This window comes from Streptomyces sp. NPDC043878, from assembly GCF_056435735.1.
This window is the reverse complement of record NZ_JBWKDW010000027.1, coordinates 1-57,671: the sequence shown is the minus strand read 5'-3', so window position 1 is coordinate 57,671 and position 57,671 is coordinate 1. Positions and strand designations below refer to the sequence as shown.

General features: G+C 68.9%; 44 protein-coding genes and 5 pseudogenes. 20 read left to right on the top strand and 29 right to left on the bottom strand.

Features of this window, described 5'->3' with window-relative positions; genetic code table 11:
• Positions 1-168 precede the first annotated feature (168 nt).
• Positions 169-501: a hypothetical protein gene (locus AC07AZ_RS30855; protein ID WP_478853540.1), complete on the bottom strand. Its 333-nt coding sequence runs from the start codon at positions 499-501 to the stop codon at positions 169-171.
• A 32-nt stretch (positions 502-533) separates the two neighbouring features.
• Positions 534-698, bottom strand: coding sequence for a zinc finger domain-containing protein (locus AC07AZ_RS30850; RefSeq protein WP_478853538.1), 165 nt, complete (start codon positions 696-698; stop codon positions 534-536).
• Positions 699-1,115: 417 nt separating this feature from the next.
• Here AC07AZ_RS30850 and AC07AZ_RS30845 point away from each other — a divergent pair.
• From AC07AZ_RS30845 to AC07AZ_RS30815, 7 genes and pseudogenes are all read left to right on the top strand, one after another.
• Positions 1,116-1,452: pseudogene (locus AC07AZ_RS30845) on the top strand (transposase); the annotation flags it as partial.
• A 322-nt stretch (positions 1,453-1,774) separates the two neighbouring features.
• Positions 1,775-2,536, top strand: a complete 762-nt coding sequence (locus AC07AZ_RS30840) for a DeoR/GlpR family DNA-binding transcription regulator (protein WP_478853536.1) — start codon at positions 1,775-1,777, stop codon at positions 2,534-2,536.
• Positions 2,537-2,696: 160 nt separating this feature from the next.
• On the top strand, positions 2,697-4,061 hold the full coding sequence (locus AC07AZ_RS30835) for an ABC transporter substrate-binding protein (RefSeq protein WP_478853534.1): 1,365 nt from the start codon (positions 2,697-2,699) through the stop codon (positions 4,059-4,061).
• Positions 4,062-4,146: 85 nt separating this feature from the next.
• Positions 4,147-5,109: a carbohydrate ABC transporter permease gene (locus AC07AZ_RS30830; protein WP_478853532.1), complete on the top strand. Its 963-nt coding sequence runs from the start codon at positions 4,147-4,149 to the stop codon at positions 5,107-5,109.
• The gene (locus AC07AZ_RS30825) at positions 5,109-5,966 is read left to right on the top strand and encodes a carbohydrate ABC transporter permease (protein ID WP_478853530.1); all 858 of its coding nucleotides are present in this window, start codon (positions 5,109-5,111) and stop codon (positions 5,964-5,966) included. The genes AC07AZ_RS30830 and AC07AZ_RS30825 overlap by 1 nt, the downstream gene beginning before the upstream one ends.
• Positions 5,963-6,952 carry a zinc-dependent alcohol dehydrogenase family protein gene (locus tag AC07AZ_RS30820; RefSeq protein ID WP_478853528.1) on the top strand — a complete coding sequence of 330 codons (990 nt, stop codon included), beginning with the start codon at positions 5,963-5,965 and terminating at the stop codon, positions 6,950-6,952. Before AC07AZ_RS30825 ends, AC07AZ_RS30820 begins: the two co-directional genes overlap by 4 nt.
• The gene (locus tag AC07AZ_RS30815) at positions 6,949-8,016 is read left to right on the top strand and encodes a carbohydrate kinase family protein (RefSeq protein ID WP_478853526.1); all 1,068 of its coding nucleotides are present in this window, start codon (positions 6,949-6,951) and stop codon (positions 8,014-8,016) included. Before AC07AZ_RS30820 ends, AC07AZ_RS30815 begins: the two co-directional genes overlap by 4 nt.
• 139 nt (positions 8,017-8,155) lie before the next feature.
• Here the strand turns inward: AC07AZ_RS30815 and AC07AZ_RS30810 are convergent.
• Positions 8,156-8,248: pseudogene (locus AC07AZ_RS30810) on the bottom strand (IS982 family transposase); the annotation flags it as partial.
• A gap of 233 nt (positions 8,249-8,481) precedes the next feature.
• Between AC07AZ_RS30810 and AC07AZ_RS30805 the strand changes: the two are divergent.
• Together AC07AZ_RS30805 and AC07AZ_RS30800 are read left to right on the top strand one after the other, a co-directional pair.
• Positions 8,482-8,958 carry a hypothetical protein gene (locus AC07AZ_RS30805; protein ID WP_478853524.1) on the top strand — a complete coding sequence of 159 codons (477 nt, stop codon included), beginning with the start codon at positions 8,482-8,484 and terminating at the stop codon, positions 8,956-8,958.
• Between the two features lie 1,170 nt (positions 8,959-10,128).
• A pseudogene (locus AC07AZ_RS30800) lies at positions 10,129-10,600 on the top strand (transposase); the annotation flags it as partial.
• A 707-nt stretch (positions 10,601-11,307) separates the two neighbouring features.
• Here AC07AZ_RS30800 and AC07AZ_RS30795 read toward each other — a convergent pair.
• Complete coding sequence (locus AC07AZ_RS30795; RefSeq protein WP_478853522.1) at positions 11,308-11,802, bottom strand: Lrp/AsnC family transcriptional regulator; 495 nt, start codon at positions 11,800-11,802, stop codon at positions 11,308-11,310.
• 73 nt (positions 11,803-11,875) lie between these two features.
• On the opposite strand from AC07AZ_RS30795, the gene AC07AZ_RS30790 reads away from it, so the two are divergent.
• The gene (locus tag AC07AZ_RS30790) at positions 11,876-12,889 is read left to right on the top strand and encodes a DMT family transporter (RefSeq protein WP_478853521.1); all 1,014 of its coding nucleotides are present in this window, start codon (positions 11,876-11,878) and stop codon (positions 12,887-12,889) included.
• A 444-nt stretch (positions 12,890-13,333) separates the two neighbouring features.
• Here the strand turns inward: AC07AZ_RS30790 and AC07AZ_RS30785 are convergent, their stop codons facing one another.
• Complete coding sequence (locus tag AC07AZ_RS30785) at positions 13,334-13,993, bottom strand: response regulator transcription factor (protein WP_478853519.1); 660 nt, start codon at positions 13,991-13,993, stop codon at positions 13,334-13,336.
• A 43-nt stretch (positions 13,994-14,036) separates the two neighbouring features.
• Positions 14,037-15,338: a sensor histidine kinase gene (locus tag AC07AZ_RS30780; protein WP_478853517.1), complete on the bottom strand. Its 1,302-nt coding sequence runs from the start codon at positions 15,336-15,338 to the stop codon at positions 14,037-14,039.
• Positions 15,339-15,528: 190 nt separating this feature from the next.
• Here AC07AZ_RS30780 and AC07AZ_RS30775 point away from each other — a divergent pair, with 190 nt between their 5' ends.
• Both AC07AZ_RS30775 and AC07AZ_RS30770 read left to right on the top strand, forming a co-directional pair.
• Complete coding sequence (locus AC07AZ_RS30775) at positions 15,529-15,741, top strand: hypothetical protein (protein ID WP_478853515.1); 213 nt, start codon at positions 15,529-15,531, stop codon at positions 15,739-15,741.
• Positions 15,742-15,942: 201 nt separating this feature from the next.
• Complete coding sequence (locus AC07AZ_RS30770) at positions 15,943-16,326, top strand: hypothetical protein (RefSeq protein WP_478853513.1); 384 nt, start codon at positions 15,943-15,945, stop codon at positions 16,324-16,326.
• Between the two features lie 199 nt (positions 16,327-16,525).
• Here the strand turns inward: AC07AZ_RS30770 and AC07AZ_RS30765 are convergent, their stop codons facing one another.
• The 15 genes and pseudogenes from AC07AZ_RS30765 to AC07AZ_RS30695 form a co-directional block, all read right to left on the bottom strand.
• The gene (locus AC07AZ_RS30765; protein WP_478853511.1) at positions 16,526-17,101 is read right to left on the bottom strand and encodes an SRPBCC family protein; all 576 of its coding nucleotides are present in this window, start codon (positions 17,099-17,101) and stop codon (positions 16,526-16,528) included.
• A gap of 220 nt (positions 17,102-17,321) precedes the next feature.
• Positions 17,322-18,272 (bottom strand): alpha/beta hydrolase, encoded by a 951-nt coding sequence (locus AC07AZ_RS30760; RefSeq protein WP_478853509.1) that lies wholly within the window; start codon positions 18,270-18,272, stop codon positions 17,322-17,324.
• A 32-nt stretch (positions 18,273-18,304) separates the two neighbouring features.
• Complete coding sequence (locus tag AC07AZ_RS30755) at positions 18,305-19,249, bottom strand: NADP-dependent oxidoreductase (RefSeq protein ID WP_478853507.1); 945 nt, start codon at positions 19,247-19,249, stop codon at positions 18,305-18,307.
• Positions 19,250-19,336: 87 nt separating this feature from the next.
• Positions 19,337-19,612: a hypothetical protein gene (locus AC07AZ_RS30750; RefSeq protein ID WP_478853505.1), complete on the bottom strand. Its 276-nt coding sequence runs from the start codon at positions 19,610-19,612 to the stop codon at positions 19,337-19,339.
• A gap of 362 nt (positions 19,613-19,974) precedes the next feature.
• The gene (locus AC07AZ_RS30745) at positions 19,975-20,853 is read right to left on the bottom strand and encodes an LLM class flavin-dependent oxidoreductase (RefSeq protein ID WP_478853503.1); all 879 of its coding nucleotides are present in this window, start codon (positions 20,851-20,853) and stop codon (positions 19,975-19,977) included.
• Between the two features lie 156 nt (positions 20,854-21,009).
• On the bottom strand, positions 21,010-21,564 hold the full coding sequence (locus tag AC07AZ_RS30740; protein ID WP_478853501.1) for a cupin domain-containing protein: 555 nt from the start codon (positions 21,562-21,564) through the stop codon (positions 21,010-21,012).
• Positions 21,565-21,790: 226 nt separating this feature from the next.
• Positions 21,791-22,651 (bottom strand): alpha/beta fold hydrolase, encoded by an 861-nt coding sequence (locus AC07AZ_RS30735; protein WP_478853499.1) that lies wholly within the window; start codon positions 22,649-22,651, stop codon positions 21,791-21,793.
• A 61-nt stretch (positions 22,652-22,712) separates the two neighbouring features.
• Positions 22,713-23,885: a DUF5624 domain-containing protein gene (locus AC07AZ_RS30730; protein WP_478853497.1), complete on the bottom strand. Its 1,173-nt coding sequence runs from the start codon at positions 23,883-23,885 to the stop codon at positions 22,713-22,715.
• A gap of 49 nt (positions 23,886-23,934) precedes the next feature.
• The gene (locus AC07AZ_RS30725) at positions 23,935-25,029 is read right to left on the bottom strand and encodes a hypothetical protein (RefSeq protein WP_478853495.1); all 1,095 of its coding nucleotides are present in this window, start codon (positions 25,027-25,029) and stop codon (positions 23,935-23,937) included.
• Between the two features lie 21 nt (positions 25,030-25,050).
• Complete coding sequence (locus AC07AZ_RS30720) at positions 25,051-26,400, bottom strand: FAD-binding oxidoreductase (protein WP_478853493.1); 1,350 nt, start codon at positions 26,398-26,400, stop codon at positions 25,051-25,053.
• Positions 26,401-26,447: 47 nt separating this feature from the next.
• On the bottom strand, positions 26,448-27,200 hold the full coding sequence (locus AC07AZ_RS30715) for an SDR family NAD(P)-dependent oxidoreductase (RefSeq protein ID WP_051745869.1): 753 nt from the start codon (positions 27,198-27,200) through the stop codon (positions 26,448-26,450).
• A gap of 85 nt (positions 27,201-27,285) precedes the next feature.
• The gene (locus AC07AZ_RS30710) at positions 27,286-27,930 is read right to left on the bottom strand and encodes an isochorismatase family protein (protein WP_478853491.1); all 645 of its coding nucleotides are present in this window, start codon (positions 27,928-27,930) and stop codon (positions 27,286-27,288) included.
• Positions 27,931-28,274: 344 nt separating this feature from the next.
• The gene (locus AC07AZ_RS30705; RefSeq protein ID WP_478853489.1) at positions 28,275-29,189 is read right to left on the bottom strand and encodes an NADP-dependent oxidoreductase; all 915 of its coding nucleotides are present in this window, start codon (positions 29,187-29,189) and stop codon (positions 28,275-28,277) included.
• A gap of 194 nt (positions 29,190-29,383) precedes the next feature.
• Positions 29,384-30,208 carry a helix-turn-helix transcriptional regulator gene (locus AC07AZ_RS30700; RefSeq protein ID WP_478853610.1) on the bottom strand — a complete coding sequence of 275 codons (825 nt, stop codon included), beginning with the start codon at positions 30,206-30,208 and terminating at the stop codon, positions 29,384-29,386.
• A gap of 147 nt (positions 30,209-30,355) precedes the next feature.
• A pseudogene (locus AC07AZ_RS30695) lies at positions 30,356-30,571 on the bottom strand (transposase); the annotation flags it as partial.
• 401 nt (positions 30,572-30,972) lie between these two features.
• Here AC07AZ_RS30695 and AC07AZ_RS30690 point away from each other — a divergent pair.
• Positions 30,973-31,105, top strand: a pseudogene (locus tag AC07AZ_RS30690) (molybdopterin cofactor-binding domain-containing protein); the annotation flags it as partial.
• 49 nt (positions 31,106-31,154) lie between these two features.
• Here AC07AZ_RS30690 and AC07AZ_RS30685 read toward each other — a convergent pair.
• The gene (locus AC07AZ_RS30685; protein ID WP_478853487.1) at positions 31,155-32,099 is read right to left on the bottom strand and encodes a CPBP family intramembrane glutamic endopeptidase; all 945 of its coding nucleotides are present in this window, start codon (positions 32,097-32,099) and stop codon (positions 31,155-31,157) included.
• A gap of 371 nt (positions 32,100-32,470) precedes the next feature.
• The gene (locus AC07AZ_RS30680; protein WP_478853485.1) at positions 32,471-32,743 is read right to left on the bottom strand and encodes a Smr/MutS family protein; all 273 of its coding nucleotides are present in this window, start codon (positions 32,741-32,743) and stop codon (positions 32,471-32,473) included.
• Between the two features lie 73 nt (positions 32,744-32,816).
• Here AC07AZ_RS30680 and AC07AZ_RS30675 point away from each other — a divergent pair, with 73 nt between their 5' ends.
• Positions 32,817-33,359: a transposase gene (locus AC07AZ_RS30675; RefSeq protein WP_478853483.1), complete on the top strand. Its 543-nt coding sequence runs from the start codon at positions 32,817-32,819 to the stop codon at positions 33,357-33,359.
• 167 nt (positions 33,360-33,526) lie between these two features.
• On the opposite strand, the gene AC07AZ_RS30670 is transcribed toward AC07AZ_RS30675, so the two are convergent.
• On the bottom strand, positions 33,527-33,652 hold the full coding sequence (locus AC07AZ_RS30670; RefSeq protein WP_382155457.1) for a hypothetical protein: 126 nt from the start codon (positions 33,650-33,652) through the stop codon (positions 33,527-33,529).
• 44 nt (positions 33,653-33,696) lie between these two features.
• On the opposite strand from AC07AZ_RS30670, the gene AC07AZ_RS30665 reads away from it, so the two are divergent.
• The 6 genes from AC07AZ_RS30665 (at position 33,697) to AC07AZ_RS30640 (ending at position 38,889) form a co-directional block, all read left to right on the top strand.
• Complete coding sequence (locus AC07AZ_RS30665) at positions 33,697-34,638, top strand: alpha/beta hydrolase (RefSeq protein ID WP_478853480.1); 942 nt, start codon at positions 33,697-33,699, stop codon at positions 34,636-34,638.
• 41 nt (positions 34,639-34,679) lie between these two features.
• Positions 34,680-35,744 (top strand): alkene reductase, encoded by a 1,065-nt coding sequence (locus AC07AZ_RS30660; RefSeq protein WP_478853478.1) that lies wholly within the window; start codon positions 34,680-34,682, stop codon positions 35,742-35,744.
• Between the two features lie 26 nt (positions 35,745-35,770).
• On the top strand, positions 35,771-36,712 hold the full coding sequence (locus AC07AZ_RS30655; protein WP_478853476.1) for an NmrA/HSCARG family protein: 942 nt from the start codon (positions 35,771-35,773) through the stop codon (positions 36,710-36,712).
• Between the two features lie 217 nt (positions 36,713-36,929).
• A complete protein-coding gene (locus tag AC07AZ_RS30650; protein WP_478853474.1) occupies positions 36,930-37,067 on the top strand; it encodes a hypothetical protein in 138 nt (45 codons plus the stop codon).
• A gap of 417 nt (positions 37,068-37,484) precedes the next feature.
• Positions 37,485-38,393, top strand: a complete 909-nt coding sequence (locus AC07AZ_RS30645; protein WP_478853472.1) for an alpha/beta fold hydrolase — start codon at positions 37,485-37,487, stop codon at positions 38,391-38,393.
• Between the two features lie 139 nt (positions 38,394-38,532).
• A complete protein-coding gene (locus AC07AZ_RS30640) occupies positions 38,533-38,889 on the top strand; it encodes an amidohydrolase family protein (protein WP_478853470.1) in 357 nt (118 codons plus the stop codon).
• 969 nt (positions 38,890-39,858) lie between these two features.
• Here AC07AZ_RS30640 and AC07AZ_RS30635 read toward each other — a convergent pair.
• From AC07AZ_RS30635 to AC07AZ_RS30615, 5 genes are all read right to left on the bottom strand, one after another.
• Positions 39,859-40,740, bottom strand: a complete 882-nt coding sequence (locus AC07AZ_RS30635; protein WP_478853468.1) for a hypothetical protein — start codon at positions 40,738-40,740, stop codon at positions 39,859-39,861.
• 403 nt (positions 40,741-41,143) lie between these two features.
• Entirely contained in the window at positions 41,144-41,395 is a 252-nt protein-coding gene (locus tag AC07AZ_RS30630) for a hypothetical protein (protein ID WP_478853466.1), read from the bottom strand.
• Between the two features lie 315 nt (positions 41,396-41,710).
• Positions 41,711-42,607, bottom strand: coding sequence for a type VII secretion system-associated protein (locus tag AC07AZ_RS30625; protein WP_478853464.1), 897 nt, complete (start codon positions 42,605-42,607; stop codon positions 41,711-41,713).
• A 198-nt stretch (positions 42,608-42,805) separates the two neighbouring features.
• Positions 42,806-43,624 (bottom strand): type VII secretion system-associated protein, encoded by an 819-nt coding sequence (locus AC07AZ_RS30620; protein WP_478853462.1) that lies wholly within the window; start codon positions 43,622-43,624, stop codon positions 42,806-42,808.
• Between the two features lie 123 nt (positions 43,625-43,747).
• Positions 43,748-57,334, bottom strand: coding sequence for a thioesterase domain-containing protein (locus AC07AZ_RS30615; RefSeq protein ID WP_478853460.1), 13,587 nt, complete (start codon positions 57,332-57,334; stop codon positions 43,748-43,750).
• Positions 57,335-57,671: the final 337 nt, after the last annotated feature.

Here is a 57,671-nt window from a genome sequence, read left to right as displayed (position 1 = left end):
AGCCGCACCGGGCCCGCATGGGGAAGGTCGGCGGCACATAGCTGCACTCCGCGCTCGACGACCATTCCCGGCTCGCCTATACCGAGGCCCTGGAGGACGAGAAGGCAGGGGCCACGGCCTCCTTCTGGCGCCGGGTCATGGCCTTCCTCGCCGCCAGCCGGAACTCGATCAGGCCTGCTGGCGTTCGAGTCGTCCCAACTGAGCAATGGCGAACTGGCAGAGGCGTAGTCCATACAGGTCAAGAGCGTCATCCGGGTCCTCGGCGTAGTGATCAGCAACGGACGGCCAGACATCCCAGGCGGCTCGAGCAGCGGCGCGGTCGGCGTCGGTGCGCGGCCGCGCATCTGCTTCTGCTGCCGCCCGGGCCCGCTGACGGTTGAGCATCAAGGTGGTCCACTCGGCGTTGTCCGTCGGGGCCACCGCCTGCCGCGCAGCCTCGATCTGCTGGGCCGGCTGCTGGTCGAAAGCCGCCACGACCGAAAGGCGCTGTGCGATGAACACGTCCGGGCGTTCCGGCCGCCACCGCGGCGTCTTCACCTCCAGTTCGGCGCGAAGCTGGAGACGAGCATGAAGCGCGGGGTGTGGTACGTCGGGGCGACCTTGCCGCCGCGGGTGCGGCAGGAGCTCGCGGAGGGCACCTCACAGGTTGGACAGTCGAACTGTTCGACGGCGATGGCCGGTTCGGCGGGCTGTGGCATGTCGCAGAACCTACGCGAGGCATTGTGCGAAAGCTGTTGTGTGAGAAGTCGCGAGAAACGAAGATCAGGGGCAAACCGGACACGGTCCGGTGGGGGTCTCCGGTCTACTCATTTGTGAGAGCTTGCGCGCTCGGCTGCGTTTGCAGATCGCCAGGCACGCACAGCGCCACCCGGGTGCATTCCCGGGCACTTCCGCTGGGCCTGTCGGGCAGCCGTCGCTGGATGCTCAGGCAGTGGGCCTGGGAGGGTGATTATGGTCGCCCCACCGGCTGCCGTCGGGGCATCTGTCGCCGGCTCAGTAGTTGCTGAGGAGGACCCATGGGGTCGATGTGGGACGACGTGTTCGCGTTTCGTCTGTGGCAGCGCGCGTCAGGCTCCGAACCCGGCCATGTCGCCGTCCACCTGGCCTCGGGTGGCCAGTGGCGTCTCGCGCTCGGCCTGCTCGACACGCTTGCCGAGTGGCAGTTGAAGGCGCCTGTCGTGGTCGCAGATGCCGGCTGCGGCGTCAGCACCCCCTTTCGGCTCGGTCTCGAGGAGCGAGGGCTCTCCCATGTCCTGGTCCTGACCGGGAAGGAAGTCGCCCAGCCGGAGGATGTCGAGCCACACCAGCCCGGTTACGGCGGGCTGGGGCCGCCGACCCTTCCCCGCTACCGCATCCCACCGCGAGCCCGTCCTCGTGGCGGAGGCCAGTGCGCATCCTTTCAGCGAGCCGACCTGGCGGCAGGGCAGCAAAGGCGCGATGACCTCACGGTTCGTCCCACATCGTTCGCGGACCGATCAGACATGCCGGATCATGCCGCCCCGGTTCGTTCCAGCCGGCAGCCGAGCAGCCATGAGGTCGGTCGCAGTCCGCTGTTCACCCGAACCGGGCACCGAAGGCGGCCAGCACGGGCATCGATAAACGGGACAAATTGCTTATCAGGCATCTGACCTGGGGCTTCGCGTATCCACATCAGGCATCATCGGGCGATTTCAGGCCCATTCTGGGCCACTTTGTGTCAAAAGCTGATTGGTATAAATGTCCGGCAAGACCGGGCACGCCGTGCCCGGACCGGTACGGAATCGAGGTGAGTGCAATGAACGCCGAAGAACGTCAGAGCCGGATTCTCGCGCTCGCTCGTCACCAGGGACGGGTCGAGGTCACCACCACGGCCGTCGACCTGGCCGTCGCGCCGGAGACTGTCCGCCGTGATCTCGGCGTGCTGGAACGCAGGGGCCTGCTCCGCCGCACTTACGGCGGCGCCTATCCCGTCGAGGGCGCGGGCTTCGAAACGGGGCTCCCCGAACGGGAGACCCTGCACATCAAGGACAAACGCCGTATCGCCACGGAGGCGGTCAAACTCCTCGGTGACGCGGAGACCGTGTTCGTGGACGAGGGCTACACCCCGCAGCTCCTCGCCGCGCTCCTCCCGGGCGACCGGCCGCTGACCGTGGTGACCGCATCACTGTCCACCGCCGCTGCGATCGCGGACTCTCCGCAGCTCACCGTGCTGCTCCTGGGAGGCCGCGTCCGCGCCCGGACCCTGGCCACGGTGGGCTCATGGGCCTGCGCCATGCTCGAGGGATTCGTCATCGACCTGGCCTTCCTCGGGTCGAACGGCATCTCCCGGGAGCTCGGCCTGACCACCCCCGATCCGGTGGTGGCCGACGTCAAGGCCAAGGCGCTGGCCGTGTCGCGCCGACGTGTGTTCATGGGTCACCACAGCAAGTTCGGCGCGAGCAGCTTCTGCCGCTTCGCCGAGGTGGGCGACTTCGAGGCGATCGTCACCAACATCGGCCTGTCCAGCGCTGAGGCGCATCGCTACTCACTGATGGGACCCCGCGTCCACCGGGTCTGAACCGCTCAGCCCGCCCTCCCCCATACCGCCTGGGAGATCTCCGTCGGAGCCGCCCCGACGGCACCCCCTGCCCACGCAGCCGCACACACCCGCCTGCCCGATCCCACATTCTCCTCTCCGCTTCGCCTCTCACACCCGAGATTTCACGAAAGAGACGGTCATGAGCTCAAGAAGGACTGTTCTGCGGCACACCATGCCGCTCGGCGCGCTCGTCATGTGCGGCGCACTGCTCACCGCCTGCGCCGGTGCCGGCGGCGCCGGAGGCGGCTCCGGCTCGCACTCCATCAACGTGCTGATGGTGAATAACCCGCAGATGGCGGACCTGCAGAAGCTCACGGCGGCCAACTTCACGAAGGAGACCGGCATCAAGGTCAACTTCACGGTGCTGCCCGAGAACGACGTCCGCGACAAGATCACCCAGGACTTCTCCAGCCAGGCCGGCCAGTACGACGTGGCGACGATCAGCAACTACGAGACGCCGATCTACGCGAAGAACGGCTGGCTCGCCCCGCTGACCTCGTATGCGAAGAAGGACACCGCCTTCGACCAGGGCGACATCCTGCCCGCCATGCAGAAGTCCCTGACGGCGTCCGGCCATATATACGCCGAGCCGTTCTACGGCGAGTCGTCCTTCCTCATGTACCGCAAGGACGTCTTCAAGGAGAAGGGGCTGACCATGCCGGCCAACCCCACCTGGCAGCAGGTGGCCGCCCTGGCCGCCAAGGCCGACGGCGCCAAGCCCGGGATGAAAGGCATCTGCCTGCGCGGGCTGCCCGGGTGGGGTGAGGTGATGGCTCCGCTGACCACGGTGGTCAACACCATGGGCGGCACCTGGTTCGACAAGGGCTGGAAGGCCCAGGTCGACAGCCCCGCCTTCACCAAGGCGACCAAGTTCTACGTCGACCTCGTGCGCGCCCACGGTGAGGCGGGCGCCCCGCAATCCGGGTTCGCCGAGTGCCTCAACAACATCGAGCAGAGCAAGGTCGCCATGTGGTACGACGCGACCTCCGCGGCCGGCTCACTCGAAGCCGACGGGTCGCCGGTGGCCGGCAAGATCGGTTACGCACCCGCACCGGTCGAGAGGACCAAGAGCTCGGGCTGGCTCTACACCTGGGCCTGGGGCCTGCAGAAGGCGAGCAAGCACCAGGACGACGCCTGGAAGTTCATCTCCTGGGCGTCCAGCAAGAAGTACGAGGAGTTGGTCGGAGAGAAGCTCGGCTGGTCCCGCGTCCCGGCGGGCAAGCGGACCTCCACCTACGAGAACGCCAAGTACGTCGCCGCCGCATCGGCCTTCGCCGACGCCACCGCGAACGCGCTGAAGGCCGCCGACCCGCAGAACCCGGGCGTGCAGGCCCGTCCCGCCCCCGGTATCCAGTTCGTCGGCATCCCCGAGTTCACCGAGCTGGGCACGCAGGTCTCCCAGCAGATCAGCTCCGCCATCGCCGGCAAGACCAGTGCCGAGCAGGCACTGGAGACCAGCCAGGCATACGCCGAGAAGGTCGCCGCCAAGTACGCGGACAAGTGATCCCTGCCCGATCCACCCGACGCTCCCAGCCTCCCGGTCCCGCACCCGCGGGACCGGGGGACGGGGGCACAGCGGAGACATACCGATGACCCTCACTCAGTCGCTCACCAGGCGTGCCCGGGCGCCGCAGACCGCCGGGGAGGCAGCGCCTCCCCGGCGGTCTCGCGGGGCGTGGGCCCGGCGGGCCCCGCTGCTCCCGGCGCTGATCTTCATGATCGTGGTCACCCAGCTGCCGTTCGTCGGCACCCTGGCGATCTCGTTCATGCGCTGGAACGCCCTCGACCCGGCCAACAAGGCCTTCGCGGGACTGCAGAACTACACGGATGCGGTGACAGACCCGCAGCTGCGCTCCTCCATCCTGACGACCGTCACGCTGACGGTCACCGTGGTCCTGGTCAGCCTGGTACTGGGCCTCGGCCTGGCCCTGCTGCTCGACCGCCAGTTCCGCGGCCGCGGCATCGTCCGCACGATGCTGATCACACCGTTCCTGGTTGTGCCCGTGGCGTCCGCGCTGCTGTGGAAGCACGCGCTGTACAACGCCACCTACGGGCTGATCAACGGATCGCTGACCTGGCTGTGGAGTCTGTTCGGCAGCGACAACGCGCCGCAGCCCGACTGGCTGTCCTCGCTGCCGCTGATGTCCGTGGAGGCGTCGCTGATCTGGCAGTGGACGCCCTTCATGATGCTGATCCTGCTGGCCGGACTGCAGAGCCGCCCCATGGACGCTGTGGAGGCGGCCCGCGTGGACGGCGCGACCACCTGGCAGGTCTTCCGCTACCTCACCTTCCCCCACCTGCGCCGCTATCTGGAGCTGGCCTCGCTGCTCGGCAGCATCTACGTGGTGCAGAACTTCGACGCCGTCTACACCCTCACCGCCGGCGGCCTGGGCACCGCCAACCTGCCCTACACGGTCTACGAGACCTTCTACCAGGCGCATGACTACGGGCAGGCCTCCGCGGAGGGCGTCATCGTCGTCGTGTGCTCCCTCCTTGTGGGCACCTTCACGCTCAGGACCGTCTCGTCCCTGCTCCGAGAGGAGAGCCACTGATGGCCACGACCATCGAAACCCCCGGGGGCTCCACCGCGCGTCGCAAGCGCGGTGCGCTCGGCCTGCTGGCCTGGCTCTGCGGAGTCGCGTTCTTCCTGCCGGTCGCCTGGATGGTGCTCACCTCGCTGCACAGCGAGTCCGACGCCGCGACCAACCCACCGAGCCTGGGGGCACCGCTGACCCTCCAGGGATACCGGGAGTTCTTCGGTGCGAGCACCGGCGTCTCCCCCTGGCCGCCGCTGATCAACTCCTTCTCCGCGAGCGTCGTCTCGACGCTGCTGGTCCTGGTGCTGTCCATCCCGGCCGCCTACGCGCTGTCCATCAAGCCGGTGCGCAAGTGGTCGGACGCGATGTTCTTCTTCCTGTCCACCAAGATGCTGCCTGTGGTGGCCGGTCTGCTGCCCGTCTACCTGATCGCCAAGGACGCCGGCATGCTCGACAACATCGGGCTGCTGATCATCCTCTACACCTCGATGAACCTGCCGATCGCGGTGTGGATGATGCGGTCCTTCCTCGCCGAGGTCCCCGTCGAGATCCTGGAGGCGGCCTCCATCGACGGCGCCGGACTACCCACCGTCCTCACCCGGATCGTCGCGCCGGTCGTCGCCCCCGGCATCGCCGCCACCTCGCTGATCTGCTTCATCTTCAGCTGGAACGAACTGCTCTTCGCACGGGTGCTCACCGGCGTCGTCTCCAGCACCGCACCCGTGTTCCTCACCGGCTTCGTCACCAGTCAGGGCCTCTTCCTGGCCAAGGTGTGCGCCGCCGCCGTCTGCATCTCCCTGCCGGTGCTCATCGCCGGATTCGCCGCCCAGGACAAGCTGGTCCAGGGCCTGTCCCTTGGAGCAGTCAAGTGAAAGCCGCCGTCATCAGCTCGCCCGGCCAGGTCGGCGTCGAGACCGTCGACGACCCCACGCCGGGCCCGGGGCAGGTGGTGATCGGCGTCGCCGCCTGCGGCCTGTGCGGCACCGATCTGCACATCCTGCAGGGCGAGTTCGCGCCCACCCTGCCTATCATTCCCGGGCACGAGTTCGCCGGCGAGATCGTCGCCCTGGGCTCCGGGGTGCGCGATCTCAAGGTCGGCGACCGGGTCGCCGTCGATCCCTCTCTGTACTGCCACGAGTGCCACTACTGCCGTATCGGGCGCAGCAACATGTGCGAGCGCTGGAACGCCATCGGCGTCTCCGTCCCCGGCGGCGCGGCAGAGTTCGCGGCCGCCCCCGCCGCCAACTGCGTGAAGCTCCCCGATCACGTCCGCACCGAGGACGCCGCCCTCATCGAGCCGTTGTCCTGCGCGGTACGCGGCTACGACATCCTGCGCTCCACGCTCGCCAGCAATGTGCTGATATACGGCTCGGGCACCATGGGCCTGATGATGCTGGAGCTCGCCAAGCGCACCGGCGCGGCCACGGTCGACATGGTGGACATCAACGAGGACCGGCTCACCACCGCCCGCACGCTCGGCTGCAGCAACGCGGTGACCACCGCCGACGCGATCGAGCGCCCGCGCGGCTGGGACGTCGTCATCGACGCCACCGGCAACGCCCACGCCATCCAGGACGCCCTGGGCCGGGTCGGCAAGGGCGGTACGTACCTCCAGTTCGGCGTCGCCGACTACGCGACCCGGGCCACCATCGACCCCTACCGGATCTACAACGAGGAGATCACCATCACCGGCTCGATGGCGGTCCTGCACAGCTACGAGCGCGCCGCCGAGCTGTTCGCCGGTGGAGTGCTCGACCCGGAGATCTTCATCAGCGACCGGCTGCCGCTGGCGGACTACGCCGAGGCCGTACGACAGTTCCAGGCCGGCAAGGGCCGGAAGATCCAGGTCCTGCCGTGACCAGGACCACCGAACCCGGGCGGACCGCTACGCGGGCCGCCGGCCCGGCCCGCACCGGGCCGGCGCCCGCCGTCCTGCCCGGCAGAGGAGACACGGCAGTCCCCGGGCTCCCGGCGCTCGTCATCGGCGAAGCGCTGGTGGACGTCATCGCCGGTCCCGACAGCCCGCGCCGGAGCCACCCCGGTGGCAGCCCCGCCAACGTGGCGCTGGGCCTGGCCAGACTCGGCCACCCGATCCGGCTCGCCACCCGCGTGGGGCACGACCACAACGGCCGCCTGCTGCAAGGGCACCTGGAGGCCAGTGGGGTCGAACTGTCACCGGGATCCGTCGTCGACGCCGCCACCTCCACAGCGACCGCCGCACTCGATGCCGCGGGCGCCGCAAGCTACACCTTCGACATCACCTGGGCCCTGTCGGCGGCCGCCGAGGAGACGTTGCGCGACAGCCCGCCGGCGCACGTCCACACCGGATCCATCGCCACCGCCCTGATCCCGGGAGCCGACCAGGTCTTGCACACCCTGCACGCCCTGCGAACCTCGGCCACCGTCTCCTACGACCCCAACCTGAGGCCCGCACTGCTCCGCTCCGCGGAGCAGGAGCGTGAACGGGTGGAACAACTCGTCTCCCTCAGCGACGTAGTGAAGGCGAGCGAAGAGGACCTGGCCTGGCTCCACCCTGACGAGGACCCCGACAAGACGGCGGCCCGCTGGGCACGGAACGGCCCGGCGCTGGTCGTCCTCACTCTGGGAGCAGAGGGTGCCCGGGCCTGGTGGCGACACGGCTGCCAGGACATCGCTCCGGTACCCGTCCGGGTCACGGACACCGTGGGGGCGGGCGACGCCTTCATGGCCGGACTGACCAGCCGACTCCTGCACGCCGGGCTGCTGGGCGGCGGCCCCGGAGCCGAGGCGGCGACGGCACGCGCGGCACTCCGCACGGCAACGGACACCGATCGACTGCCCGCGGTTCTCGGCGAGGCGCTGGCGGTCGCCGCCCGGGCGGCCGCTCTCACATGCGCGCGTGAGGGCGCCGACCCGCCCACAGCAGCAGAACTGGTGGCGTGAGCCGACGAGCCGTCCGTCCCGCGCCGGTGTGGCCGGGCGGCTCGACTCCCTCCACAGCGTGCCCCGCTCTCGAACCTTGCCGGCGGTCTCCGATGCCAGAGAGGCGCGGTTGCGGGAGGAGGCAGCCGCTTGCTGTAGGGGGCTGCTGCGGCAGATAGGGGAAGAGATGCCGCAGGTGGGCGCGGGCGTGACGGAGCTACTCGGCCTCGGAGGTGAAGCCGAGCATGGCCTGACCAGTCGCTGGCCTGATGCAGGGCCTCAGCAGTCCGTTCCTGCGTGGTGCTGGGGCGCAGAAATGTACGGTCGACAACCTCGTAAAGGCCGTGGAGACGCCGGTCCCCGCGCAGCGAGTCGGCGGCCCTGCCAAGCAGTTCGCGCAGCGCGTCGGTGGGTTCGTGCTCGTCACGGCTCTCCCGTTGGGCGACCACTTGAGTTGCCCCAGCCCTTTGCTGAGGAGTCGGTGTCATGCATCAAGCCTCGGGGGACAAAATCCCGCATAGCTCGCTCGGGGGACAACTTAACGATCGTGGAATGAGAAGGACGCGCGGTGACGTGAGCGGCTGTCGATCGATCCCGCAGGGTGAACAACCGCCCGGTTTCGAACGGCTCCTCGGGCAACGGCATCAGCAACGGCTGTTCGAGGGCGAAGTCCTCGGCGATCGTCTGGTTCCTGGAGCCGATCCTGCGGGCGTCGTCCTGCCGGTCCCACTGCTCGACCATCTCGTTCAGCTGTTCGTCAACCTCACCAGGAACGTGCGCGGCAATGTGCGGGGTGGCACGGCCGGTCGCGGCCAGCGCGGTGATGCTGTTGCGTCGGCCGTTGTTCTTGGCCAGCGCGCAGGCTTCGACCAGGAGGGCGTGATTTGGCAGGTCTCATTTGGCGCGGCGACTCTGATGACCTTTTACGCGCCGCATCTACAATTCCCTTTTCTTCACGGGTGAGAGTGCTTTGAATTCTTTGATTTTTAATCCAGTCATTTAGCAGGGCGTGAGAACCCCCTAGATCTAGCGAGTAAAGCCACATACTTCTCCCCTGGCCGCCCCCACTCCATTCCCTAGCCCATTCGAGCAGGTGACCTACCTTTTGTTCGGCGGTGAACCTTGACGGCATGACAACCCCTTTCCTCCGCCGCCTAACTGCCAAGTCGAGAGAGCCGCAGTGACACGGTTGAGGAAGCCTCAGGCGTCGTCGGGTCCGTGGCCGCTGACTTTGCGGCCGAAGAAGCAGGCGGTCTCCGCGGTGTCCCCGATCTGCAGCCCGGTGTCGTCGCGGGCACCATGCATAACCCCGGACACCAGGAACCAGCGCAATCAAGGCTGGCCACACGGTTTTCGAGCTGGTCGAACAGGGTGCTATCGTCCGCTTTGCCTCGCCGACTTGGTCGTGACGATCATTCCGGGAAGTCGCTCGCGCGGCCCCGTGATGGTGTCGACGACGTCTCGCCGTCGCCAGCCGTACATCATCCGTAGCCAGAGCCGGGCTCGGGCGACGCCACGTCCACCCGTCGATATAATCCGGGCGGCAGCGTGGAGGACTGGTTGCGCCCTAATGTCGGGACCTCCCCGCGTCCGCTGCGGAAGGAATTCCGAGCCGAGATCGGGGCCCGTACCGACGGACTCGCCGAGTTCGCTCATGGCGTCGCTTCTCCATGGAAAGCCGGGGGTGGGAGCGCGCACGGCAGCAGCACTACGCTGGTGGCGCCTTCGACGAGTATAGGAACGGCTTGCCGAACAGGGCTGGCGCACAACCAGAGCTGCACGAAAGGGCATCTACATCGTCCTGTTAGTACCGACCGGTGTCCTTGCACGTGTCGCCGTCGGTGATTCCCACTGGTGCTGTGACATCGGGGCGGGATGTCGCCCGGCGGCCACGAGGGCGGATAGGACCGTGTCCTATATGGTGAGGCGGGCGAGGCACTTGTAGCAGCAGCGGCTGTGGCGAGGCCGGGAATGTCCAGCCACCTCATGATGCTTAACCTTTGCTTAGCTTCGCGCTTTCATGCGGTGCGCTGTCCAGAGGTTGATCAGAAACACGAAAAGTGCCCATTACCGCAACGATAGGACTTGCTGAGGGTCCCGTTGGCTGCAAGGGCACTTTCCAGGTGAAGCACTCTGCCGGGTCCTATCGAGGACGACGGCCGTCAGGTCGTCTCCCACGCTGGGTCGGTCCTGCTCGTCGAAACGGTCAGCAAGGCCGGTCTTGACCAGGCCGTGGCCCAACCTCTGGCTCCTGGCGCAAACCACGGGCCGTCCACGAGACCGGCAAGATCCTCCTGGTCGTCGCCCTGGCGGTCGCACTGGGCGGGAGAACGTCGCGACGCTGCGGTGTGAGCCGGCCGTCTTCGGCCCGGTCGCCTCCGACCCGACCATCTCCCGCCTGATCGACGCCCTCGCCGCCTCTGGTGACAAGGCTCTGCAGGGCATCTCCGAAGTGCGTAATCCTGCCTGGTCATTGGCCAGCAAAAGCGCGCCGGACACCGAGGGTCAGGTCGTCATCGATCTCGAGGGTGTTCTCGTGATCACCCACTCCGACGAGGAGAGCGCGGCCGCAACCTGGAAGAAGACCTACGGCCATCACCCGTTGGGTGGGGACGTACGTCTGTACCTCGGTGGCCACGATCAGGTGTACGCCGACACGTCGGGGGCAAGATCGCGGTGGTCATGGTGTCGCCGGCAGTGGTCTGCAGGACGGTGAAGCTGATGCGGTCCATGTCCAGGCCAGGTCGGGTGCAGGCGGTGCCGGAAGCGGCACGGATCAGGGCCTGGTAGGTGGTGAGCGGGGCGTAGACCTCCTGGTCGAGGCCGGTCAGGCAGCGGGAGCGCAGGACACGGCCGTCCAGCATCGTTGCCTTGATCGAGAAGTACGTCGTCTCCGACTGCCACCGCTCGTGGTAACGATCCACGAGCCGGGCAGCTGCGTGGGCGGTCGGGTCGGGAGGCTGGTGAGCAGACCTACCTGGACGGCGCCCGCACGCCCGCGCAGGTCCATGAAGCGGTGACTGCGACGTCCGCCGCGCGGCCAAGCTCGTCCACACCGGCCTGGCCTCATCCGAGCATCTGATGAAGCCCACCCGGCCCACCCCCGAGCCCTCGCCAGCGCCGCGGCGCAGCGCCCGAACGCGTTGACGCGCTCGGCTGCGGAGCGCCCGCAGGCCGGGGGGAACCAACCGAGAACCATGTCCGGGGAGCCTTGCCCGGCGGTGTGGCCGAGGGCCCGCACCGGCATTCCTGCCTTCAGCCGGTCAACGCGGATACGGATCACGGCACAGGGACACGAAGGGGGCCGACTCGTCAGCGGGGTCTGCGGGAGAAGCGGGTTCGGCCGGGGCCGGCCGGCTCGATACAGCGGGGCTGGACGTGCTCATAGGCCATGGTGGTCTGCACGTCGGCGACTTCTCTGCGTTCGGTGAGCCGGTCGATGACGAAGGCGTACACACCGTCGACGTCGGAGACCGCGATGTGCAGGAGGAAGTCGTGCGTGCCGGAGGTGACGAACAGGCCGATCACCTCCGGCAGGCGTGCGGCCCATTCCCGGAACCCTTCAATGACGGGGCGGGCCGGGGGACGGATGCGCACCGAGATGAGTGCCTGCACGGACCGGCCGACCGCGTTGAGGTCCAGGGCTGCGTGATAACCGGTGATCACGCCGCGCTCACGCAACAGCCGTACCCGCTCAAGCGAGGTGGAGGGGGAAACCCCGGTCTTGGCTGCAAGGTCGCGGTTGGTCTGCCGTGCATCGTTCTGCAGTTCCCGCAGAAGAGCCCGGTCCAGCGCATCAAGTTCCATGAAGAGGACTGTATGCCGCAGAAAATGCGCCTACCCTCCGCAACGCCTGGGACTTTGCCTAGCCTCGGCGACTATGAACGCACGAACGAACGGTCCCTTGCGCGGTGCGGGCCTGGTGCTGGGCGCGGCTGTGCTGTGGGGGACAGTCGGCCCTGCTCAGGTGGTGGCGTCCAGCCCTATGACGCCGACGGCCCTGGGCGGCTGGCGGCTGGTGGTGGGCGGCCTGATCCTGGCGGCCTTCACCGTCCGCAGGAACACGCTGCAGGCACTGACCACGGGCGCAGTGGTGCGCCCCCTGCTGCTCTGCGCCGTGGCTACAGGCGTCTTCCAGGCAGCGCTCATGTCCTCGGTAGCGCGGACCGGAGCAGCTCTGGCCACAGTCGTCGCTCTGGGCGTCGCGCCCGCAGCGATCGGCCTGTGTGCCCGGTGGGTCACCGGCGAGCGCATGACAGCCCTCTGGATGGCCGGCACCACCGTCGCCGTCGCAGGCTGCACCCTGCTGCTGGCGCCGGGGAGTACGGGCGTGGACCCGCTGGGCCTCCTCCTAGCCGTGGCCGCCGGTACTTGCTACGGCCTCTACACCGTCTTCGCCAAGAAGCTGGCTGCCGTCGCTGGCACTGCACCGCTGCCCGGGTTCTCCGCGCTCTCCCTGCTCGCAGGATCCCTTCCGCTGACACCATGGATGATCAGCAACACCGCTCCCGTGTGGCAGGGCGCCACCTTCAGCCTGATCGTCTGGCTGGGCGTGGCGACCACGGCCCTCGCCTACTGGTTGTTCACCACGGGGGTGACGCAGGTGCGCTCAACCACAGCTGGAACCCTCAGCCTTGCCGAACCACTGGCAGCCGCGCTGATCGGCGTACTCCTTCTCCGCGAGAAGCTCTCACCGGTGGCATGGACCGGCGGCGCGCTGATTCTCGCCGGAATGATCACCATGTGTCTGCCGCCACGGTTCCTTTCCCCCCGCGAGGCACCCGTGCCACGGATCTCCGGCGGCAGGCGCAGCACGTCCGCCGCTGCCCTCGCATCTCCCGCACCAGGCGAACTCGGTGCAGAGCAGGCGCCGAAGTGCCACACGCCTGCATAGCCCTTCCCCAGTGCTTCGTCGAGAGAGCCGCCGAGTAGCCGGCTTTCTGCCAGGTAGCGGAATGCCCTTGTGGCGAGTTCCTTGTCTGCACGCGGTAGATCCGAGACGCCGGGATCGAGGCATCCCTGACACCACACGGCCCATTCCACGTTGTCGGCTACCTGCGTGCGCGGCACGCCGGGCTGTGCCTGGCTGACGTTGAGCAAGGGGGCGTCTCGCCCTGCGAACAGCAGCGTCAGGGCCAGGACGTCCTGTACGGCGCGGTACTCGAACGACGCCTGCGGCCAGCGTGCGCCGCTGTGCACGACCTGCTGCGGCCGGGCGACGCCGGCGCGAACACCGCGAGCGGCCAAATCACCGTTCTGGACACCGTGCTCGCCCAGATCCCCGATGACTGGTGAAGAGGCAGTGTTCCGACCCTGCACTATTCAGAACAACACCACCTCAAGCCAGCCGCCGTAGATCCTCCAGATACCGCAGGACGGCCGCGACTCGGCGGTCCATCTGGTCCGTCGAAGACAGATCGAGCTTCGCGAAGATGCTGCGGATGTGCTTGTGGACGGCGCCGTCGGTGACGACGAGTTTCTCGGCGATGGCGGAGTTACCCAACCCCTCGGCCATCAGGGCGAGTACGTCCCGTTCTCGGGGGCTGAGCCGTTCCAGGCGGGTGTCCTGGCGGGAGCGGGTGAAGAGTTGGGCGACGACCTCCGGGTCGATGGCGGTGCCGCCACCGGCCACGCGCCGTAGCGCGTCCAGGAACTCCTCGACCCGGCCGACCCGTTCCTTGAGCAGATAACCGAGGCCGTTCACCCCGCCGCCGAGCAACTCGGTGGCGAAACTCTGCTCGACGTACGCGGACAGCACGAGCACTGCAAGGTCGGGCCGTCGGCGTCGGGCCTCGACCGCGGCGACGATCCCCTCGTCGGTGTGGGTCGGCGGCATCCGTACGTCGAGGATGGCGACGTCCGGCTTGTGCACGTCGATGGCAGCCAGCGCCTCGTCGGGGGTACCCGTGGTGGCCACCACGTCGAGGCCCTCGGCGCGCAGCAGCAGGGCGAGCCCCTCACGCAGCAGGGGATCGTCCTCGGCTATCACGATCCGCATGTCAGGCTCCACAGGTCGGGCTCCACAGGTCGGGCTCCGGTCGTCACGATCCACAGGGAAGATCCACTGTCAGGACGGTCGGGCCACCGGGCGGGCTGGTCAGGGTGAGGCCGCCGTCGTGCGCCGCGATGCGGCGGCGGATGCCGGTGAGCCCGGAGCCGCCGTCCTCTCCTCCGGAGCCGAAAGCCCGGGAGCTGCCTCCGGCGCCGCCCCTGCCATCGTCCTCGACGGACAGTACGAGTCGGCCCCCGCCGCCGCGTGCCGTGACGACGGCGTGCCGGGCGCCGCTGTGCTTGGCGATGTTGGTCAGGGCCTCGGCGACCACGAAGTAGGCGGTCGCCTCGACGGAGGCGGCGCAGCGTTCGGGCACGTCCACGTCGATCCGGCAGGGCACCGCGCAGTTCGCGGCGAGACCGGCGAGCGCGCCCGCGAGGCCCCGGTCGGCCAGCACCGGCGGCAGGATGCCGCGGGCGACGGTACGCAGCTCGGCCAGCGCCTGTTCGGCGGCGGACTGGGCGCGTTCCAGGAGTTCGTCGGCACCCGCCGGATCGCGGGCCACCATGCGGCGGGACGCCCCGATCAGCACGGCGACGGAGACGAGCCGGTTCTGCGCACCGTCGTGCAGCGAGCGTTCGATGCGGCGCAGTTCGGTGGCGTGGGCGTCCAGGGCGGCGGCACGTGTGGCGGTCAACTCCGCGACGCGCAGGGACAGATCGACCTCGGGACCGGCCGACAGGAGCCGTCGCCCGAGGCCCGCCTGGAGCCGGGCCATACCGGGCGTCAGCCCCAGGATGATGGCGATCCAGCCCGCGCCCAGCAGCGTCACGGCGACAGCGTCCGGCCAGGTGTGCGCGTTTCCGATGCCCACGGAGGTGGCAGTCGCGCCCTCGGGCATGAACGTCCAGTACAGCGGGAAAGCGGTGTCCCGCACCGCGAAGACCGGCAGCAGGACGCCGAGCAGTCCCAGCAGCGCCCCCACGGTGGAGTGCCGGACCAGCCAGCCCAGTTCGCGGCAGGTGGTGCGGTCGACGAGGGCGGCCCGCAGCCGCGTGGGCGGGGGCTCCGGGGCGGCGACCTCGGGGCCCCAGCGGGCGAGCCGGCCGCGTTCCCGGCCAGCGAGGGCGTGCAGGGTGCGCAGGAGCGCGGGTGCCATGAGCAGCCCGACGCCGACGACGCTCGTCGCGGCAATGAGAGTCAGCCACACCAGCAACAGGATGGCGAGCAGAGCCGTGTTGAGCCCGGACGCCAGCTGGGCGATCGCCTCACCGGCGGCGCTCAGGCTCCGTAGCGCGATGTCCTTGAAGCTCTCGCGTCGGTCTGCCGCTCGACTCCTGCCCGCTGTCATGCGAACGACCCTATGCCGCCGGCGGGTTCGCCGTCACCCAAGCGGTGGGGCAGTACAGCCTGCTGTACCCCGAACCGGGCGGGCTGCGGGATCGGCCGCCAGGGGTGCTGATCCGTAGCGTCGGTGACGACAGCAGGAACGGCACACGGCCACCGCAGGACCACCCCACAAGACTCCGGGAGCAGCCCCCATGCAGCACACGACGACCCCTGATCCCGCCGACCGGCTCAGCTCCGGGGACATCGCCCGCACCCTGCTCTGGATGGTGGTGGTGGCCAGCGCGCTCACCAACATGGCGGCCTCCTTCGGCGGCGCCGACACCTGGGTGCACCTGGTGTGCGGCGCGATCACCGTCCTGTGCGCGGGCACTCTCGTCGTACGGAACCTGCGCGGCCGGCGATGAACGCCGCCAGCACTGCCGTCGGCGCCCCCGCCATCGCTCTGGAGGGCGTCAGCACGGCCTACCCGGGCGGCGTACGCGCCCTCGACGACGGGTCGTTGAAGGTCAAGACGCTGTGCCGACAGGACACGAACCTGCCGCTGGCAGTCGTGCTGCCAGCTCAACCCGGTGCTGCGGGGCTGGACGGCGTACTTCCGGCATGGGGTGTCGTCCGCTACCTTCCAGTACCTGTCGGCCTTCACCTGGCGCCAGGTCTTCGGATGGCTGCGGCGCAGGAAGCAACTCGCGGGCGGGCGCGTGGACTTCGAGTACGCCTACTTCCTCGTGCACCGCCGCCGCGACGCCGCCCTGCCGGAGGCCGTGTGCCGGGCCGGAGTGCGCTGGAAGATCGAAGAGAACAACGAGCAGGCGAAACAGATCACCGGGCTGGGCCAGTACCAGGTCCGCCGCTGGAACTCCTGGCACCGTCACGTCACCCGCGCGATGCTCGCCCTGGCCTTCTTCACCGTCCAACGCGCCCAGCACCCCGAACAGCAGCCGCACCGGAGAACGACGCGGTCTCCGACCACGAAATTGATCAGGCGATGAGCAGGGAAAAGCCGGACAGACCAGGGAGACCAGCGCCTACCGCTGATCCCCCTGACCGTCCCGGCACTCGTCGGCGTGCTCGCCGCCACCGCCCCCGCCGGCCACCACACCTCACCAGCTTCATCGCCAGATCCCTGCTGGAAAGTGGCGGCTTCAGGCCACTGCTACACCCGGGATTGTGAAGGGCCGAAAAACATGCCTACGAGTTGTTTTCTTCCGATTCGATCACTTGCAGGCACCTATCGATGGCGACCGACATGTATCGACGCCAGAGAGGAGTGAAAGGACCGGCGAGAATCCAACGCCGCCCCGGAAGCGGCTTGAATTCGTATGTCCATCGGATCAGGGTGCCATCGCCGTCGGGATTGAAGTTCCATTCACCACGAACGCCAGCCGCAAGCCGGGAGAGGACGTTCGTGAATCCCGTCAGCTGATACGCAAAACTGGAGCCTTCTGTGTACTCGGTCAGTTGTTCGTTGACCTGTGACCCATCGTCGAACTGCGGGTTCCTGGTCGGACCGACGTGATCCCATGCTTCGGTCTGGTTTGCCACTCCCTTGACGCCGGGAAATGGTGCCACCCGGTGGAAAACGCTCGACAGGTCGATGGGCATGAGCAGCCGAAACGCGTCGGCGGGCGCCATCGCGGTTCGCCGCTGAACTGTGATCTGAACAGTGTCGTCGGCTGGACCGATAAGGAGGGGTATCGCCTGTGTCACTGCGGCCCCCTGAGGCTCGGTCGCTTTCTTCGCCGTGATCAGTTTCTTGTCGGACATCGGTGTTCTCCTGTCTTGGTGGTGATGCATATCCACTGTGAAGCATTAACGAAATTGCGCGCCTTGCCGCCGCCATCTGAACGGAGGCGTCTCCTCATTACCCCTATGTGGCCGTGCGGTGATGCAGCAGCGATCGTTTTTGCTGAGGGTCGTTGAGGTAGTGCGGCGATATGTGGCTGGAGACGTGGTTGGTGAGTGACAGCAGGTCGCTGTTCACGGCTCAGATCGACTTGAGCACCCGGACCCGGTCGGCGATGGCACGCCGCGCGACGTCGGAGTTGAAGGCGATGGAGTCGAATTCGTGGGGGGCGCCGGGGTGCAGGTGGAACTCCACCGGTACGCCGGCGCGGCTGAGCTTGGTGGCGTAGGCGGTGTCCTCGTCGCGGAAGACGTCGAGCTGGCCGACCTCGATGTAGGCCGGCGGCAGGCCGGTCGCGTCGTCGAGACGGGCGGGAGCCGCCGTGGGCGGGACGCCGGAGCCGCCTACGGCCTTGCCGAGCAGTGCCGGCCATGCGGTGAGGCTGTCGTCGTAGGACCACAGAACGTAGGGCTCGATGTGAGGGTCGGGCGTGGTGGTGCGGTCGTCGAGCATCGGCATGAGCAGGATCTGCCGGGCGATCTGCGGGCCGCCGCGCTCGCGGGCGAGGATCGTCAGGGCCGCTGCCATGCCGCCTCCGGCGCTGTCGCCCATCACACCGATCCGGCCGGGGTCGACGCCCAGCTCGGCGGCGTGTTCGTGCAGCCAGCGCAGTGCGGAGTAGGCGTCTTCGAGCGGTGTCGGGAAGGGGTGCTCGGGGGCGCGGCGGTACTCGACCGACAGCATCGGCACGCCGCTGGAGGAGACGTAGCGGGAGACCGGGCCGTCGAACAGGTCGATGTGGCCGAAGATGTATCCGCCGCCGTGGAAGAACAGCACGGCTGGGCCGGGCTCGGCGCCGTCCTTGACGTACCAGCACATTTTGATCTGTGTGCCGTCGTCTGCGGTCGCGTAGTGCTCGTGGGTCGTCACGTCGGCCGGGATGGGCTGCGCGGCTCCCGCGGCGCCGATGATCGGTTCCCACATGGCGCGGCGGCCCGCGATGTCGCCCACAGCCGGCGGCTTGGCCTCGGCCATCGCGCCGGCCATCGGGGCCAGCGCCTCGGCGATTTCGGGGTCCAGGGACAGTGTCATGGTCTTTTCCTTTCGAGGCTGGCCGATCGGTGTCAGGCGGCGGGCGCGACGATGACGACCTTGCCGTGCAGCTCACCCGTGGCGGCCTGGGCGTGGACTGCCGGCAGCTGCGCCAGCGGCACCCGCTGCGCGACGTCGACGCGCAGCTCGCCGGAGTCGACCAGTGCCACCAGCCGCGACAGCTGTTCGGCGTCGCTGTTGACGAACAGGTCGATGCCGCGCACGCCGCGTTGGTCGTCGCTGGGCGCGGGCATCCACACCGTGGTGTTCACCAGCACCCCACCGGAACGGATCAGGGCGGGCAGCGCGGCCAACTGCGCCGGTTCGATCGGCGCGAGGTTGAGCACGACGTCGACCGGCTCGGTCACCGCCGCGGTCACCTCGGTGGCGGTGTGGTCGACGACCTCGTCGGCACCCGCGGTCTTGACCTGCTGGCTGCTGCGCGGGCCGGCCGTGGCGATCACGTACGCGCCGGCGTTCTTGGCCAGCTGCACGGCGTAGCCGCCGACCGCTCCGCCCGCGCCGTTGATGAGCACGCGCTGCCCCGGCGCCAGCTTCGCGTGATCGAACAGGGCCTGCCAGGCGGTGAGACCCACCAACGGCAGCGCTGCGGCGTCCGGCAGTGGGATGCTCCGGGGCGCCGCCGTCAGAATCCCGGCCGGAGCCACCACGTACTCCGCGGCCGCGCCGTCGCCCGTCATCGGCAGGAAGCCGACGACCTGGTCGCCGATTTCGAGATCGGCCACGTCCTCACCCAGCGCTTCGACCGTGCCGGAGACGTCGATGCCGGGAGTGTGCGGCAACGTCACCGGGATGGGGCCCTGCATGAAGCCCCCGCGGATGTTGCCGTCGACACCGTTGAACGATGTCGCGGCGACCCGCACCAGAACCTGCCCGACGCCGGGAACGGGCTGCTCGACGTCCTCGTAACGCAGGACGCTCGGGTCGCCGTACTCGTGGAAACGCACTGCCTTCATGGGAAACCCTTGTCTCGCGATATACCTGAGGTGCTGCGCTTTCGAAGCACCAACTTCGATGTGTGAGCCGACCGGCAGCCGGCGAGGTTAGGCGCCTGCGGATGCCAGGGACCGGAGCTTTTCGTGGCTCGGTGAGCCGGGCACGGTGGAGAAGATCAACAGTTTCTGGCCCTGCTCCGGATCAACCAGCCGTTGGCAGTACGAGTTGAACTCGAGGGAATGGCCGAGCTGGCTGGTATGTCGGTCGATTACTGCAGCCGGATCGCGTAGCAGCGTGGTCCGGCCGCGGGGAAGTCCGACGTCCTCCGGCTGCAGCACCTCCCGGCACACCCGAAGAAAGTCGGCCGGCAGTACCCGATTCATCTCGTCCTCCCGTGCTCGACTGACCAAGCATCGCGTGAACCAGAATCCGGATGAAGGCCGTCCTTATCCACGGACAAGTTGTCCGTGGCAAACCATGCGATGCAGGAGAGACGACCCGCCTGTCGTCACACAGCACCGGATGTTCGTTCCACGTCATCCGGAGCGCTGCGGTGCTCCGAGGCGACGCCTCGCGCTGTGAGCAGAGCGTCGGACTGGGCAGCGTCGAGCGGCCGCACGACGATCTCGGCGAAGAGCGGTGGCCGGTGAGAAGCAAGACGCTGCGCTGGGGAGGGATGGGCTGGGACGGGTACAGCCGGTGCCGTTGTGCCGGGGGTGCTGCCCGGCCCGAGCGCACGCAGTGGTCAGGTCTTGCGTGCGAGGGCTTCGCGGACTGCGGGTACGACTTCGGCGGCGAACGCGCTGATCTGTCGGGTGTGGTCTCGTTCGGGCCAGATGACGAAACCGTTCATCCCGACGGTGCGCACGAGCGCGACAAGGTGCTCGGCCCACTGGGCGGCGGGCCCCTGGAACGGGCCGGCCGACTCCGGTTGGATGACACCGGCGATGTTGTAGACCCGGCGGATCGTGTCCGGATCGCGGCCCGCCGCCAGAGCTGCGTCGTCGATGCGGCGGACAGCCGTGGGCAGTGCGTCGAGTCCGAGGTAGGCATGCGAGGGAAGCCAGCCGTCCGCCTTCGCACCGGTCAGAGCCAGCATGCGGGGCCCGTACGAGCCCAGCCACAGCCCCAGACCGGGGCTCGGCGCCGGACCGGGGTGGACGCCCGCCAGCGAGTAGTGCGCGCCGTGCGTGCGCACACTGCGCTCGCCACTCCACATGGCCCGGATGACGGTGATCGCCTCTTCAAGTGCCTCGACGGCCTCTCTGGGCGTGCGACGGGAGCCGCCCATGGCCTCGACGGCTTCCCAGAAAGCGCCGGCACCCAGGCCGAGCTGGACCCGGGAGCCGGTCAGTCTGTCCAAGGTCGCCACAGCCTTCGCCAGCACCGCCGGCGGACGCAACGGCAGGGAACTGACCGTCGGGACGAGCGTGACATGTCGCGTCCGCGCGGCCAGGAAGGTGAGCAGTGTCCAGGTGTCGTCGAACGCCGCTTGATACGGATGGTCCTGGATGGTGAGAAGGTCAAGGCCGAGACTGTCGATGAGTAGTGCCTGCTCACTGGAGCGGCCGACGGGGAGGGCACTTGGCTCTACGTTTGCGCCGAACAGGACAGGGAGGGGCATGAAAGTCTCCTGAGCGACCGGCGCTTGCTCGACGTCGGCCGCGGTGGTCGGAAGGGGGAAAGCGGGCCCGCCGTCGCCTCGGAGGCAGTGCCTTCGGGACCGGGCGGCAGCCAGGGGGGCGCTGTTCCGGCACGGGTGCTCGGGTCCGTGAGCGGTTCAGCGTGGCGGGCCGAGGATGACGCCGCCGTAGAGTTCGGATGCTTCCGCCAGGAGGGACTTGGGGATCTCGAAGCCGTCGGGGCGTGGGGTGGTGAGGTCGCGTCCGGCGTGGCGGAACATGCCCTCGATGCCGCCGGGTGTGGCGATCATCAGGAGGTCTGCGCGGTCGGAGGTGATGCGGTAGGCGTGCGGGACGTTGCGGGGCAGGTACACGATCCCGCCCTCGCGCAGTTCGTGTTCCTCCTCCCCGGACCAGACCAGGGCCGTGCCCTTGATCAGCATGAACACCTCGTCCTCGCGGGTGTGCAGGTGCAACGGCGGGGCTTCGCCCTTGGCGACGTCGAAGCGGCCCACGGTCAGCTTGCCCTCGGTGGCTTCCTTGTCGAGCAGCACGGAGAACGTTCCCCCGTCGAGCCATTCGAGCTTCTGCTGCTGCTCGGGCTGCGCCAGATAGGCCATCGTCATGAGAAGTCCGTTCTTGGAGGTCGGCGGGGAAACTGGTTCGGCCCGCCACTCGTAGGCGGGCATGGGCATCGGCGAGTGTCCGGACATCAGACATCCAGGTTGCGACGCCCCCAGACGGAGCGGGCGGCAGGATCCGGTGCCGAGCGGGCAGCAGCGGGGGTGGCATGCCGTCGAAGATGTGGAAACCGCCGGCCCGGACGTCGAGTTCGGCATGCACGCCGCAAACCCACAGACGGGAGGCAAGATCCTCGTTGCGGAAGGCCTCCGCGGAGCCGGCCTCGACGAAGACCGCAGGCGGACCAGCGGTCACTGATCACGGGCCGGGTACGGGGCGATCGTCGATGAAAGAGAGCAGTAGGGAGTTGACGAGGTCAGGGCGCGTGGCGAAGGCGAAGTGGTCGGCGCCGGGGAGCTCGGCCAGACGCGCATGTGGGATGGTCCGGCGGAGGTAGAGGGAGACGCTCGCAGGTACCTCCTGGCCGATCGTGCTGCTCATCACCAGGGTGGGGACCGTGATGGCGGGCAGCAGATGACGGTCGTCGTCGAGCGAGATGTTGTCGAAGAAGCCGAGCAGGGTCGCAACGCCCGCGTTGTGGCTCATGTCGCGGAACCACGAGCCGAGCTCCGCGGCACGGTCAGGGCCGATATCGGCGAAGACCAGGCCCGGGTCGAGGACTGCGTCGGTGATTCCCGCGATTCCGTTGTCACGGGCGGCATCGGTGAAGTGGGCGATGCCGATGTCGTCGAAGCCGTACGGCCAGTCGTCGCTGCGACGGAACTTGGGTGAGCCGTTGAGGACGGCCAGCTTGCCCAGCAGCTGGGGGTGTTGAGCGGCGAATCTCAGGGCGACGTGCCCTGCGGAGGCGAAACCGATCACTGTGGGGCTCTGCAGGCCGAGGTGGGTGATGAGGGCGGCGAGGTCGGCGGTGTACAGCGCGGTGACGCTGTCCACGGCGGGGGGCAGTTTGTCGGAAGCCCCGTAGCCGCGTAGATCGAGGAAGACGTTGTGGGTGTGAGGGTCGAAGAACTCCTGTTGGGCGGTCCAGGAGCGGGAGTCCAGGGGCAGGCCGTGCACCCATACGACGGGGTGGTGGCCGGTGCCCGTCTCGTAGTAGGCGATCCGGCCGCCGTCCACGTCGAGATGGTGGGCTTGGTCGAAGGTCAACGGGGGCATGTGTTGTGCTCCTGGTTTCGGGCGGAAGGTACCGCGGCACGGGACCTTCCGCTTGCGGTGTTCACAGGCCGGTCGGGTAGGTGACGTTGTCCAGGCCGGGTACGGTCACCTTGGCCGGATCGTTGTCGGCGGCGACGAGCTGGCTGACGGCGAAGTCGGTGACCGAGCCGGACAGCAGCTGCCTCGGGTCCTCCAGCACCATGCGCAGGCGGGTGGTCATGGCGCGCCAGTCGTCCGCGCCGTGAATGACGGGCATCTCGCTTATCTCGTTGACGGACGGGTCGGAGATGTCTGGGAGGGTGAGGTGTCCGGGGGTGTAGCGGGGCAGTCCGGGGAACATCAGATCGCCGAGTTTCACGGTGGCGCGGGTGTTGGACCAGATCTGGCGCAGCGGCTCTTCCAGAGCTGCCACCTCGGACAGGTCACCGTTGGGCGGCGTGGTGAAGGTGGGCGCGTGGGGTGCCATGTAGAGGCGTTCGAGAGGCAGTTGGTAGTTGGAGGCGCCCAGGAGCATGGTGGCGACGCTGGAGGTGTTCCAGGTGACACCGGCGGTGGGACGCCCCTGCTTGCCGGCGATGACCGCCATGGCCCGGCTCCAGTCGATCTCCTGCTCACGGAACCAGCTGATGATTCGGTGTGAGATGTCCAACCCGGTGAGGAAGAACGTGGCGATCATCATGTGAATGATGGTTCCGTGCCCTTCGGCACTGCCCTTTTCCAGGTACTCGCCGCGCAGGGTGGCGGCGTCGAGACGGCTCTCGTCGTCGAGAGCCGCGCTGAGGAAGCGGTCGGTGACGGCGAAGGTGTAGTCGGCCATGTCGGTGATGGCCTGCTCACGGCCGCGGTAGGTCTCGACCGCGATGGTGTCGCGCCACAACTCGGTGCTGTTCGCCTCCCGGCTGCGCCGCACCTGGGTCAGAAGCCGCTCCGCGTCCGCGCGCCAGCCGGGGGCGCCGTACTTCTTCCGCAGCTGCACCAGGGTGGCGAGGGCGGGGCCGAGGTGGGAGATCCCGGCGAGTTCCTTGAAGCCCTTGGTGGAGAAGCGGAAGCCCTCGACCGTGGGGGGCTTCCCGCCGCCGGGGTAGAGCGCGAAGTCGGTGCCGGTGGCGACGATCAGTGGCGCGTCGGCCGTGTCGGAGGCGGCGGTACGGGTGAGGTGGGAGCCGATGCTGGTGGGACCGGCCGTGTAGGTGGTGAACAGGTCGACGAGCTCGGGGCTTTCGTTGGCGGTCATGGACGTTCCTTGTCGCTGAGTGGAGGAGCGGGCACAGGAATCGGGGAACTCAGAGGGTGAAGCGGTAGAGGACCGTGCGGGCTGCGAAGCGCACGTCGGCGGTGAGGCTGTGGGAGACGGCGATGAGCAGACCCTCTTCGTCGTCGTGGAGAGTGGCGGCGTCGGTGGCACCCGTCGTGGGGAAGGTCTCCGTCTGCACCAGCTGCCCGTCTCGCCACTGGTAGATCTCGGAGTCGAGGTCGGTGGTTGGTTCTGCCGGTGTGCCCAGCACGAAGTTCACGCGGACGATGTACACGGTCCCGTCCGGACCTGGCACGACGGCGAACTCACGTGCTCCCGGTCCGTGCAGCGTCTGATGGACAACGAAACGGGTGCCGTCCCAGCGCAGCAGCTGCGAGTCGCTCTGCAGGCGGGCGACCAGCAGGAAGAATGCGCCGTCTGCGGTGAAGTGTGCGAACGCGCGGCCGTGCCGGTCGGCCAGCTCCTGCTGGGGCCGGAACTCCTCACCGTCGAAGCGGTAGAGCACCGACGGGCCCACGTGCTCGGCGTGCGCCAGGAAATGGTGACCGTCGACGGTGAAGGCGTGCCAGTTGTAGGCCCACCGCGAGTCGATGTCCTGGAAGTGGGCGAAGCGTTCACCGTCCCAGAGGAAGATCTGCGAAGGCCGGTTGTCGGCCTCCTGTTCCGGAAGGACGACCCCCTGGGCGAGGGCCAGGAAGTGCCGGTCCTCGATCGTGAAGTGCCTCCACTGCTTGGCGGCGAAACTGTCGAAGGACTGGAACTCGGCGAAGGAGGTGCCGTCCCATTCGAGGACATGGGACGAGGTGGCATACCGGTACGGGCCGTTGCCCGTACGGATGCTGGCCACGGCCAGGAAGGCACGGTCGCCGATACGGAAGAACTCCGCGTCCTCGCCGCCAGGCGCCGGTACGCGCTGGAACGGCTCGTATCCTCGCTCCCCTCGCTTGAGCAACAGCAAATCCGTGTCGCTGTCTCCTCCGTTCATGTCCGCCGGGGTGTCCGGCATGTCATAGGCGAGCTGCGGTATGGCGAGCAGATGCATGCCGTCCAGGTCGAAGGGCTCGACGCCTCGTGCACCGGAGGTGGGGACGGACTGGATTTCGGTCAGGTGTGTGCTGGGCATCGGGTGATCATCTCCTCGGTTTCAGTGCGGGAACGGCACCGACGGCAGAGCAAAGTTGTTGTCGAAGACGTGGTCGGGGTCGTACTGCGCCTTGAGTGAGATCAGCCGGTCGAGTACCTGGCCGGGAAAGGCGTCCTGCAGTTGTCTCCGCCCAGTACGTGTTTCAAAGCTCAGGTAGAGCCCGTTCACATGCGGCTGGAGCCGTTCCCAGTGCTCGTCGAGGCCGTCGCGCAGTGCGGGCACGGTGGCGGCCATCAGGGAGAAGTTCTGGGTGCGATGCGAGTAGGCCATGGCGGTGGGCGGTGTGTCGTTGACCGCTGCGCCGACCGAGCGCAGCTGCACCATGCCGGCCGCCTTCATGAGCGCTGCCATGCTCTCGGCGGCGGGCGGGGTGATGTGGTCCAGGAGTCCGGAGCGCGACACGGTGAGCGGTTGCTGCGCGTGCTGCGGCTCGTGTCCGGCGGGCAGCAGCCGGTGGTAGGGAGTGACGGTTGCGTGGTTGCGCAGTACCGGCCCGGCCGACAACAGGGGGGCGAGAGCCGCGCGGGCCTGCGTCGCGTCGGTGCCGGCGTACACGGTCATCGCCTGGGCCACAGCTGCTCTCCCGCCGGGACCTGCGACGAGCGTCAGGAAACTGGTGAGCGAGCGGGGGGCCGCCTCCACTGCTGCCGCCCACCGGGTGAGGAACGCGGCGGTGTCGGCGGCGTCGTAGACGGTCATGGCGACGATCACATCGCGCACCGGCTGAGCCTGGAACTCGAAGGCCGTCGCCACCCCGAAGTTGGTTCCCGCCCCGCGCACGGCCCAGAAGAGGTCCGGGCGGTGTTCGGGGTCGGTGCGGATGAGAGACCCATCGGCCAGGACGAGTTCGGCGGCACGCATGTGATCGATGGTCAGACCGTGCAGACGGGACATGAGGCCGATACCGCCGGCGGTGGCCAGTCCGCCGACCCCGACGTCTCCTGTGTCTCCGGAGGACAGCCCCAGGCCGTGGGGTGCGAGTGCTGCGGCGACGTCTCCCCAACGGGCTCCCGCTTCCACGCGTACCAGGCCGGACCGGCTGTCGAGGATTTCCACGGTGTTGATCCGGGACAGGTCGATGACCATGCCTTGGTCGTTGGTGGAACGGCCGCTGATGCCGTGGCCGCCGCTACGTGCGGTCACGGTAACCCCGGTGGTGCGGGCATGAGCCAGCGTGTCCGCTATGTCTTGGTGGTCGCGGACGCGGATCACGGCAGCTGGGGATCCGAGGCGGGTGTAGGTGTGCCGTACGGCGTCGTAGTCACGGTCGCCGGGCCGGATGGTGACCGTGGCAAGGCTCTCGGGAAATGTGTGCTTGGGTGCAGGCGGTGGGCCGGCGGGGGTCTCCATCGGTGCTCCGCGTTGTCCGTGTGGATGAAGGGGCTTGCGTGCATCCGTCACTTCGGCGGTGTGGTCCGTACACCGTGGGCGCGGGTCACCAGGTACTGGAGCGGGTCTTTGGTGTGTGAGCCGTCGCCGGCGATGAGGCGGCCCGCGTGCCGGCCGAGGTCCTCGGCACTGAACCAAGCGGGGCTGTCTGCTCCGATCGCGGCACGCGGGCGGGTGCGGATGGGCCCGATGATCAGCTCGTGGACACGGGGACCGGCGCCGCCCAGTTCCGCCGTGAGGGAGCTCACCAGCGACTTCTTCGCCGCGTTGGTCGCGCCCACGAGTGCAGCGAACGGGTAGGGGATCTCCGCGCTGAACCCGCTCAGATGCACCAGGGCACCGTCCCGGGACAGCAGCGGGGTGAGCGCTCGCAACGCGTGAAAATGACTCGTCAGGTTCGACGCGATCATCGACTGCCACTCGGCGTCGGATGTCTCGAGGATGCCGGTGCGCTCCGGGCTGCCCCAGTCGCCGATAGTGATGACGGCACCGTCCAGCGCACCGTACGCGGACAGTTGGGCGCGCACCGACTCGCTGTCCGCGTCACCGACATCGACCGTGTGGGTGATCAAGGTGCCCTCACCGGCGTCCTTGGCGTAGGCCACGAGGCCGGCCAGTCGTTCCTCGCTGCGGCCGGTAGCTACGACGGTGGCTCCCTGGCGCAGCAGTGCGAGAGTCATCCCCTCTCCGATGCCGCCGGTCGCGCCCGCCACCACGACGGTCCGGCCGGACAGCGGCACGTTCCCCTGTATGTCGTTCACCGGCGAGATGCCTTTCCTGAAGGCGGGGGGGGTGGGCCCCGCCGGGTGGGAATGGGGGGCGGGCCGGAGCCCGCCCCCCAGGGGTTCAGACGGCCGTGGCAGCGCGCTTGCCCAGTTCGAGGGCGTGGAAGAAGGTCAGGGCACTCATGCCCATGGACGGCACGTTCTCCTGCATCAGCCGCATGCGGTGCGGGGCGTCGTGGAACTTGGGATCGAGCTGGAACTCGGCGGCCAGGGAGAACCAGGTGACCGGTACCGCGCCGGCCTGGACCATGCGCTGCACCGCCGCGTTGTGTCCCTCGAGCGAGGGGCTGCCGCAGGCGTCGACGGCCACGTGCACGCGGTAGCCCTCGCGCATGCCGCCCAGCACCGTCTGCAGCACGCATCCGTCCGTGGCTATGCCGCCGATCACCAGGTTCTCCCGGCCTTCCGCCCGGACCGCCTGGGCGAACGACTCGTCCAGGAAGGAGTTGAAGTCGACGGCACGCTCGATGACCGGCTGGTCATCGATGGCCTCCAACAGCTCCGGGTACAGCGGGCCGGACGGCTTGCTCGACTGGCCGTTGGTCACGACCAGACCGCTTTCGTACCACTTCGCCGTCTTCGCCAGGCCCACGACGTTGTTGGTGTGTTCGGCGAGGTTGTGGGAGCGCAGAAGGTTCGCGAAACCGACGGCGTAGTCGACGAGAACGACGGTGGTGTTGGCGGGGGTGAGGGGCTCAGGAGTCATGACGAGACTTCTTTCTGATCGAAGAGGAGGACAGCGGCGCGTTGATCGCGCAGCGGTGGGCAGGTGCCCTGGCGCACTGCTGACCGCTTGGTCACTGACGAAGGTGCCGTCGCGCGCCGTGCTGGGGGCCCGGAGGTGGGGTCGGGCATCCTTCTGTTCAGGCGTCGTGGCGGGCGGGACAGTCGATGTACCCGGTTGCGCCGCCGCTGGAGAAGGCGGCCGGATCGGGCGTCTTCAGCGGTGCCCCGGAACGTACCCGCTCGGCCAGGTCGGGATGGGCCGGCGCGAGCGCGCCGACGGTGACGATGTCAGCGCGGCCACGGGCCGGCTCGTGGGAGAGGGGGTCAGTCGACGGTGAGGACGAGCTTTCCGCGGTTGTGGCCGGCGTCGCTGGTCTGCTGGGCCTTGGCCGCGTCGGCGAGCGGGTAGGTCGCGCCGACCGTGGTCACCAGTGCGCCGTCGGCGGCCTGCTGGGCGAGTTCCGCCAGCCGGGCGGCCGAGCGCCGCGCCGGGCCCTCGGCGAAGACGACACCGAGTTCGCGGGCCCGGAAGTCGGCGGTCGTGACGATCCGGTCGGTGCCGCCGCGCAGGGTGATGGAGTCCTCCAGCGCGCCCTTGCCCGCAGCGTCGAACACGGCGTCCACGCCGCTCGGGGCGGCTGCACGGACCCGCTCGACCAGGTTTTCTCCGTAGACCAGCGCGGTGGCGCCGAGCGAGGTCACGTACTCCTGGTTGGCCGGGCCGGCGGTGCCGATGACGTGGGCGCCGCGGGCGACGGCGAGTTGGACGGCGATGGTGCCGAGCGCGCCGGACGCGCCGTGGATCAGCAGGGTCTCGCCGGCCTTGACATCGAGCAGGTCCAGGACCCGTTCGGCGCCGTCGCTCGCCACCGGCAACGCGGCCGCGTGCGTCCAGTCCAGGCCGGCCGGCTTGAGGGCGAGAACGGCCGCACTGGCGAGCGCGTACTGGGCGTAGGCGCCGGTGTCGGACCAGCCCAGCACCTCGTCGCCCACCTTGAACAGGTCGACGCCTTCGCCGAGGGCGTCGACGACCCCGGCGATCTCCCCGCCGGGGACGGCGGGCAGTGTGGTGGGAAAGATGGCCTCCATGGTCCCGGAGCGGATCTTTCCGTCGACGGGGTTGACGCCTATGGCACGGACACGGACACGGACCTGACCGGGCCCGGGCTGGGGCACCTCGATCTCCGCCTCGTGCAGGACCTCGGTGCCGCCGAACGTGTCGAAAACGATGGCCTTCATGACTGTGTCTCCTTCGAAGGGTTGAGCTGGTGGCACTGGTCGAGTGGCTGGGCACATAGAACGCAGCACCGATTACGTGGCTGGCCAAGTGCCTGGATGGGCGCGTGCCCGATCTGGATCTGCGGAGCCTTGTAATTTGCCGCATATGCGAATCGGTGCCGTGGATGTGTGCGCCGACCGACAGCCGACGAGGCTTAAGCGCCTACGGCTGCCAGGAGTTGGAGTTTTTCGTAGTCCGGTGAGCCGGGTACGGCGGAGAAGACCAGCAGCTCCTGAACCTGGTCGGGGTCCACCAGGCGCTGGCAGTACAGCTCCAGCTCGCCCAGCTCCGGATGCAGGTAGCGTTTGAGGTCGTTGTGGTGGGTGACGTCCACCTCGTGCAACTGCCAGAGGTCGGCGAATTCCGGACTGACCTCCAGCAGTGCCGCGACGATGTCGCCGGCCCTGCCCGTAGGGTCTGCCGTGTGCGCCGCCCGGATGTCCACGGTGAAGACCCTGCCGCGCAGGGCGTGGTCCTCGACGGGGTAGAGGCTGCGTTGCTCCGGGTCGGTGAACCAGCGGTAGACCAGGTAGCGGGACATTCCGCTGAACCGGGTGTAATCACCCAGCAGGGCAACCGCCGGGCGGGTCTGCAGCAGGGTCTCACCGAACCGGGACATCACCAAAGCGGGTGTGTCCGAAAGCCGCTCCACGATGCGCATCATGGTCGGGCTGACGTGATCTTCGCGCAGTACCCGCCGCGGCGCAGGGTGCCCGGCGAGGTCGAAGAGGTAGTCCCGCTCACTGAGGCTGAGATGCAGTCCCCGGGCGAGTGCGGCGAGCACCTGCTCGGACGGCATCGGGCCACGCTGCTGCTCGATCCGACTGTAGTAGTCAACCGACATGCCGGCCAGCGCGGCCACCTCCTCACGCCTGAGCCCACCGGTACGACGCCGCGAGCCGCGGGGAAGCCCGACATCCTCCGGTTGCAGCACCTCCCGGCGTGCCCGGAGAAAGTCGGCCAACAATGCCCGGTCCATCTCAACCTCCCGTGTCGACTGATCAAGCATCGCGTGAACCACAACCCGGATGAAGGCCGTACTTATCCACGGACAAGTTGTCCGTGGCAAACCACGCGATGGGGGGCTGAGTCGCTTGTCGTCACACAACGTCTTCTTGCACAGAGCGGCGTCCTCCGTCTCCAACGGTGTCGGCGGCTGGGTCGGCACCTCCGCCCGGCGTCCCCGCGGCCGGCTCGCGCCGGTTGCCCGGACCCACTTCCGCAAGGTCTCGGGATTGATTCCCACATCGGCAGTGACCTGCCGGATCGTCGCCTCGGGCCGCGACCTGTACAGCGCGACAGCGTCCGCCCTGAACTGCGGCGGGTAGTTCTTGAGGACCACGAGATGTCCGTCATCGGATCCTCGGCATCCGGTGTCTCGTATATCAAGGAGCAAGGCCCCACCTCACGACCACGCCGCACAGATTAAAGATCAAGTTAAGGTGATCCGGCTGCACGCAAGGCCTTTTCCGGTACGGTGGATTGCGCCGACCTGCCAGTTCTTCGGCAGGCGTCACGCAGCCCCGACCAGGTTCAGGAGCTGCTGGTCTTCTCCGCCGTACCCGGCTCACCGGACTACGAAAAACTCCGACTCCCGGCAGCCGTAGGCGCTTTAGGGCTTGCCGGGAATCAACACGCTGGTTCGATCTTGGTGTTGTCTGATTCGAGGAATCGGGCGATGTCCACACCGCGCTGGCATCGGCCAGCCCGTACAGGCTGGCCGATGCCAGCGCGTCGGCCTCCATCGGCAGGCTGACGAGCAAGGAGCGGTACTCCTTCGGCGCGCAGTTCGCCGAGGTCGCGGTCGACGTCACCACCGGCGAGTTCCGGGTACGGCGGATTCGGGACGTTCGCGGCGGGCCGGATCGTCAACCCGTGCGTGCGATCCTGCAGAGGTGAGCCGAGGGCGGCGCGCACCGCCGCGGTCAGGCTGTCGAGCCCGGCTGTCCGCCCGTAGGGGGAGAGGGCGGGCAGCCGAGCCGACCGCGGGTGGTGACCAGCAGAACGAGGGCCGCCGCGGTGAAGCTGAACAGAATGGCGTGCGCGGCCTTCCCCTGGGACAGGGACGGGAACATCGACGACCACGCCAGGGAGATGAAGTTGTTGACACTGGTGTGTAGCAGCATGGCCAACGGCAGACTCTCGCCGGTGCGGTTGAAGACCCACGTCATGACAAAGCTGATCGCCATCGCGGTGGCGATGAACTCCACCGGCCCGATCCAGGACCCGCCCATCCAGTTGCCCCACTCGGTCAGAAACAGCGGCAGGTGCCAGGCACCCCACAGCGGGCCGAGGATGAGGGTGCCGACCACAGGGCCGTGGCGTTGCTGGAGGCGGGGCATGGCGAACTCGCGCCAGCCGGGCTCCTCGGCCAAACCTGTGGTGATCATCTGCAGGACGAGCCCCGGCAGGTAGGCGGCCAGCACCGCGGCGGACGGCAGGACGGGTCCGCGCCCTGCCAGCGCGGACGAGGTCAGGATCAGTGCGGCGGGTACCGACAGCAGTACAGCGGCGTACCAGCGCCAGCCGACCCGCAGCTTGGTCATTCGTCCGACCCAGGTCCGCAGTCCGGTACGGCCCTCGGAGCCCACGGTGACCAGGAATGCCGACATGATCGGGCCTAGATAGGCACCGGGCAGAACGCCCAAGAGCTCGCTCGTGCCGCCGGCCCCGGGGAAGGAGAAGTGGAGGACACCCAAGCCGTTCCCCGACAGGACGTACGGTGTCCAGGCCAGCCAGCTCAGCAGGTAGGCCAGCGAGAAGAACCAGGTCAAGGGGCGGCGGCCGATACTTCCCCGGAGGCCGGCGAGGGCGTTCGGCCCGCGCTCGGCGGGTTGGATGTCGCTGGTGACGGGTGCCTGGGTGCTCACCGTGTTGTCCCTCCGGCTGCGGCTGACGTGACGGTGTTCAGCACATCAGCGCCGCGTCCGCGGGTCATTGCCGTGGGCGCCCTGAGCGTTGGTACAGCAGGCTGTACCGGAACTGTCCGCCGTGCGTCCGTCGCGCCCCGGCCTGCCTCTGTCGGCTGGGCAGGTCATCAGCCAGGCGGCCGGGTCGTCATCCTCTTTGACGGCCGGGGCCCAGCCAGGCAGTCCGCCGCGATCGCGGCGTCGTCCTCCGATCCCGCTCTGCGGTGGGCCCGCCGACGGCTCTCGGTGAGGCCGCAGCCCCGACGCAGGGGCTGCGGCCTACTGGTAGCGACTCCCTTACCCCGTGCTCCAGTCACGGTCTTCCTCGTCGTCTAGGGGGCAGCGGAGCGTGACCTGGGCGCAGCCATGCGAACGATGATCCGGCCGCTGTTGCCTGGGGGGGTTTCCACAGCGTGGTACAGCTTTTTGATGTGCTTCTGCGCGAGGAATGCCAGCACCCGCTGCTTAAGCTGCCCCGATCCTTTGCCCGGAATGAACTGCACGGCATCCTCGCCCGTATGCACCGCTTTGAAGAGTGTCTGTCGCAACGTCAGCTCAATATCACGATTGTTCTTGAAGATGGGATGCAGGTCGACGGTGATCACTCTTGTCTGTCTCCTTAAGAGAACCTGATCTAGGTACTGTAGTGGGTAGTTAGGAATGATTTTGTGACGACGGGTGCTGGCGGTCGTTAGGTCCGGCGTGAGCGTGCGTCATTCTTGTCGCAGTGATGTGTCTGACGCCCGGTGGGCTTTGCTCGAGCCGGTTTTCACTGCCTGGCGGGCGAGACGGACTGGGCCGGGCGCTGCGGTCCGGGTGCACGATCTGCGAGAGATCGTCAATGTCATCCTCTACGTCAACCGCACCGGGATCCCGTGGGAGTACCTGCCGCACGACTTCCCCCCATGCAAGACCGTCTACGACTACTTCGCGAAGCGGGAAGCCGACGGCACGACACAGCAGGTCCGCGACCTGTTACACGACAAGACCCACCGCACGCAGGGCCGCAGCGTGGTGTGCAGGCACCATCCGCTCGCCGCCCAGGATACCGTCGACGTCGAAACGCCGGCGGCGGAGCCGATGTCGAACGCGCACCTGATGGAGCCGAGATTCGCGTCGCTGTGGTGCTGGGCGACGGGCGGCCCCTGGATGGCGCCCGGATCGAGCTCGTCTTCTCCGCGACGCCCGGCTCCCCGAGCCATGAGAAACCCCATCTCCTGACCGCCGTGCGGAAGTAGCCCGTCGGGCTTCCCGGATGCCGCGGTGCTCGGTGGTCCGCCGTCTCGCCGCCCCCCGTCCATCTCTGCCACGTCGCATGCTCAACCACGGACAACATGTCCGTGGTTAAGCAGGACCTTCATCCGGATTCCGGTCGACGACATGCTTGATCAGTCGAACGCGGCGACGCCGAGCAGTTGTCGCGGCTGGTGGCGCTGATCGACTCCGGTGAGCTGCGCGTTGATGTGGCGCAGCGAGTGCCGCTGGCGGTGGCCCGCGACTGCTCGGCCAGCCATCAGCCCGTTCTGCCACTCACCCCACGCAGCGAAAGACCGAGGTCATGACACTCGAATTCGACCCGGAAGTAGCCGACGCCCTGGCCCAGATGGGCGGAACCGACGCATTCCAGCCCCCACGTGACGACGTCGAGGGGCGGCGAGCCTTCTGGGAGCCGATCCTCGCAGCCTCCAGCACCGCCCAGCCCTTCCCCGAAGACGTCCGGATGAGCGACAGCTACGCCACCACAGACGACGCCGCCCGGATCCAGATGCGCTGGTACACCAAGGAGGGCGCGACCCCGGGTCCGGCGGTGGTGTACTTCCACGGTGGCGGATACTTCTTCGGCCACATCGACCACTTCGACGGCACTCTCGCCCGCTACGTCTCCGCCAGCGGCGTGCCGATGCTGTCGGTCGAGTACCGCCGCGCCCCCGAGCACCCCTACCCGACCCCGATCGAAGACGGCTACGCGGCGCTGCGCTGGCTGCACGAGCACGCCGCGGAGCTCGGCGTCGACCCCGGCCGGATCGGCGTGATGGGCGACAGCGCCGGCGGCGGCCTGGCCGCGGCCGTGGCAATCCTGACGCGAGAGCGCGGCGGCCCGAAGATCGCCCGCCAGATCCTCATCATGCCGATGCTCGACGACCGCACCGGCGCCCCCGACCCCCACCTCGCGCCCTTCATCTACAACTACGGCGACCTTGTCACCGGATGGCGGACTTTCCTCGGCGACGCCGTCGGAGGGTCCGACGTCCCGGCCACGGCGGCCCCGGCCCGGCTCGAAGACGCCACCGGCCTGCCGCCGGCCTACATCGAGGTCGGCCAGCTCGACCTGTTCCGCGACGAAGACACCGCCTACGCCACCAAGCTCAGCCGCGCCGGCGTACCGGTGGAGTTCCACCTGCACCCCGGCGTCCCGCACGAGTTCGACTCCCTCGCCTTCACCTCCGACGTCGCACGGCGTGCCATCGCCGACCGCGTCCGGGTGCTGAGGTCGATCTGAGCCGCGACCACCGAGCCATCCACTGCACGGAAAGAAATGAAATGACTCTCTGGACCCCCATCACTGTCGGCGCCATCGAGCTGCCGCACCGCCTCGCCATGGCTCCGATGACGCGTGACCGCTCCCGGCCGGACGGCGTCCCCACCGACCTCAACCGCGCGTACTACCGTCAGCGCGCGTCGATGGCCCTCATCATCACCGAAGGCACCCAGCCCTCCGCCGACGGCCAGGGCTACCTGCTGACCCCCGGGATCTACACCGAGGCACACATCGCCGGCTGGCAGGAGATCACCAGCGCCGTGCACTCCGCCGGCGGGCGCATAGTCGTCCAGCTCATGCACACGGGCCGCATCTCCCACCCCGACAACACCCCCCACCACCGCCGGCCCGTCGCCCCTTCGGCCATCCAGCCCAAGGGCGCGATGTTCACCACCTCCGGTCTGCAGGACATGCCCACCCCCCGGGCCCTGGACATCAACGAAGTCGCCGACGTGGTCGACGAATTCCGCCACGCGGCCTCAGCCGCCATCGCAGCCGGCTTCGACGGCGTCGAGATCCACGGAGCCAACGGCTACCTCGTCCACCAGTTCCTCGCCGGCAACACCAACCAGCGCACCGACCGCTACGGGGGCTCGCTCGAAAACCGCATCCGCTTCGCGGTCGAGGTCGCCTCCGCGGTGGCCGACGAGATCGGCGCCGAACGCACCGGTCTGCGCCTCTCCCCGGGCAACCCCTTCAACGACATCGCCGAACACGACACCCGCGACCTGTACCCGGCACTCGTCACGGCCCTGGCACCACTGAACCTCGCCTACCTCCACCTGATCCACGGCGGCGACGAGGAACTCCTGCGCGAACTGCGCCAGCTGTGGCCGACGGCCCTGCTCCTCAACCGCGCGGGAACCGACATCGACACGCGCGTCGCCGACCTCGACGCCGGCCTGGCCGACGTCATCACGGTCGGCACCACGGCACTGGCCAACCCCGACCTCCCGGCCCGCATCCGCTCCGGCGCACCGCTCAACCAGGCCGACCCGGCCACCTTCTACGGCGGCGACCACCACGGCTACACCGACTACCCCGCCCTCGCCGCGACGTTGGTCTGACAAGCACTTCCGACAGGAGAATTCCGATGTCACACGACAACGTGGTCACGGTCCTCGGTGCGACCGGCACCCAGGGAGGTGCGGTCGCGCGTGCGCTGCTGGCCGACGGCGCCTTCACCGTACGGGCGGTGACGCGCGACGCCGCGTCGCCGAAGGCACAGATCCTGGCGGGACTCGGCGCCCATGTGGTGGAGGCGAGCCTCAGCGACGAGGGCAGCCTGCGCCGGGCGTTCGACGGGGCGTACGGTGCGTTCCTCGTCACGCCGTACTGGGAGCACCGCTCGCCCGCGCGGGAACTGGCCGAGGTCGAGAACCTCATCAGCGCGGCCCAGGCAGCCGGTCTGCGTCATGTCATCTGGTCGACGCTGGAGGACACGCGGGAGGCGATCGCGGCAGCCGACGACCGGATGCCGTTCATCGGCGACGGTTACCGGGTGCCGCACTTCGACGTGAAGGGCGGGGCCGCCGACGCTCTGTTCGCCAAGTCGGGACTGCCCACGACGTACCTGTTGCTGTCCTTCTTCTGGGACAACCTGCTCACCCTCGCCAGACCGCAACGCGACCCCGACGGAACGCTCGCCCTGCACCTCCCCCTCGGTGACACGGCCGTCACGGGCATCGCCTCCGACGACATCGGCCAGGCGGTGCTGCGCGTGCTGCGGCGGCCGTCGGAGACGATCGGCGCCACCGTCCCCGTGGCCGGCGAGCACCTGACCGGCGAGCAGATGGCGGCAGCGCTGAGCACGGTGCTCGGTGAGCCGGTGGCCTACCGCCCGCCCAGCCACGACCAGTTCCGCGGCCTCGGCTTCCCCGGCGCCGACGAGCTGGGAAACATGTTCCAGTACTACGCGGAGTTCTCCGGGTCCTACCGCGGCCTGCGTGAGCGCGAAGCGACGCGCGCGTTCAACCCGGATCCGGTGAGCCTGACCGACTTCCTGGCCGCACATCGTGCCGAACTCGAAGCCTGACCGGCCACTCGGCGACTCAGAGGAGTATTCATGACCAGCGACGACAGCAGCCTGTCCAGTCCACTCGGAACCCCCGGCCACGCGTAAGCGGACTCCTCCTTCCAGCTCAACGCCCCGGTCGATCCGGCCGGGGCGTTCACCGCCCGCTCGATCGACGACGTCCGCGCCGCCGCACGCCCGGCGGCGGCCGCTGCTGCTGAACACCACCGGCCACGCGATGGGCCGGAGTGCCGCGCTGAACGGTTCGCTGGTGCTGCGTCCGCTCATCGACGCACCCGTCCACGTCGACCCGGGAACCCGGACGGCCCGCGTGCCCGCCGGCAGGACCCGGGGCGACATCCTGCCGTCGGGATGAACGGTTTCGTCATCTGGCCCGAACGAGACCACACCCGACAGATCAGCGCGTTCGCCGCCGAAGGCGTACCCGCAGTCCGCGAAGCCCTCGCACGCAAGACCTGACCACTGCGTGCGCTGGGGCCGGGCAGCACCCCCGGGCACAACGGCACCGGCTGTACCGTCCCAGCCCATCCCTCCCCAGCGCAGCGTCCTGCTTCTCACCGGCCACAAAGGCGGCACGGCGAACTGCCCCTGTCCGCCCCGCCCTCGGCAACGCCGACCATCCAACGATGCCCGCATCCGTCGTGTCGCCGCGCGCACCGGAGCCCGCGTCACCTCCACCGACCAGGTACTGGCCGAGCTCGCCGCCGGCTCCGCCGGCCCTCACGGACAGACGTTCCTGGTCGTTCTCCTCTACCCAGCCCCAGGTGATCCCATGAGCGACGAAACGCCTCTCCCCGACGGATTCGAGAACATCACCGTCACTGCGAACGGCACCCGGCTGCATGCCGTGGTCGGCGGGACCGGTGCACCCGTACTCCTTCTGCACGGCTGGCCCCAGACATGGCGGGCCTGGCGACACCTCATGCCGGCCCTCGCCGCGCACGGTTACCGCGTCGTCGCTCCCGACCTGCGCGGCCTGGGTGCCTCCGACCGTCCCCCGAGCGGATACGACAAGGACACACAGGCAGAGGACATGCGCGAACTCCTCGCACAGCTCGGCATCCACGGCGGCGTACACGTCGTCGGGCACGACATCGGTGGCATGGTGGGCTTCGCCTACGCCCGCCGCCACCCCGAGGAAGTCGAACACCTCGTCCTCGTCGAACTCGCCCTGCCCGGCTTCGGCCTGGAGCAGGCGATGGACGTGGCCTCCGGCGGTCTGTTCCACTTCGGCCTCTTCATGACCGAAGAACTACCCGAGCTGCTCCTCGAAGGCCGCGAGCGCGACTTCCTCACCTGGTGGTTCAACTGGTTGTCCGCGGTACCCGGAACCTTCCCGCCGGAAGAGGTCGCCACCGTCGCCTCCTCCTACCGCGGACACGAGGCCCTGCGCGCCGGCTTCGCGCACTACCGCACCCTCCTTGAGGACGGCCGCGTCAACCGGGCCTGGCGCGAAACCGGAGCAACCCTTCCCATGCCCGTACTCGCCGTCGGCGGCGAGCACAGCTCAGGCAGCCGACTCGCCGACAGCCTGGACACGGTCGCGCCGCACCTGACCGGTGCGGTGATTGCGGGCAGTGGCCACTTCGTGCCCGAGGAACGCCCCGAGGCCTTCGCCCGCGAGCTGCTCGCCTTCCTGGCTACCCCGCTCGCCTGCGGTGGACATGGAACGCCCGGGTGAGTCCAATGCGGCACAAAGCCGTGTGGGCCACCCGGCCGCCGCCGCGGAGAGCCGGTGCGGTCGGGCTGTTGCCGGAACCCACTGGTTCGCGTAGAGAGGTGCTCCCAGCTCGCTGTGTGGAGCGTCACGGCTCGGTGGCGTGACGATCGGCGCCATCGGCTGTCGAACGTGCGGCCCAGACAGCGTCGCGAACCTGGTCGAAGCGGGCTTCAGCCCGATGCAGGCACTGCGGGCGGTCACCAGCATGCCCGCCGCCTTCCTCGGACTGCAGGAGGTGGGTGTCGTACGGCGCGACGCGATCGCCGACCTCGTGGTCCTGGATGCCGACCCCCTCGCCGACATCCGTAACACCAAGCGCCTGCACGCGGTGGTGGCGCGGGGCACGCTGATCAGCGCCGAACGCCGGGAGCGCATGCTCAGCGACGTCGAGGCCGCCGCGGCGCTGCCCGCGCGACTGGCCGGCTGCGCCTGTGCTCCCGCCCTCGAGGCCGCCTGACCGGGTTCGGCAGCACCCGCGACTGACCCTGTTCGCGGGTTCACCCCCGGCCCCCGGTTGCCGGTCAAACGTGCGCCCCTGATCCGTATCCACGACCGGGTCGCAGCCACAGCGGATGGCGTCCAGCCAGGTGGTGTAGGGGATCAAGCCACCGGAATCCGCAGGCCAGGGACGGTGGCCCCGCCCGATCGGGTGTCCAACTCGCCTTACCGGCACGCTTCGTGGGCTGTCGCCTCCACGCAGATCTTAACGGAGTCCTACTAAAAGGCTGCTGAAAATCTTGTTGTTGGGGCTGTCCGGCCGTGGGCCGGGCGGCCCTTTCCACTATGCGTTGGCAGGGGTGAGGTGCCAGGTGGTTCGGGTTCGGGTGAGTCCGAGGTTGATCAGTCGGCGGAGGTTGAGGGCGGCGGCGCGGTGGCGGAGCCAGAGGTTGTTGGCGATGACCCCTCGGCAGGGGACTCGCCGGTTAGTACGCGAGAGACCGCGAGGGGGCCCAGGGCGCGGAGCCGACCGCGGCGGACACGACCCGGGCCGAGGCGACTCGGGCCCGCTCATCGGCTACGCACCTCTCGCCGCCGTCGACGCTCCTGCCGATTTCGCGGCGCTCGGCCGGCAGATCGAGGCGGCGTTCGCCTGAGCCTGACCTGTGTGCGGGATCCGCCCTTTCTGCCTCCATGACGCGGGAGCCCAGTGGCCATGCATCGGCGCCGGGGGGCCCAGCATTACTCGGAAAAGACTGGGCAATGGTCCATGGCGCCGGACGCGACGGGCCCCCGCTTCCCCGTCCCTTCCGCCCGTCCCCTGCCGTCCAGGCCTCCCAAAGCGCGGCCCTGATGGCCTCCTTCGACTCCTCCGGTTCAGTCTCTTCGTCCGGGATCGCCGCTCGCTCGTCCATGTCCGTCTCTCCGTCGGTCTGTTTTTCTCCGGGCAGGCAGGCGCGGTTCAAGGAGCAGGGTGCCTGCCGGTCCGTTACATGACGATCAGTCCGGGGGGTCGTTGCCGCGGACCGGTGACAATGGAGGCGACTGACATGAACGGGTTCGCCGCAGGCGAGTCGGCTGTCATGCTCTCCAGATCAGCCAGTGTGCTCTCGTCCAGCCACGTGGATCCGTCCCCGCCGGCGTCGTCGGGCTGGTGTCCGGCCGGCTCCGGCGGGAACATTTCACGCATCAGCACGAGGGGCTGTCGTCCGTCGATCACCCGCAGCACTTTGAACCGCGTGCCGGGCAGAAAGATCAGTTGCTCCGGGGCGTGTGGGGCAACCGCCGCGGTTCGTCGTGCGGTCAGCGACCACACGACGAAGCCGGGTCCCCCCTCACGCAGCGCGGCTGCCGATGCCGAGGCCGTCCAGAAGCCCTGCTCCGTGACGACCCGGTTCTCGCGATACCAGTCCGTCACCGCTTCGACCGTGCTGGTGCGTACGATCGCCGGACCTCGGTAGGAGGCCAGTCGACGCAGTCCCGACGCGAGGCACCGGGCGAGCGACAGGTGTCCGCCCACCGTTCCCTCGGACAACGCCTCGTCGAGTTTCTCCCACTCCTCGGTCAGGTACAGGTGGACGGCCGCCAGGTCGGCGAGCACGTCGACACGGTTGTGACGGATGCCGCCCGTCGGGCCCAGGGGCCGAGTCAACGCCTCTTGCGCGCTGGCCATCGCCTCGCGGTACCGATCTCCGTATGTGCGCCATAGCCGGAGTCGGTCCCAGGCGATGCCCCGTCCACCTGTCGGGATGATCCGCGCGGCGTGCGGCACGGGCTGCACCCGGTATTCGGCGCTGCCAGGTATCCGAAGCGGTACGGGCACCGAGCGTACGTCCCGTTTGAGTCCAGGGGACGAGTACGGGATGCTCATCGCGTTCTCCTGCGGAGTTCGGGGGTTCAGGTGCGCACCGCGGAAGCACGCCGTACCGGCACCCGCTGGAAGGGCCGTGCTGGATGGCACCGCCGGTGACTCTAGGTACGGGCTCGCGGTTCATTGCGGGCCGCTGAGCGAAAACGGTACGGAAGACCACCAGGTCTTCCCGTCTGTACCGACTCTGGGTAACCGACCGGGGCACGCGTGATGTCCCACGGCCATCGTCATGGGAGATCAGTACGCTGCGGGGGCACCTAGAAATCCGCCGGGGCCAGGGGCGGCGACGCGCGAGTGGTGGTTCTGGATCACTTTTTCAGCTGTGGCCGACACATGAGAACGCGGTCCGGCTCCGGACCTGGTGCTGTCCCTCGGACGTCCGGCATTGCCGGGACGGGGCTGATCAGGGCTTTCGGGTTTGTTGGGTCGCCGGGTTGAGCAGTGCCGTTCGCGGGGACTCGAGCAGCCACTCCTCGGCATTGTCGAGTGACCAGTGGTTGTCCCCGGTCAAGGCGAGGTACGCCCCGTTGTTGAGGTAGGGCCACAGCGTGTCGGTGGCCGACTCGGCGTCGCCCCCGTCGCGCAACGCCTTCAGTGCGGCCAGGCGCCGCGCGGTGACGTCTCGGCGTTGAGCCCGTGCTCGTGCCGGGGACACACGAAGCGATCATCCCGCACGCGGACGACGTGGCGAAGGCAGTGCAGGCATCACTGGATGCGTGATGGCCGAGGCAGGGAAGGCGCCGGTCGGTCCTCGCGAATCGGTCGGCGAGCAGGACCCGTCCGGGCGTATCGTCACGATCACCACCGTGTCCTGCGTGGGCGGGGTGACCCTCCGGACCGGAGCCGCGACGGGGACGGCAGGCGCAGGACCCGCAGGCGAGCCACGAGTGGCCCTCATCCGCAAGCAGACCGCCACCTGTGGACTTCCGCGGTGCGGCCCGCGGCTTCCGCCGGGGCCGCCGTCATGGCATCAGGCTCTTTTCCCACGGTCAGTGGTGAAGTCCATGGGGTCCCTGGAGTCCGCGGTGTCCGGCGGGCCCCCGACCGTCGCGATGTCCGGCATGTTCGCGAGGAGGTCCGCCAGGCCGCCGTCCGTCTCGGGCACCGGCCAGCCGACGGCCGTGTCGGGCTCGGGCCACTCGTCCCCGCCGCCCTCCGCCTCGTACCGGTCCAGTTCGGCCTTGCTCTCCCGCAGTGCGCTCGCCGTGACGACTTGCCCCACCGGAGCGGAGGAGCTGAGGAACAGCACCTCCTTCCCCTCCGGCAGTATCTCCAGCAGGTCGGGCACCGACATCACCTCATGCGGGGGCAGTCTGTCCTCGTCCAACTCCGGTGACGTGGAGAAGACCGCCACCACGGGTGTTCCGTCCGAGGCCTCGCTGACCGCCAGTCCGCCGTCCTCGTCGACGCATACGGCCACTTCGGCGTCCGCGAGCACCAGGGCGAACAACTCCTCCGAGCCGTATCCGGTGGCGACCAGTTGCACGGCGGCGTCCGCCGGGCTGACCGGACGGGCCCAGCCGTACGCGTCGGGGGAAGGACGGTACTCGGTGTTGACCTCCCACTCGACGATCTCCCCCTGCTCATCGCTGCGCCACCGCTCCAACGAGGCCCAGGACGGAGGGGGTTCGCCCTCGTCGCCGCTCCAGTGCCGGTCGATCACGGACAACCAGTGATTGGGCGCCACCTTGGCGGCCTTGACGAACTCCTCCGGCGGCTCCCGGAACCCCTCCTGGCCCTTCAGTACCGCCCCTGGACCACCTTGGACGCCCGAGGCGCTTGAACTCCTGTCATCGGGCCGGGTTTCCGCGTCCTCGTCGGTGGTCTCTGCGGGCCTGTCGCCCGGAATCCCTGATGAACTCGACATGGGTGTGTACTCCATAGGTGTGCTGCGTGACATCGCGTTCGGCCGGGACGTCACATACGGTCGTTCGCGTTCTGGCGGACCTTCACCGCTCCACCGGTACGAGGAAGAAGTACGGCAGCGCCGGCTCCAGTGGGGGCGCCCCTCGTGCAGAGGAGAAGCCTCGTCCGAGCCGGCACCGCTCCGGCCCGCCTCCGGGTGTCACAGAAAGGCTTGCGCCGGCCGCGAAACCACGTCCTCCATCGCTCCCCCTCGTCCGGAGGAACGGCCCGGAGTACCGACCGGGCCGCCGGTGGTGGCCGGGCGTGACGGTGTGCCGTGGTCGGCCTCTTCCTCGCTCGAGGCCTCGACGGTGTCCCCGGCGAGCGCCTCACGCAACCTGTCGGTCTCCACGGTCATGCTCACCGGTGCCGACGGATTGAGGTAGAGAAGGTGGCCCTCGGGCAACCGGTCCAGCACGTCGCAGACGGACATGAGCTCGAACGCCAGGCGGCCTGAGGTGTGCAGGTAGACCGGGGAGGTGAACAACGGCACGACGGGGGTCTCGCCGTCCGGGGCGGTGGCGGGCAGCGGATCGCCGTCGGGGGTGACGAACACCGCGGCCTCCGACAGACCGGCCAGCGCCCGGGTCACGTCCTCGCCCGGCCCGTAGCCGGTCGCGGCAAGCTGCACCGCCGCGTCGACGGCGTCGGCGGGCTCGGGCCAGCCGAGTGCCTTCGGAGACGGACGGTACTCCTCGTTGTCCTGCCACTCGACGATCTCGCCGTCCAGACCCGACCGCCACTGACCGACGATGGCCCATGCGGGTGGCGAGCCCTCGCCGCGCCACGTGGGGTCGACCATGCCGAGCCAGTGGTCGGGCGCGAGCCGGGCGGCCTCGCGGATCTCGTCGGGAACGGGCGGCATGTTCTCCGTTGCGCCCTCGACGTACTCGGGCTGGGCGGCGGTGTCGGCCGGCTCAGCGGATCCAGCCGTTTCAGTCACCGCTGCCGACCGGGTGTTCTGTGCCGAGTTGCTCACTTTGGTTCCTTACTCGCTGCTCGCCGTCTTGACGGTGACGGTCGTCGATGTGAGGGCCTGGCAGGAAGCCGGTACTCAACTCCCGGAAATCCGCGGGTTCGTCGTCGATCGGCGTGTCCGGGATCACTGTGGCCGCCCTTCCTCCGGTACCGACAGCCGGGTGTCGGGGGCCGGACCGTACAAGCTCAGCGCACTGTCCGGCCCGGCGACGGCAACGGCGACACCCAGCTCCCGCGCGACCGCTGCGGCCACGGCCGCGTCGACCGCGAACGAGGCGGCGACCGGGTCGACGGAGAGGTCGGCGGCACCGGCCAGCAACCGGAAGCGCTCGACCGGCGTGGGCTCGAACTCACCGGCCGGCAACTGCTCCTCGAGGACCGCCCGCATCTCCTGACCGGGGTCCAGCTGTACGCGCGCCGCCTTCAGCTTCGCGAGGCTGACCTCACGGGTACCGTCCAGCGGTGGCAGGGCGGCGTCCGGCAGATCGGCCTCGGTCACCCGGGCGACGGCCCAGTCACGCAGGCCGCTCGCGGCCACCGGCAGATCCACGCCCGCCCCCTCCAGAGCGCGGGCCAGTGCCTCGCCGAAGGCGTCGCCGGATCCCCCGGCAGGGTGCGGGACGAACACCGTACCGGGGGGGAGCTCGGCGGTGGCGGGGCCAGTGGGCTGGTACGGCACCGTCGAATCCGGCCCGGTCCCCGGGCCGCCGTCCGGCACGGTATCTACCGGTTCCGGCTCGGGGGCGCGCAGGTCCGAACCGAACGCGGGCGAGCCGAGCACCGGCCCCACGGCATCCTGTTCGACCTTGGGGAGCGCCGAGGCCGAGAGGTCCTCCGGGCTCACCGGCCCCATGTCCTTGCGGGAGCCCCTCTCGTCGAACCGCAGTCTCCACACAATGCCGTCGGACCCCGCCAGCAACAGCTCCACCGGCGCGTTCAGCTCAGCCGCCAGGCCCGAGACCAACCCAGCCGGATCGGACCCCAACGACCCCGCATCGGCCCGCAGCACCAGCCGGAACCCACCGAGCGTCTCCTTCGCCAAAGAAGGCATCAACGCCCCGACAAGACCCTCGACGCTGCCCAGCGAACCATCAGCGGCCAACTCCGACACCACGAAGTCCAGCGATTTCCGCTCCTGGACCGGGGCCTCGGCGGCGCCTACCGGCTGCCCGTCCCGCCCCGCCCGGCCGGACGGCCGCGCGGGGTCTCCCCCCTCCCCCGTCGGGACCGCAGCCCCGCCCTCCAACGCCTGCCCGTCGGCCTCCCCCACCGAGCCGCCGGGCCTCGACCCATCCGATGCAGACTCGCTGTCATCCGGCCGCACCGTTGGGCGCAAAGCGACTCCGGACGACAGCAGTACCGCATCCCGTCGGAAGCCTCTCTCGTCGAACCGCAGCTTCCACACAGTGCCGTCGGCCACTGCCTGCGACAGCTCCACCGGCGCGTTCAGCTCAGCCGCCAGACCTGAGACCAACCCAGCCGGATCGGACCCCAACGACCCCGCATCGGCCCGCAGCACCAGCCGGAACCCACCGAACGGCTCCTTCGCCAAAGAAGGCATCAACGCCTCGACAAGGTCCTCGACGCTGCCCAGCGGACCGTCACCGGCCAGCTCCGACACCAGGAAGACCAACGGTTTCCGCTCATCCTCCGAGACGGACCCGCCACCGGGCGAGACAGACTCGCTGTCCTCTGAGACGGACCCGCCACTGGGCGAGACGGACACGCCACCGGGCGAGACGGACACGCTGTCGTCCGAGACGGACCCGCCACCGGGCGAGACAGACTCGCTGTCCTCTGAGACGGACCCGCCACCGGGCGAGACGGACACGCTGTCGTCCGACGGCAGCGTCGGGGCGGGGTCGCGGAGTACGTCGGGACGGAGCGGTCGGCCCTCAGCGGACGCGCGGTCGGCGGCCGTGATCAGCGCGTGGAGGTGGTCATCGTTCACCGTGTCGACCGACGGGAGATTGAAGACCTCCGCTGCGTATGCGAGGACCGACACATACGCAGCGTGCTCCGGGTGGCGCTCCTCGGCCACCTGGCTCAGCGCGCGGATGGCCGCCAGTTGCGGAACGGCTTCGCCCCGACCGGTCGTCTCGTGGCCGAACAGGGCCCGCGCCGTCCGCACCGTGTCGATGGCCTGTCGGCGGCGCTCGTCCTCGGTGGCGCCGGTGATCCCCATCGCCGCGGCCAGTTGGCCCGCCTGCCTGGCCACCAGTGACTCCTGGGGCTGGCTGAAAGCGTCCCAGCCGGACCAGCGGACGTGCTGGTCGAACCGCGCCATACCCTCCTCGAGGCGTTCGGCGATCTCCCCCGCGGTGTAACCGCCGAGAAACAGGGAGTAGGAGTCCATCAGCACAGCCGGACGGAATCCCTGTTCCCGCAGGAACTTCTGCATCAGGGTGTGGACGTTGAGACGGCTGTTGGCATCCGTCATGGGCTGCAGGATCTGCAGCGCCCGCGTCACCCGGGCGATGGCCCGAAGCTTCTCCTCGGACCCGGCAGCCACCGCCACCTCGTCGTAGTAGCGGTCCAGCGCGGCGTCCACCAGCAAGGGCGCTTCTCCAGGCCCGTAATTGAGGGAGATCCGAGGGCCGCGCTCCGAGTGGTATGCGATCACCAGCGGGGCGGCAGCCGGCCGCTGCCCCTCGTTGATGTGGAACAGCAGGCGGCGGCCCAGCAGCACTTCATCGGCCAGGTCGGAAGCCACACGGTGAGTACCCGTACCGCGATGAGTGGTGCGGTGATCGTTCTGCGACCACTTGGTGGCCACATTCCGATTGACGGTGTCCGCATTCGAATGGGTGCCCAGCACGAGGTGGCGAGTAACCATGTCGTGCAGTTCCTCGTACGCGACGGCGTCGATGCGCGACCAGTCACGCCCGGTCCCCCGACCGTCCAGGACCTCCCGGTACACCTCGGTCATGCTCTGCCGGTAGCCGGGGTACTTGGTCTTGTCCAGATGGCCGCCGACATCCTCCGGTGACCTGCGGAACGCCTCGGCGTGCGTGTTGGGGTCGATGAACAGCCGCCACCACGAGCCTTCCGGCAGCAGCCGGGACAGCGGCTGCCCGGCGGAGGAAAAGGGCTTGGGCGTACTGCCCGCGTAGATCAGCTCGGCCCCGGCCGACGCGCCGGCTTCGGCGGACGCCGTCGGAGTCTCCGGCTCGTCGGGCTCGGCGGACAACCGGTCCTCGCTCCCGACCACCGGTGTCATCGGAATGGGCACCGGGCCCGCCGAGTCCGCGTTCCCGACACCGCCCTCGCCCACGATCTCGTGCTGGATGGCACTCCCCTGGCGGTCGGTCCCGCCGGGGCCCGACCTGGCACGAACGTGGCCCCGCGGGTCGGTGATGGCCCCGTCGGCCAGCAGCTGGGCCGCGGACATGCGGAACATGCGGATCACGACCGGATGTTCCAACGCCACGTCGTGCGTACCACGGATGTCGCCGATGTCGGCCATGCCGCCGAGACGCCGCTTCAGCGTGGCGACCATCCGCAGATCGACGCTTCGGAACTGGACCAGCACGCCGGGGCCGGAGGGCATGGGTATGGTGGCGTGCCCGTAGGCGTTCTGGGAGGCGAGTGCGGACTTCTCGCCGGGCAGGGCGACATCGCCCCGGGCGTCGTACAGGTCGTTCAGCGCGTAACGCAGCCAGCCGCCACCGCCCTGCCAGCCACCGGCCTGATCCTCTCGGGCGTCGGCGCGCTCGTCTCCCCGTTTCGGTCGCCCCGCCTCGCCGCCGTCGAGCACCTGGAAACACGTCTCGCCCACGGGCCCCAGCACCTCGCCGTCGGTGAGCCGGGCATACAGCGCCACGTTGAGGCCCTGGCGCCTCAGAAGCGCCGGGACATGGGCCTCGGGCAGCGTCAGCCCCCTGGCGGCAAGCACGGGCAGCGCGGCGCTCAGCCACTCGGTGGAGACGGCTTCCTGAACGGTGTGGGAGGTGGACCGGCCGGTGGTGCGGAACTCCTCCCCACCGCCGACCTCCTTGGCCAGCACGGCGAGCCCGCGCTGTGCGGCCTGTGTTCCCTGGAAGGTGTTGGCCTGGGCCTCCCGCGGGAGACGTACGCCCTTGCTGCGCCACTCCTCCAGCGGCGTCGCCAGGTCGTCGGGACTGAGGATGCGCGCCCGGGGCGGACTGACATGGGCCAGTGCTTTCAGGTCCGCGACCGGTACCCGGAAGAGGAAGGACGGCCGTGCGGTGGCATGCGGACCGACGGCGTTATCGGTGAGGAGGCTGCCGTCGTCGTCGACCTCGCCCAGCACTCGGCCGGGTGTGCCTCCCGGTCCCCGGCCCGACTCGGGTGGCAGATCCAACCCGACAGAGGCGATCGGGACACCGTGCTCCAAGAGGCCACCGTCGTACAGGCCCAGCGTGGCGGTGAACGGGACGCGCAGACGTACCTGGTCGTCATCCGCCGACACCACCACGTTGACGCTGTGCACGTATTCGCTGGTGACCCCATGGTTCTGGGGGCTTATCCCCTCGAAGTGCACTCCCAGCGGCACCTGGACGGCACCGTGCGCCGCGTTGCCCGACACGGAAGGGACGGGAAGCAACTGCGCGTCCAGGCCGAAGCCGGTGCTCTTCCCCCGGGAGACGCTCTCCGCGACCGATACCGTACTGCCGTACTCGAAGCCGCGTGATTCGCCGGGACGTTCGTGGAACACTCCGGCGTCACGGCGCACGGAGAAGCGGGCCGTGTACACGTGGAGGCCGAAGCGACCGCTGGCGAACAGCTCCACCCGCACCCCGCCGTCCATCGCCCCGGACAGCAGCGCGGGAACGCTGACACGGTCGAGGATGGCGGCCAGCCGTTGGGTGTTGCGGTACCGGTCATCCAGTAGCCGCTCGGGCAGCAGGGTGTCGGCGAACTCCCGGCCCCGTGCCTCCGCGAGCTCGGCCTTGAGCAGCGCGACCAGGTGGCCGAAGTCCGGCAGGTCCTCGGGCATTCCCAGACCCAGCGGCCCGTCACCGGCCAGCTGCAGCCCCCGCAGCTCCTCCGCGGACGGTTCGGAGGGGGTGGTCGACGGGGCCTCGGACGCAATCGGCTCCGTTCCCTGGTCGGCTGCCGTCTCCGCGTCGCGAGCACGCAGCCAGTCGTCGAGTTCGTCGCCCAACCCCTGGTTGCGCGCCTGCTCTGCGGTCATCCAGACGGCGGCCGTCTTGGGTTGCAGGATGCCGCCGAACTCGGTGCCGTCCGATCCCGCCGTCACCGACACCTCGGCGGCCTGGAACAGCCTCAGGTCCGCCTGGACCAGGACCAGCCGGGTGTCCTTGGTGGTGACGGCGACGCGCTCGATGGACCCCGACGTGTTCTGCTCCCGCGACTTGGACCGGCCCCAGCCGTAGCTGCCGCTGAGCCCGCCCAAGGTCCACACCCTGGGGTGCATGTTGCCGGCACCGCCGGCCGTCCCTGTGAACGCCAGCGACCAGCCCCCGGACTTCGACGTCATCGCCTGATGGGCAGCCGTCATGCCGTTTTTGGTCTCCGGGCCTTCGGCAACATGGATCACCACCGGATTGACCAGCTCGGCACGCTGTCCGAGCGCGCCGGTGACGGAGCCGGCACGCCGCTTGTAGTACAGGTCGCCGACAAGCGTGACACCGGCTCCCCGGCCCAGGCCGATGGCGACGGAACTCGGGCTGAGCCGGTCCTCGATCGACAGGGCGGGATCGAGTCCGGTTGTGGACAGCGCCTCGTCGTCACCGGCCGCCTTCGCGAGCAGGTTCAGCGCCAGCTGCTGGAACTCCCTGCCGTCACCGATGTCCTCGATGTGCACCCACTCCCGTAGGCGTTTCTCCCCATCCGACGGGGCGGCCCACCGCGGGTCGTACATCGTGCTGATGCCCCGCGGCGGCGGCACCTGCACCGGGCGGGCCGGGCCCGGCGCGCTCATCAGTGTGCGCTGGCGTGGGGTGAGGGTGAACGGGACGGGGGTGCTCAGCCGCACCTGAACGGGGTCGACACGCAGTTGGTGAACGTCGGACCGGCCGGAGACGTCCCCGGTGCGGGCAATCACCTGGACCTCGGGCGACTGCCGTCCCGGGCGGCCCGGTGTGACCACGCGTTTCCAGGAGCGCGGACGTTCGACCAGGGTGATCTCGACGTCGAAGCCCAGCATCGTCGTGTGCAGGGCGGTCTGTGCGGAGCCGTCACTGGCGGACTTGTTCGACGCGCTGGGCCCGCCCGCGCGGGACCGCGCGCTGGAGAAGGCAAGGGCGCCGTTTCCGCTGAAGTACAGGTGGCCGGGGATGGGCTTGCCGGCCCCCCCCACGCGAAGGCCGAAGACCTGGCTGCCCGACGCTCCGCTGACTACGGCGGTGCTGAGTTCGAGAGCGCTGCGCACCTTCCAGTCGTCGGCGTCACCCAGGTACTCGCTCGGACCTGAGTCCAGGCCCCTGACGCGCACCAGGGCGTACTTGTTGTGGGCGACGCCCTTGCCGCGCAGGACGGCCACCACGCCCTGGGTGAACAGCACGTCCTTGTGGGCACGCAAATGGGTGTCCGACAGGGTCGCGGTCAGGGTCCGGTGGTTCGTCAACGCCCGGTCCCCATCGGCCGTGGCCCCAGTGGGACGCCACAGCTTGTCGATCAGACCACCATCGGTGCGGTTCGCCGACCCGAATCTCGGCAGCAGGCCCTCGAGTCGCTCGTCCCCGGCGAAGACCTTCTCGATCTCCTCGACGAGGCGGGTGGTGTCGAAGCGGGACATGGCGGTGCTGAAGCCACGCGGGCCGGCCAGCAGGGTCCGCTGCACGCCGGGGTGCTTGACCAGTGGCCTCTCCAGCAGACCGGTCGGCAGCGGCAGCCCGAGGAACGCCGCCTCGTCCGCCCGCAGGCTGAACCAAGTGGTCACGGTGGACTGCCCATAGGGGTAGGCACGCCCCGCCCGCATCGCGGGGCTGAGCGGCCCGGAGCCCTCGTAGTCCAGCCGCACCCTGGCTTCGTACAGCACCCGGCCGCCCTTGGTATCGGCACCCTGCCGAGCGGATACGGACGTGGCCGACGAGGAGAACCTCCGCCGCTGACGGCCGAACAGCGGGCTGAACCAAGCCCGCGCCCTGGGCCCACCGCCCATCAACCCCACACCGACGGCCGGCCCGAACGCGATCTCGGCGCCTCGCTCGCGACCAACCACGACGGAGTGCTCGCTCTTGGATTTCTGGTCACTCCTGGCCCACGGGCTGCCGAGGTCGTACGCGGGCGCGATGTGGGTGATCGTGGCACGGTGGCGGTAGCCACCGTGCACGCTGTCGTCCTTGCCGCGCAGTTCCCCGGAGTCCACCCATCCACTGAGCGTCGCGAGCAGATCCCGCTTCACGCCATCGGCGGTCGAGGCGTCGAACACCAGGTCCCGGCCGGGCGAGCCGGGAGCGGTGAGCGCGGGATGCACCACGCCCGCGATGGTGCTGAACAGCCCCCGTCGGCGGTCGGCCGGGGAGCTGTTTCCGCTGACGGCCATCGGAAGCAGGGAGTCGGCGGTGGCGACCTTCCGGGCCAGGTCGGCGGAGACCGGCCGCAGTTCTGCCGACCGGTAGGGGGTGCCGTCCGGAACGAGGTGATCGACCGGGACGGTGGCGGTGGCCCGGCCCTCCCTCCGGATGGTCGAGGAGGCCGGTACGCCTGCCTTCTGGGCCGTGACGATGAACTGGATCAGCCGGGGCACGTCCACCGTGGTCTCGGCGTATTGTCCGCCATCCCGGGCCACCGACTGCTTGGTCCCGGTGGTCGTGGACACCCGGCGGACCGGGATGTTCACCGAGGCTGTGGCGCCGGCGAGCAGACCGGGCACGGAGGTCGGCAGCAGCAGCATGCCCGCGCCCCGGAGGGCGACACCACGGGACCGGGTGTGCGAGCGGGTGGTGTCGACTGCGACCTTGCTCTCGGAATACCCGGACGAGAGGTCGCCGGTGTTCTGTTCCTCTGTTATCGCCCCTAGGGGCGTGGAGGCACTGTGCGCCCGGGACGACGACTCCATGGGCATGTGGATCAGCGGGGGCCGCTCTCGCGGGGAAGAACGGACGGCGACGGTCACGTCGTACCAACTGCCGTCGCCACCGAGGATCTGGAAGGTGCGCCCGCCGCCGAGGAAGCTGCCGGCGCGCAGGGCGAGCTGCTCGATGATCGTGTCGGCGTTCCCGCCGCCGGTGCGGATGCTGATGATATCGGCGACCCAGTCGGTGCCCTCCAGGTCGTGGAAGGAGGCGCTGCCCGCCGCCTGCATGGATTCCAGGTAGGGATGCAGACGCATCCGCCGCGGCCGGCCGGCCTGACCGCCCGGCACGGAGGCGGACCGGCCCGCCCGAGGGTCACCGACCCCCTGCGACGCCGTACCGTCCCACGCGAGGTGGGCGAACCCGTCCGCGGGGACGAACCGGACCAGGGGCTCACCACCAACGGCGTGCTTGGCGACTATCTTGTCGCGGATGGACTCGCTGAACGGCGACGCCGGGCGCCAGAACCGGAGGCCGCCGTGGGTGACGGCCGTGCCCGCGTCCTCCATCTCCTTGATGATCTCGTCGTGGACCTCGTCGGAGACGCGGGTGCCGTCGGGGCGGGTGATGTCGTAGATGTCCTCGTCGCCGCTCATGGCGGTGCGCCGGCCGTCCTTGACACCGTGGACGACACCGTCCTCCACGGAGATGACGCCTGCCTCCGACAGACGCCGCATCACCGGCTCCAGTTGCGCGTACTCGTACCGGCGCTCGTTGTGGCGGGCGAGCAGCGCCTCCCACGTGGCGTCGTCCCGGTCGCCCCGGCTGGGCAGCCGGGGTTCGAAGAACCCGACGAGGCCGACGGTCCGCGGGTCGGCGCCCAGGGGGACATCGGTCTCGTTGATGGACTTGGCCTTCACCGCCGAGGGCTTGGGTATGGCGCCCTCGGCACGCCACTTGGGGGCGGCCGGGTTGCCGGGGAGCACGTCGATCACGACGTTCCGGGAGTGGGAGATCCGGCGGAACTTGGCGTAGTCGTCCTCGGAGATGCCGTATTTCGTCTGCGCGGTGTGCTTATCGATCTGCATCGGTGAGCGGGGTTCGGAGTCGGTCGGTGACGGCGGTTCGGAGTCGGTCGACGAGCGACGTGACGGCTGGTCCGGGCGGGGCTGGAGAAGGGCGCTCGCGTCCGTGCCCAGGATCGGCCGGACCCCGATGCCGACGGTGGTGGCGGGCAGGCCGGAGTTCCAGTCGGCGTCACTGGGGTAACGGGTGCCCTCGGGCACCGGATTCGGCTTGGGCACGCCTTCGAAAGCCGCTTGCGCGGGGCCCCCCTTGACGCTGTACAGCATGTTCGAGGGAAGGCCTTCGTCATTCTCGTGCAAGTGGATCTGCGCCGAGGTGCCATCGGGGGAAGGCACACCGGCCACCTTCTCCAGCGGCCACCACACCGTCTTGCCCAGCGCCCTGGCGACCTCGCGGTTTCGTTGCGCCCGCGCATTGACCGTCAGATCCTCGATGTCCGACGACTCGATGTCCGACGACTCGATGTCCGACGACTTGTCGTCCGCCCCCTCCGTGCCGCACTCCAGCAGCATGACGTGCTCGACCGAGTCCAGGTCCAGGTGCTTGCGCATCCGTGCCAGGTCGGCCGGCTCGGAGCTCCCGTGGCGTGCGTAGAACGCCACGCCACCCTCGATGCGCTGCGCCACGGGCGATTGGCGGGCCGCATGCTGCCCCGACTTGTCCGCCTTCCAGTGAACGAAGTACCTCGGCCCGTCCGCCAGCCGCCGGAGGGCCGGCTCCCGCCGCTCCCAGTCCTCCGGCGTGAACTGAGCCAACACCACCGCGGCACCGTCGGCGTTCTTGATCCGGTACCACTTCATGGGCGGCGTAGTGTCCGAAGGGGCCGCTTCCTTCGACGACGTGGCGGGCGCGGCGTCCTGCCGGCCCGCCGGGACCGCGGCCTTACGCGGCAGCTCGTCCACCTCGCGGAGGATCACGTGCTCATACAGCGTGACGTCGCCGTCTTCGTTCTCATACTCGCGAATCTCGCGGGAGCGCACCTCGAGCAGGGTCTCCTGGCGGAAGAACGTCTGCCCCAGGGAGGGGTTCCACGCGATCGGTGACACGTCCACCGCGTGGCGGGCGCGTTCGACCTCGAAGACCCGGATCCGGCCGCTCTCCCTCTCCACCCTGGACATGGCGAAGTCCATGCGCAGCGACGCCTCGTGAAGTTCCGGCACCCACACCGTGTGCAGCTCACCAGGGGGCTGCTCACCGGCCCTTCCCGTCAATGGTGCGGGCTCATAGTCCGCCCAGAACACGTTCTCGCCGACAGACGGCAGACGAGTCAGGCCCTGGGAAGCCATCGCCGTGTGCAGCGGCATGTCGTCGTACACCAGGTCGGCCACACCGTCGACGGCACCGAGCGTCATGTCCTTGCGGTGAGCCACCCTGTCGCGGTACCTATCCACCTGCTGGGGCTCGGCCTTGTCCATTTTTTGCAGGTGGCTGATGGCCGCCCGAGCGTGGCGCCGGAACTCGCCGTCGCGCATCAACATCCGCGGGAAGGTCCGTTGACCGTCGAACTCCGACTCCACGATGGAGTGCAGGCCCAGGCGCAGCCCCTTCCTGGTCGGCGTCCCCGCGTCCCGCCAGAGACGGAAGATCGATCCGTCCGGCCCGCTCAACAGGTGGAGCGCGGTGATGTGCCCCTGGTCCAGCAGCTTCCGCAGGCTCCCCTGGTGGCGCTTTCGCCAGTTCGCCAGAGCGTCCAGCCGCTCGCTCAGCCCATTGAGGGGTACGTCGCGATGGCTGACGTTGTTGTGGTCGACCACCTTGCCCTGGATCACACGGACGATACCGTTCGGAATCCAGCCATCACCGGTGACGGTCGGCTCCAGAAGGCCCTCGGTGAGGGTGCGGTAGAGGGTGTTCATCGGCAGGGGCAGTCCGACACGCGTGTCGCTGCCGTCGGGCACGAGGGCCTGATCCGCCCACAGGTACAAGTGCGCTCCGTCGCCCGCCACGGCGATGGCGTCCGTTACGTGATCGAAGCCGACCTCGGCCTTCGTCGAGGCACGCACCACTTCGTGCAGCGAGTGCGCGTACGGCTTGTCGGTGCCGACCAGCCATGCCACCACGGCCTTACGGAAGGCCAGCAACTGCGGGTAGGAGGGATGTGCCAGTTCCGCGAACCGTTTGAACACCAGGTCGGGCAGTTCACGCCGCTCTCTGGTGATCCGCACGCCACGCCGACCGTACTCGTCCCGGTACTCGTCAGAGGGTGGTGTCGCGTCGAAGTCCTTCAACGGATGCTGGGGAAGCGCCCGTTCAAAGAACTCGGTCATCACCTCGAAAATGTCCGTTGTCGCAGGCCGGGTTCCGCCGGCGGCCTCCACCGCGTCCCACGTGGCATCGAGCACCGCGCCATTGGCGGCGAGCTTGTCGGCCAGGGCGATTTCGTAGTCCTCGGCATGATCTTTCCATTCCTCCTCGCGGTACAGGCTCTCGGCCCAGGCACCCTGCTGGGCGAGCGACTCCGGGCCCACCGCGTCGGTGAGCGAGCGGGGCTGGAACGGGGCGAACCGAGGTGCCGGATGGTCGGCGGTGGCCTCCAAGTCAAGGATCACGCCGGGGAGGCGTTGTCCGCTCTCGGTGATGGACTGTCCGGCCCGCGAGAACCGGACGACGGTGGGAGCGGCGAAAGCGAGGTTCCCGCTCCAGTCGGCGAGCTCCTGTGCCATCACAGTGCTGACGGCATGGTCCTTCGCGGCCGAGCAGGCGAGGTACACAATCGGGATGCCAGAAACCCCGAGGGCGCGGAGATGCTGCCTCGCGTACGCGCCGACCTGGGGAGCGCTCCCTTGTTTCATGCCGTACCGCGACGGGATGGTGAGGGACTGTCCGTTGCCGTGCGAGTCCAACCAGCCCACCTGTCCGGGCTTCCAGAGGACCGGATACTCCTGATCGCTCGACCTGCCATTCCGGAACGTGCGGTAGGTGCTGGTCCGCACGACCTCCCTCACCTTGTCCCGGGAACCTGCTGCCCATTCGGCGGAGCTGACGAAAGAGACGCCGCTCTGTGTGCCGTTCCGATCCCGGATGGTGCGGCTCACGAACTCCCGGTCCCATACCTCGGGCGCCAGCGGCTGGGGAAGTTCCTCCAGTGTGGCCACGACGTAGCTCAGGCCGAGCCGATCATCGCGCTCGATGCGGTAGCCGCCGTACTGGTACGCCACTTCGACCGGATACAGCGCCTTGCCCCGGTCGGTGTCACGGATCTCGGGGAGGAACGGTGAGACTTCGCGCGCCGAGGACGTCAGCACTTCGTACAACACCAGGTGTTCGCCCTCGTGCTTCGCAGCGGAAGCCGACAAGTCGTCCAGGAGAGCCCGCCTGTTGACCGACACGAGGTGCAGCCGTCCCTTACGGATGACTCCCTGCGCGTCCCCGAAGGTGTGCGGCCCGTCCACCGGCCCGGAAGTCCATTCGCCGAACCACGCCCGGCGATGGACCGGTATGAGCCGTTCGGCTGCCTCGGACGCCAGTTCCTCGTACCCGCCGTAGATGGACGCGCTTCCCAGTTCGGCCAACTCGGCGGCTCGGCTGATCAGTGCCCGCAGTTGCCTCGTCCTCCGACCGTCCCGCCTGTCCTGCTCAGCCAGGGCGAGTCGCTGACGGAACACCTCGTCGCTGCGGAACAGCGCCGGGTATTCACCCCTTCCCTTCCATGCATCGAGGACCAGGTCGCGTGCCATGAGTTCCGGCCGCAAGGGCGGGGAGTCGGTCCGGGCGAAACCTGTGCTGTGCGACGGGTGCACCTGCAAGAGGCGCCGATCGGCGCCTGTGGCCAGATACAGGCCCAGCAGGTGCCCAGCCCGGAGGTTCCGGACGCCGTTTTTCGTCCCCTGGCGTTCCCACACCTCCATGAGGGCCCTACGGCGGCGGGCAGGGAGGCCTGGCGGCAGAACAAGGCTCGCGCCCTCCAGCTCGGCCAGGGTGGCGATGTAATCGAGTGTTTCGCGAGTCCCGATGTCAAAGTCGGACCACAGTTCATGGAACCACCGCTCATGCGGTTGCCGCAGGGAATTCCATACGGCGCTGCCCATTCCGTACGTCTTTTGAAGCGGCTCTGGCAGATGCCCGATCATCCTACGGGGATCGAACTGGGCGTCGCTCCAAGCATGGAGCCGGGCCGCGTCAACCGGTCGAGAAGGCTCCGTCTCATCGCGAACGCCGGCCTTCTGAGTGGCCGCCAACACCTCGGCCAACGAGTGGCGCCTCAGGCCCCAAGCGATCAGGGCGTTGCGGAAGCCCAGCGGGTTGCCCTCCGGTACCTCCAGCGCGCGCCACACACGCATCAGGTGGGTGATCGTCTCGGCCGGCCCGTCGGCGAGCACGTGACCGTACTCGCGTGCCCGCTGAAGAACCTCAGGGGAGTAAGGGATCACTGCGTCGGGCACGCCGGACAGTCCTTGCGGATTCAGCTCCGGCTTCCTGGCCCATAGCTTGGCCAGCGCATTCGGGTAGGCGGGGTTGCTGAATACGGCATCCGCGAAGGCATCGATCCGCTCGTCCAGGGTGGCGTCGGACCCGGAGTCCTTCAGACGGGTGAACTGTTGCTGCGGGGACAGAGGAATACGACGGTTCGCGAACAATACGAACGTGTGCGTACCGAAGTACGGTTCGTAGTAGTCGAACAGCGCGTCGAGCGCCTTGTGCACTTCTTTCTGCGACATGAAGTGGACGGAGAGCACCATTCTGAGCGCTTCTTCATACTGCTTGCTCAACACTTGGTACCGGCTGGGCCCTCCGCCGGGGTTATCGGCGTAGAGGTACGGGAACCGCGGCTCCACGGTTCTGCTCGGCGGAGCGTGCTCTGCATCCTCACCCGTCTGCAACCCGCCGACGGTCTGCGCGTGCGTCGGCGCGTCCGGTGCCGGCCCGTCCGCGTCGAACACCCCGGGTGCCGCTGAGGCCGTAGCCGAGACGCCGGGAGTCGCTGGCTGCTGCAGGCCGTTCCTCCACCACCGGCCCGGCGCCCCGGTACCCGGCTCCCCAAGGACCTGGATGGTGAGCGGGCCACCGAAAGAGGAC

Excerpts from the sequence above, each read along its gene's own strand:
- AC07AZ_RS30850 (WP_478853538.1), bottom strand. The coding sequence starts at position 698 with ATGCCACAGCCCGCCGAACCGGCCATCGCCGTCGAACAGTTCGACTGT.
- AC07AZ_RS30840 (WP_478853536.1), top strand. The coding sequence starts at position 1,775 with ATGAACGCCGAAGAACGTCAGAGCCGGATTCTCGCGCTCGCTCGTCAC.
- AC07AZ_RS30835 (WP_478853534.1), top strand. The coding sequence starts at position 2,697 with ATGAGCTCAAGAAGGACTGTTCTGCGGCACACCATGCCGCTCGGCGCG.
- AC07AZ_RS30830 (WP_478853532.1), top strand. The coding sequence starts at position 4,147 with ATGACCCTCACTCAGTCGCTCACCAGGCGTGCCCGGGCGCCGCAGACC.
- AC07AZ_RS30825 (WP_478853530.1), top strand. The coding sequence starts at position 5,109 with ATGGCCACGACCATCGAAACCCCCGGGGGCTCCACCGCGCGTCGCAAG.
- AC07AZ_RS30805 (WP_478853524.1), top strand. The coding sequence starts at position 8,482 with ATGCATCAAGCCTCGGGGGACAAAATCCCGCATAGCTCGCTCGGGGGA.
- AC07AZ_RS30795 (WP_478853522.1), bottom strand. The coding sequence starts at position 11,802 with ATGGAACTTGATGCGCTGGACCGGGCTCTTCTGCGGGAACTGCAGAAC.
- AC07AZ_RS30790 (WP_478853521.1), top strand. The coding sequence starts at position 11,876 with ATGAACGCACGAACGAACGGTCCCTTGCGCGGTGCGGGCCTGGTGCTG.
- AC07AZ_RS30785 (WP_478853519.1), bottom strand. The coding sequence starts at position 13,993 with ATGCGGATCGTGATAGCCGAGGACGATCCCCTGCTGCGTGAGGGGCTC.
- AC07AZ_RS30780 (WP_478853517.1), bottom strand. The coding sequence starts at position 15,338 with ATGACAGCGGGCAGGAGTCGAGCGGCAGACCGACGCGAGAGCTTCAAG.
- AC07AZ_RS30775 (WP_478853515.1), top strand. The coding sequence starts at position 15,529 with ATGCAGCACACGACGACCCCTGATCCCGCCGACCGGCTCAGCTCCGGG.
- AC07AZ_RS30765 (WP_478853511.1), bottom strand. The coding sequence starts at position 17,101 with ATGTCCGACAAGAAACTGATCACGGCGAAGAAAGCGACCGAGCCTCAG.
- AC07AZ_RS30760 (WP_478853509.1), bottom strand. The coding sequence starts at position 18,272 with ATGACACTGTCCCTGGACCCCGAAATCGCCGAGGCGCTGGCCCCGATG.
- AC07AZ_RS30755 (WP_478853507.1), bottom strand. The coding sequence starts at position 19,249 with ATGAAGGCAGTGCGTTTCCACGAGTACGGCGACCCGAGCGTCCTGCGT.
- AC07AZ_RS30750 (WP_478853505.1), bottom strand. The coding sequence starts at position 19,612 with ATGAATCGGGTACTGCCGGCCGACTTTCTTCGGGTGTGCCGGGAGGTG.
- AC07AZ_RS30745 (WP_478853503.1), bottom strand. The coding sequence starts at position 20,853 with ATGCCCCTCCCTGTCCTGTTCGGCGCAAACGTAGAGCCAAGTGCCCTC.
- AC07AZ_RS30740 (WP_478853501.1), bottom strand. The coding sequence starts at position 21,564 with ATGTCCGGACACTCGCCGATGCCCATGCCCGCCTACGAGTGGCGGGCC.
- AC07AZ_RS30735 (WP_478853499.1), bottom strand. The coding sequence starts at position 22,651 with ATGCCCCCGTTGACCTTCGACCAAGCCCACCATCTCGACGTGGACGGC.
- AC07AZ_RS30730 (WP_478853497.1), bottom strand. The coding sequence starts at position 23,885 with ATGACCGCCAACGAAAGCCCCGAGCTCGTCGACCTGTTCACCACCTAC.
- AC07AZ_RS30725 (WP_478853495.1), bottom strand. The coding sequence starts at position 25,029 with ATGCCCAGCACACACCTGACCGAAATCCAGTCCGTCCCCACCTCCGGT.
- AC07AZ_RS30720 (WP_478853493.1), bottom strand. The coding sequence starts at position 26,400 with ATGGAGACCCCCGCCGGCCCACCGCCTGCACCCAAGCACACATTTCCC.
- AC07AZ_RS30710 (WP_478853491.1), bottom strand. The coding sequence starts at position 27,930 with ATGACTCCTGAGCCCCTCACCCCCGCCAACACCACCGTCGTTCTCGTC.
- AC07AZ_RS30705 (WP_478853489.1), bottom strand. The coding sequence starts at position 29,189 with ATGAAGGCCATCGTTTTCGACACGTTCGGCGGCACCGAGGTCCTGCAC.
- AC07AZ_RS30700 (WP_478853610.1), bottom strand. The coding sequence starts at position 30,208 with ATGGACCGGGCATTGTTGGCCGACTTTCTCCGGGCACGCCGGGAGGTG.
- AC07AZ_RS30670 (WP_382155457.1), bottom strand. The coding sequence starts at position 33,652 with ATGGCTGGCCGAGCAGTCGCGGGCCACCGCCAGCGGCACTCGCTGCGC.
- AC07AZ_RS30665 (WP_478853480.1), top strand. The coding sequence starts at position 33,697 with ATGACACTCGAATTCGACCCGGAAGTAGCCGACGCCCTGGCCCAGATG.
- AC07AZ_RS30660 (WP_478853478.1), top strand. The coding sequence starts at position 34,680 with ATGACTCTCTGGACCCCCATCACTGTCGGCGCCATCGAGCTGCCGCAC.
- AC07AZ_RS30655 (WP_478853476.1), top strand. The coding sequence starts at position 35,771 with ATGTCACACGACAACGTGGTCACGGTCCTCGGTGCGACCGGCACCCAG.
- AC07AZ_RS30650 (WP_478853474.1), top strand. The coding sequence starts at position 36,930 with ATGGGCCGGAGTGCCGCGCTGAACGGTTCGCTGGTGCTGCGTCCGCTC.
- AC07AZ_RS30645 (WP_478853472.1), top strand. The coding sequence starts at position 37,485 with ATGAGCGACGAAACGCCTCTCCCCGACGGATTCGAGAACATCACCGTC.
- AC07AZ_RS30635 (WP_478853468.1), bottom strand. The coding sequence starts at position 40,740 with ATGAGCATCCCGTACTCGTCCCCTGGACTCAAACGGGACGTACGCTCG.
- AC07AZ_RS30625 (WP_478853464.1), bottom strand. The coding sequence starts at position 42,607 with ATGTCGAGTTCATCAGGGATTCCGGGCGACAGGCCCGCAGAGACCACC.
- AC07AZ_RS30615 (WP_478853460.1), bottom strand. The coding sequence starts at position 57,334 with ATGGTGCTCTCCGTCCACTTCATGTCGCAGAAAGAAGTGCACAAGGCG.